The sequence below is a fragment of the Segatella asaccharophila genome, from assembly GCF_054687055.1.
Genome location: NZ_BAACAN010000007.1, coordinates 1 through 57,671, shown reverse-complemented (window position 1 = coordinate 57,671; position 57,671 = coordinate 1). Strand labels below are relative to the sequence as shown.

At 42.1% G+C, this 57,671-nt stretch carries 45 protein-coding genes, 1 tRNA gene and 1 pseudogene (1 of these 47 running past the window's edge); 17 read left to right on the top strand and 30 right to left on the bottom strand.

The window, feature by feature from the left end:
* The 9 genes from ACYRYG_RS05925 to ACYRYG_RS05885 all read left to right on the top strand — a co-directional run.
* Positions 1-1,688: the 3' portion of an acyl-CoA dehydratase activase-related protein gene (locus ACYRYG_RS05925; RefSeq protein ID WP_460197841.1), read on the top strand. Its footprint begins 2,611 nt before the window's first position; the window shows 1,688 of its 4,299 coding nt (coding positions 2,612-4,299); its start codon lies beyond the left edge, outside the window; its stop codon occupies positions 1,686-1,688.
* 96 nt (positions 1,689-1,784) lie between these two features.
* The gene (locus tag ACYRYG_RS05920) at positions 1,785-2,741 is read left to right on the top strand and encodes a serine O-acetyltransferase (protein ID WP_293417881.1); all 957 of its coding nucleotides are present in this window, start codon (positions 1,785-1,787) and stop codon (positions 2,739-2,741) included.
* Positions 2,725-4,347, top strand: a complete 1,623-nt coding sequence (locus tag ACYRYG_RS05915; RefSeq protein ID WP_460197826.1) for a THUMP domain-containing class I SAM-dependent RNA methyltransferase — start codon at positions 2,725-2,727, stop codon at positions 4,345-4,347. The genes ACYRYG_RS05920 and ACYRYG_RS05915 overlap by 17 nt, the downstream gene beginning before the upstream one ends.
* On the top strand, positions 4,337-6,565 hold the full coding sequence (locus tag ACYRYG_RS05910; protein ID WP_293427740.1) for a S9 family peptidase: 2,229 nt from the start codon (positions 4,337-4,339) through the stop codon (positions 6,563-6,565). The genes ACYRYG_RS05915 and ACYRYG_RS05910 overlap by 11 nt, the downstream gene beginning before the upstream one ends.
* 57 nt (positions 6,566-6,622) lie before the next feature.
* Entirely contained in the window at positions 6,623-7,891 is a 1,269-nt protein-coding gene (purD, locus tag ACYRYG_RS05905) for a phosphoribosylamine--glycine ligase (RefSeq protein WP_460197825.1), read from the top strand.
* A 59-nt stretch (positions 7,892-7,950) separates the two neighbouring features.
* Complete coding sequence (locus tag ACYRYG_RS05900; RefSeq protein ID WP_293417872.1) at positions 7,951-8,895, top strand: hypothetical protein; 945 nt, start codon at positions 7,951-7,953, stop codon at positions 8,893-8,895.
* Positions 8,871-9,335, top strand: a complete 465-nt coding sequence (locus tag ACYRYG_RS05895) for a YqaA family protein (RefSeq protein WP_460197824.1) — start codon at positions 8,871-8,873, stop codon at positions 9,333-9,335. The genes ACYRYG_RS05900 and ACYRYG_RS05895 overlap by 25 nt, the downstream gene beginning before the upstream one ends.
* A 78-nt stretch (positions 9,336-9,413) precedes the next feature.
* Entirely contained in the window at positions 9,414-10,253 is an 840-nt protein-coding gene (locus ACYRYG_RS05890; RefSeq protein ID WP_293429168.1) for a metal ABC transporter solute-binding protein, Zn/Mn family, read from the top strand.
* Between the two features lie 34 nt (positions 10,254-10,287).
* Positions 10,288-10,992: a metal ABC transporter ATP-binding protein gene (locus ACYRYG_RS05885; protein ID WP_460197823.1), complete on the top strand. Its 705-nt coding sequence runs from the start codon at positions 10,288-10,290 to the stop codon at positions 10,990-10,992.
* A gap of 8 nt (positions 10,993-11,000) precedes the next feature.
* Here ACYRYG_RS05885 and ACYRYG_RS05880 read toward each other — a convergent pair whose 3' ends face one another.
* Positions 11,001-11,132 (bottom strand): hypothetical protein, encoded by a 132-nt coding sequence (locus ACYRYG_RS05880; protein WP_293417863.1) that lies wholly within the window; start codon positions 11,130-11,132, stop codon positions 11,001-11,003.
* 99 nt (positions 11,133-11,231) lie between these two features.
* Between ACYRYG_RS05880 and ACYRYG_RS05875 the strand changes: the two genes are divergently transcribed.
* The 4 genes from ACYRYG_RS05875 (at position 11,232) to ald (ending at position 17,872) form a co-directional block, all read left to right on the top strand.
* Positions 11,232-14,582, top strand: coding sequence for a protein O-mannosyl-transferase family (locus ACYRYG_RS05875; RefSeq protein ID WP_293417860.1), 3,351 nt, complete (start codon positions 11,232-11,234; stop codon positions 14,580-14,582).
* Positions 14,583-14,602: 20 nt separating this feature from the next.
* Complete coding sequence (locus tag ACYRYG_RS05870) at positions 14,603-15,214, top strand: polysaccharide deacetylase family protein (protein ID WP_293417857.1); 612 nt, start codon at positions 14,603-14,605, stop codon at positions 15,212-15,214.
* A gap of 115 nt (positions 15,215-15,329) precedes the next feature.
* Complete coding sequence (gene queG, locus ACYRYG_RS05865; RefSeq protein WP_294731955.1) at positions 15,330-16,283, top strand: tRNA epoxyqueuosine(34) reductase QueG; 954 nt, start codon at positions 15,330-15,332, stop codon at positions 16,281-16,283.
* Positions 16,284-16,765: 482 nt separating this feature from the next.
* Entirely contained in the window at positions 16,766-17,872 is a 1,107-nt protein-coding gene (ald, locus tag ACYRYG_RS05860) for an alanine dehydrogenase (RefSeq protein ID WP_293422038.1), read from the top strand.
* Positions 17,873-17,921: 49 nt separating this feature from the next.
* Here the strand turns inward: ald and ACYRYG_RS05855 are convergent, their stop codons facing one another.
* From ACYRYG_RS05855 to ACYRYG_RS05805, 11 genes are all read right to left on the bottom strand, one after another.
* Positions 17,922-18,149 (bottom strand): hypothetical protein, encoded by a 228-nt coding sequence (locus ACYRYG_RS05855; RefSeq protein WP_293427628.1) that lies wholly within the window; start codon positions 18,147-18,149, stop codon positions 17,922-17,924.
* A 285-nt stretch (positions 18,150-18,434) separates the two neighbouring features.
* The gene (locus ACYRYG_RS05850) at positions 18,435-18,695 is read right to left on the bottom strand and encodes a hypothetical protein (RefSeq protein ID WP_293427625.1); all 261 of its coding nucleotides are present in this window, start codon (positions 18,693-18,695) and stop codon (positions 18,435-18,437) included.
* A gap of 59 nt (positions 18,696-18,754) precedes the next feature.
* Positions 18,755-19,096 (bottom strand): hypothetical protein, encoded by a 342-nt coding sequence (locus ACYRYG_RS05845; RefSeq protein ID WP_293422017.1) that lies wholly within the window; start codon positions 19,094-19,096, stop codon positions 18,755-18,757.
* A 393-nt stretch (positions 19,097-19,489) separates the two neighbouring features.
* Positions 19,490-19,753 carry a hypothetical protein gene (locus ACYRYG_RS05840; RefSeq protein ID WP_293427622.1) on the bottom strand — a complete coding sequence of 88 codons (264 nt, stop codon included), beginning with the start codon at positions 19,751-19,753 and terminating at the stop codon, positions 19,490-19,492.
* Positions 19,754-19,839: 86 nt separating this feature from the next.
* A complete protein-coding gene (locus ACYRYG_RS05835) occupies positions 19,840-20,460 on the bottom strand; it encodes a hypothetical protein (RefSeq protein ID WP_293432990.1) in 621 nt (206 codons plus the stop codon).
* 168 nt (positions 20,461-20,628) lie between these two features.
* A complete protein-coding gene (locus ACYRYG_RS05830; RefSeq protein ID WP_293432987.1) occupies positions 20,629-22,041 on the bottom strand; it encodes a leucine-rich repeat protein in 1,413 nt (470 codons plus the stop codon).
* Positions 22,042-22,140: 99 nt separating this feature from the next.
* Positions 22,141-22,869, bottom strand: coding sequence for a DUF5036 family protein (locus ACYRYG_RS05825; protein WP_293432984.1), 729 nt, complete (start codon positions 22,867-22,869; stop codon positions 22,141-22,143).
* Between the two features lie 11 nt (positions 22,870-22,880).
* Complete coding sequence (locus tag ACYRYG_RS05820) at positions 22,881-24,554, bottom strand: MAC/perforin domain-containing protein (protein WP_293430220.1); 1,674 nt, start codon at positions 24,552-24,554, stop codon at positions 22,881-22,883.
* Positions 24,551-25,927: a hypothetical protein gene (locus ACYRYG_RS05815; RefSeq protein WP_293432981.1), complete on the bottom strand. Its 1,377-nt coding sequence runs from the start codon at positions 25,925-25,927 to the stop codon at positions 24,551-24,553. Before ACYRYG_RS05815 ends, ACYRYG_RS05820 begins: the two co-directional genes overlap by 4 nt.
* Positions 25,928-26,162: 235 nt before the next feature.
* Complete coding sequence (locus ACYRYG_RS05810; RefSeq protein ID WP_293421997.1) at positions 26,163-26,537, bottom strand: DUF3244 domain-containing protein; 375 nt, start codon at positions 26,535-26,537, stop codon at positions 26,163-26,165.
* A gap of 159 nt (positions 26,538-26,696) precedes the next feature.
* The gene (locus ACYRYG_RS05805) at positions 26,697-28,418 is read right to left on the bottom strand and encodes a tetratricopeptide repeat protein (protein ID WP_460197822.1); all 1,722 of its coding nucleotides are present in this window, start codon (positions 28,416-28,418) and stop codon (positions 26,697-26,699) included.
* A 1,090-nt stretch (positions 28,419-29,508) separates the two neighbouring features.
* On the opposite strand from ACYRYG_RS05805, the gene ACYRYG_RS05800 reads away from it, so the two are divergent.
* The 4 genes from ACYRYG_RS05800 (at position 29,509) to ACYRYG_RS05785 (ending at position 33,634) form a co-directional block, all read left to right on the top strand.
* Positions 29,509-30,306 carry a type II restriction endonuclease gene (locus ACYRYG_RS05800; protein WP_293418865.1) on the top strand — a complete coding sequence of 266 codons (798 nt, stop codon included), beginning with the start codon at positions 29,509-29,511 and terminating at the stop codon, positions 30,304-30,306.
* A 111-nt stretch (positions 30,307-30,417) separates the two neighbouring features.
* Positions 30,418-31,362, top strand: a complete 945-nt coding sequence (locus tag ACYRYG_RS05795; protein WP_293418868.1) for a DNA adenine methylase — start codon at positions 30,418-30,420, stop codon at positions 31,360-31,362.
* Positions 31,362-32,552 (top strand): DNA-methyltransferase, encoded by a 1,191-nt coding sequence (locus tag ACYRYG_RS05790; protein ID WP_293425448.1) that lies wholly within the window; start codon positions 31,362-31,364, stop codon positions 32,550-32,552. Before ACYRYG_RS05795 ends, ACYRYG_RS05790 begins: the two co-directional genes overlap by 1 nt.
* Before the next feature lie 305 nt (positions 32,553-32,857).
* Positions 32,858-33,634, top strand: a complete 777-nt coding sequence (locus ACYRYG_RS05785; RefSeq protein ID WP_293432975.1) for a hypothetical protein — start codon at positions 32,858-32,860, stop codon at positions 33,632-33,634.
* A 104-nt stretch (positions 33,635-33,738) separates the two neighbouring features.
* On the opposite strand, the gene glmM is transcribed toward ACYRYG_RS05785, so the two are convergent.
* From glmM to ACYRYG_RS05695, 18 genes and pseudogenes are all read right to left on the bottom strand, one after another.
* Positions 33,739-35,130: a phosphoglucosamine mutase gene (gene glmM, locus ACYRYG_RS05780; RefSeq protein WP_460197821.1), complete on the bottom strand. Its 1,392-nt coding sequence runs from the start codon at positions 35,128-35,130 to the stop codon at positions 33,739-33,741.
* Positions 35,131-35,151: 21 nt separating this feature from the next.
* On the bottom strand, positions 35,152-35,826 hold the full coding sequence (locus ACYRYG_RS05775) for a DUF4827 domain-containing protein (RefSeq protein ID WP_293418880.1): 675 nt from the start codon (positions 35,824-35,826) through the stop codon (positions 35,152-35,154).
* Positions 35,827-36,019: 193 nt separating this feature from the next.
* Positions 36,020-37,054 carry a DHH family phosphoesterase gene (locus ACYRYG_RS05770; RefSeq protein ID WP_460197820.1) on the bottom strand — a complete coding sequence of 345 codons (1,035 nt, stop codon included), beginning with the start codon at positions 37,052-37,054 and terminating at the stop codon, positions 36,020-36,022.
* A gap of 65 nt (positions 37,055-37,119) precedes the next feature.
* A complete protein-coding gene (locus ACYRYG_RS05765; protein WP_293418886.1) occupies positions 37,120-38,031 on the bottom strand; it encodes a glycosyltransferase family protein in 912 nt (303 codons plus the stop codon).
* A gap of 196 nt (positions 38,032-38,227) precedes the next feature.
* Positions 38,228-40,603 carry a translocation and assembly module lipoprotein TamL gene (tamL, locus tag ACYRYG_RS05760; RefSeq protein WP_293418889.1) on the bottom strand — a complete coding sequence of 792 codons (2,376 nt, stop codon included), beginning with the start codon at positions 40,601-40,603 and terminating at the stop codon, positions 38,228-38,230.
* Positions 40,604-40,619: 16 nt separating this feature from the next.
* The gene (locus tag ACYRYG_RS05755; protein ID WP_460197819.1) at positions 40,620-45,146 is read right to left on the bottom strand and encodes a translocation/assembly module TamB domain-containing protein; all 4,527 of its coding nucleotides are present in this window, start codon (positions 45,144-45,146) and stop codon (positions 40,620-40,622) included.
* Positions 45,147-45,535: 389 nt separating this feature from the next.
* Positions 45,536-46,249: an energy transducer TonB gene (locus ACYRYG_RS05750; RefSeq protein ID WP_460197818.1), complete on the bottom strand. Its 714-nt coding sequence runs from the start codon at positions 46,247-46,249 to the stop codon at positions 45,536-45,538.
* 81 nt (positions 46,250-46,330) lie between these two features.
* Positions 46,331-47,191, bottom strand: a complete 861-nt coding sequence (locus ACYRYG_RS05745; RefSeq protein ID WP_293418898.1) for a hypothetical protein — start codon at positions 47,189-47,191, stop codon at positions 46,331-46,333.
* Between the two features lie 170 nt (positions 47,192-47,361).
* Entirely contained in the window at positions 47,362-48,243 is an 882-nt protein-coding gene (locus ACYRYG_RS05740; protein ID WP_293427574.1) for a hypothetical protein, read from the bottom strand.
* Between the two features lie 380 nt (positions 48,244-48,623).
* Positions 48,624-49,337, bottom strand: coding sequence for an energy transducer TonB (locus tag ACYRYG_RS05735; RefSeq protein WP_293443139.1), 714 nt, complete (start codon positions 49,335-49,337; stop codon positions 48,624-48,626).
* A gap of 81 nt (positions 49,338-49,418) precedes the next feature.
* Positions 49,419-50,348, bottom strand: coding sequence for a hypothetical protein (locus ACYRYG_RS05730; protein ID WP_293427572.1), 930 nt, complete (start codon positions 50,346-50,348; stop codon positions 49,419-49,421).
* 91 nt (positions 50,349-50,439) lie between these two features.
* Positions 50,440-51,321, bottom strand: a complete 882-nt coding sequence (locus tag ACYRYG_RS05725; RefSeq protein ID WP_460197817.1) for a hypothetical protein — start codon at positions 51,319-51,321, stop codon at positions 50,440-50,442.
* A gap of 285 nt (positions 51,322-51,606) precedes the next feature.
* Complete coding sequence (locus tag ACYRYG_RS05720; RefSeq protein WP_293427567.1) at positions 51,607-53,037, bottom strand: DUF6734 family protein; 1,431 nt, start codon at positions 53,035-53,037, stop codon at positions 51,607-51,609.
* A gap of 648 nt (positions 53,038-53,685) precedes the next feature.
* Positions 53,686-54,366, bottom strand: coding sequence for an RluA family pseudouridine synthase (locus ACYRYG_RS05715; protein WP_293443145.1), 681 nt, complete (start codon positions 54,364-54,366; stop codon positions 53,686-53,688).
* 135 nt (positions 54,367-54,501) lie between these two features.
* The gene (fabG, locus tag ACYRYG_RS05710; protein WP_460197816.1) at positions 54,502-55,254 is read right to left on the bottom strand and encodes a 3-oxoacyl-[acyl-carrier-protein] reductase; all 753 of its coding nucleotides are present in this window, start codon (positions 55,252-55,254) and stop codon (positions 54,502-54,504) included.
* Positions 55,255-55,390: 136 nt separating this feature from the next.
* The gene (locus tag ACYRYG_RS05705) at positions 55,391-55,981 is read right to left on the bottom strand and encodes a TetR/AcrR family transcriptional regulator (protein WP_293421963.1); all 591 of its coding nucleotides are present in this window, start codon (positions 55,979-55,981) and stop codon (positions 55,391-55,393) included.
* A 235-nt stretch (positions 55,982-56,216) separates the two neighbouring features.
* Positions 56,217-56,289, bottom strand: a tRNA-Met gene (locus ACYRYG_RS05700).
* Positions 56,290-56,568: 279 nt separating this feature from the next.
* Positions 56,569-56,922 (bottom strand): annotated as a pseudogene (locus tag ACYRYG_RS05695) (lytic transglycosylase domain-containing protein); the annotation flags it as partial.
* Positions 56,923-57,671: the final 749 nt, after the last annotated feature.

Below are 57,671 nucleotides of genomic sequence, written 5' to 3'. Positions count from 1 at the left end.
GCCAGCAGGCAGGACACCTGACCATCGTGCTGGCCGGACGCCCTTACCATGCAGACCCGCTCATCCAGCACAAACTCTCAGAGATGATCGCCTCCTTAGGTGCTGACGTCATCAGTGATGACATTGTCAGAGGCAATGAAAGCATCAACAGCGGGGAGACTTACCTGGTCAAGCAGTGGGCCTATATGAACCGCATCATCAAGAGCGGACAATGGACAGCAGAACAGGGCAACCATGTCCATTTCGTGCAGATGACCTCTTTTGGTTGTGGCCCGGATGCGTTCATACAGGATGAGATCCGTGATATTCTCAGAAGGCACGGGAAACCCTATACACTGCTGAAAATCGATGATGTCAGCAATATCGGCAGTCTGAAACTACGGGTAAGATCTCTCGTGGAAAGTCTCCGCTTTCACGTTGAGCACCACGATAACAAACCTTTCGTGACGACAAGGGTGTTCAAGAAACCTGATGTCCGCAGAAAAATACTTGCGCCCTATTTTACGGAATACCTCACGCCCATACTCCGTCCTGCGCTGAAACTGATGGGCTATGATGTGGAAGTGCTCCCGATGGCCGACCAGGAGAGTGCAGACTTAGGGCTGAAATATGCGAACAATGAAATCTGCTATCCCGCAACCCTAATCGTAGGGGATATAATCAAAGCCCTGAAAAGTGGCAAATACGACCTGAACAACACTGCCGTGGCAATGAGCCAGACGGGGGGACAGTGCCGTGCCACCAACTATGCAGGACTGATCAAGCGGGCTATGGTTGCCAATGGTTTCCAGAATGTTCCTCTGGTCACATTGGGAGTGACGGCACATGAAGATGGAGGAGAAGAAAATGAGCAGGAAGGATTTGGAATCCCATGGACGAAATATGCCAATCTTATTATCAACTCCCTTCTCTTTGGAGATGCCATTTCAGAAATGTATAACGCTACGATAGTCCGTGAAGACCAGCCGGGAGTAGCTATGCAACTAAGGAAGAAGTACATGGGAGCGGTCGGAAAGCATATCGAGGACAATGATCCCAAAGGCATCGTCAAACTCCTGAGCAAGGCTGCCCGGGACTTCGACCGGCATGCCGTGTGCAAAGAGACCCCTAAAGTAGGAATCGTAGGAGAGATCTTCTTGAAATTCAATCCGTTTTCCCACGAATTCATCGAGAAACATATTATATCCAAAGGTATTGAGGTGGTCCCGCCATTGCTGACCCCTTTCTTCCTCCAGGAATTTGTCAACGTAGAAGTCCGGAAGCATCTCCGTCTGACCTGCTCCCGGACGCCGGACTTTGTTGTGAACGGGATTTATCAGGCACTTATCGGCAAACATATCAAGGCCATCAACAAAGTGGCTTCCAGATTCCGCTATTTCCGTCCGTTCAGCAATATCTACAATGATGCCAGACAGGTAAAGGGTGTCGTATCCATGGCAGCACAGTTTGGCGAGGGCTGGCTCCTGCCCGCCGACATCATCAGCTATATCCGTGATGGAGTAAAGAATGTGATCAGTCTGCAGCCTTTCGGGTGCATTGCCAACCAGGTAGTCTCCAAAGGGATTGAGAAGAAACTGCACCGGCTCTATCCTGACCTCAACCTGGTCTCCCTGGATTTCGACTCAGGGGTCAGTACCGTCAATGTCATCAACAGGCTGTTGCTTTTCATAGATTCCATTGCCGTATGACCGATCGTCAGCGGCAAGTCATTACTTTTTGGAATTTACATTGGGGTTATCGTTTTTTTTCGTATCTTTGCAAGAAATTATTGATACACCATCCTAATGAGTAAAATCGATTGGACTCATAAATTGACTGATACAATAGAGGCCCTTTCCAGGCCAGAAGCCCTAAAAGGCCTTTTCCATCAGCAACGTGTTGGGAATCCGCTTCCTTCAAGCAGGGCTCTTGAAGAAATCATTCTGCTGTTACGTTCAATCCTCTTCCCAGGTTATTTCGGAAGATCCCATGTCAACTTCAGAACCATCAAGTATCAAATCGGCGTAGACGTGGAACGGCTGCGTCACCTGCTCTCCGACCAGATTATGGCCGGACTGTGCTTCATGCAGCCTGTTGAAGAGGACGATGCAAAATCTTTCAGGAATCTCTCCGAGAAGCATGACAAGGCAGAAGAGATCACCGTCCAACTGATCACCAAGTTGCCTGAAATACGTAAGACTCTGGCCACAGATGTCATCGCTGCCTATAATGGAGACCCCGCCGCAGCAAGTTATGAGGAAGTAATCTCCTGTTATCCGGTCATCAAGGCAGTGACCAACTATCGGGTAGCACATGAACTGGTACTCCTCAATGTACCCCTGATCCCCAGGATGATGACCGAGTTAGCTCATTCGGAAACAGGAATAGATATTCATCCGGGAGCAACGATCGGAAAATATTTCACCATTGACCACGGCACAGGTGTCGTCATCGGCGCCACATGCAAAATAGGCAATCATGTCAAACTCTATCAAGGTGTTACCTTAGGAGCCAAGAGTTTTCCTCTTGATACCAAGGGGAATCCGATCAAGGGCATCCCGCGACATCCTGTCATCGAGGATGATGTCATCATCTATGCCAATGCTACACTACTCGGCAGGATCACAATCGGAAAGGGCTGCGTGATCGGAGCGAATGTATGGGTAACCAAAGATATGGCTCCACACACGAAGAAATATCGAAAAGACAAAAAAGAAAATCTTAATTTAGACTTAGAATTTAATAATGGAACAGGAATTTGAACTCATCGCCAAGACATTTATGGGACTTGAACCCGTTTTGGCACAGGAGCTCACGGGGCTGGGTGCCCATAATGTACAACAAGGTAGACGGATGGTATCTTTCACGGGGGATCAGGAAATGATGTACCGCGCTAATTTCCAATTACATACCGCCATCCGCATTTTAAAACCCATCAAGCACTTTAAGGCACATTCCGCTGATGAAGTTTATGATGAAGTGAAGAAAATCAACTGGGGCCAGTATCTGGATAACCATAAGACCTTCGCCATAGACTCTGTGGTCTACTCCGACAATTTCCGCAATTCCCTTTTTGTCACCTACCGGGTCAAGGATGCCATTGCCGACTGGTTCAAAGAGAAGTCCGGAGCCCGGCCGAATATCAGTGTAAGCAACCCTGACATCCGGTTCAACATCCATATTTCAGACGAAGACGCCACCCTCTCCCTGGACTCAAGTGGAGAGAGCCTGCACCGCCGCGGTTACCGCCAGGAAAGCGTGCAGGCTCCTATCAATGAAGTACTGGCAGCAGGAATGATCCTTATGACCGGCTGGCATGGAGAATGTGATTTCATTGATCCGATGTGCGGCTCCGGCACTTTGCTTATTGAAGCTGACCTCATTGCCCACAATATGTCCCCGGGGATTTTCCGAAAGGGCTATGCGTTTGAGAAATGGCCAGATTATAATCAGGAACTTTTTGACAAGATCTATAATGATGATAGTCAGGAGCGAGACTTCACACATCATATCTATGGCTATGATATTGATATGAAAGCTGTAAATACGGCAAAGCTCAATATCCGCGCCGCTGGCCTGAGCAAAGACATCACCGTGGAACAGGCCAATTTCAAGGATTTCAAGAAACCTGCCGAAAAGAGCATTATCGTCATGAATCCTCCTTATGGCGAACGTATCTCCACCCCTGACCTGCTCGGAACCTATAAGATGATCGGAGAAAGACTCAAGCATGCTTTCCAGGGCAATGATGCCTGGATCGTCAGCTACAGGGAAGAGTGCTTTGAGCAGATCGGGCTGAAACCTTCCATCAAAATTCCTTTGTACAATGGCAATCTGGAATGTGAATTCCGTAAATACAGCATTTTTGACGGAACGATGAAGGATTTCCGTTCTGAAGGGGGAATCGTGAAGACGGATGAGGAAAAGGAAGAAATGTCTGAAAGGCACTTCAAGAAACATCGTGACTTCAAGAAAGGCCTGGACGAAGGACAGGAAGAGAATGAAGACGGGGATATCCGTTCCTTCCACTTCCATTCCATCCTGGAAGAGAAAAGACGCGAAAGGGAAGAATACAAGAGTTCCCAGGATCATGGCGACCATAAATTCGACCGGGGGCACGGACATGATGACCACAGATTCGGCGGAGACCATGAGGACAGAAGAAATTCCGGGGAGAATCGCGGCAGCCAGAGGGGATTTTCCGGAGATCACGGACAGAAAGACAGACGGTTCGGTGATTACCGTTACCGGGACCGCAAAGATAATTTCCGGCATGGGCGTGAAGAGCGTGATGGCGGAGGAAGAAGACGATATGGTGACAGGTTTGGTAAGCCTCATAACTTCAAGGGGAATGATGATGAAGAATAAATTCTTGCTGATCGCTATATTCATGATGGCTTTGACCGTATCCGCACAAACAAGGCAGTCCTCACTGAAAGAGTTGACACTGGAAGATCTCAATTACGGTGGGACGAATTACTCCAAGATGATCCCTGAGAACCGGTGGACAACATGGTGGGGAGACCAACTTATCCGTCAGGAATTAGAGGCTTGCTACATCATCAACAAGGCTACGGGTAAAGAGCATGTCCTCTTTACTTTGAAAAAGTTGAATCAGTGGATCGGAGCGACCGATTCCTGCAAAGTCCATTCCCTCTATTATGTGACCTTCCCCTATGCTAAAAAAAACCTTGCATTAGTACAAACATCAGCAGAAAGACTGCTGGTCAACTTCAAGACGGGGAAGGTGACGTGGCGCCAATGCCGTAAAGGAGAGACCCATGAGGAATGGTGCCCAACTTCCAAGGCGGTAGCTTTTGTCAAAGACAACCAACTCTATGTGACGGATGCCCAGGGGGAAACCCGGCAGTTGACCACGGATGGTTCCCGCAACATCGTCTACGGGCAGAGCGTCCATCGTGATGAATTCGGCATCAGCAAGGGCACTTTCTGGAGTCCTGACGGCCAGCAACTGGCGTTCTACCGCATGGATCAGAGCATGGTCACCGACTACCCCCTGGTCACTATCCCGGAGGTTGACTGGACACCGGCCAAGGGCCAAAGCCGGATGGCTACTCCTGATCCCATCAAATATCCGATGGCCGGAGAGACTTCACACAAAGTAACTGTCGGAGTCTATGACCTGAAAAGTGGAAAGATCATCTACCTGAAAGCAGGTGACCCCACCAACCGCTACTTCACGAATATCGCATGGAGTCCTGATGGCAGTATCATCTATATGTTCGAGTTGAACCGCGATCAGAATGATTGCCGGCTCGTCAGCTACAACGCCCAGAATGGTGACAAAATAGCAGAACTTTACAGGGAGACTGACCGCAAATACGTGGAACCTTTACACCCTATCCTGTTCTTGCCATGGAATCCACAAGAGTTCCTGATGCAAAGCAGAAAGGATGGCTATAACCATTTCTACCTGTTCAATACCCAGGGCAAGCAACTCAAACAGGTTACTTCCGGAAAATGGGAAGTATTGAATTTTCTTGGCTTCAACACGAAGCACCATTCCATAATCATTGAGTCAAATGAATACAGCCCGATCCAGAAGAACATTTTTATAGTCGACCTGGATAATGGTAAGCGCGCCTTAATGGATGATAACGGAGAAGGATGGCACGATGGTTCTGCCAGTACCAGCGGAAGATACATCTTCGACAACTATTCCATGCCGGCTACTCCACGGAAAATTGCGATTGTAGATACGGAGAACGGACACCGTACTCACTATTTTACGGCTGCAAACCCCTGGAAGGGATACACCGTCCCCACCTATGAGTGTGGGACCATCAAGGCCGCTGACGGAGTCACCGATCTCTATTACCGTATGGTAAAACCTATTCATTTCGACCCTAAGAAGAAATACCCCACCATCGTTTACGTCTACGGAGGGCCTCATGCCCATCTTGTAGACGCCCGCTGGCATTACTGCTCAAGAGGATGGGAGACCTATATGGCCGAACACGGATACTTGCTTTTTATCCTTGACAACAGAGGCAGCGAGAACCGCGGGAAAGCTTTCGAGCAGGTCACCTTCCGCCACCTTGGACAGGAAGAGATGAAAGACCAGATGAAGGGAGTAGCTTTCCTGAAATCCCTCCCATACGTAGATGCTGATAAAATAGGAGTCCATGGGTGGAGTTTTGGAGGATTCATGACCATCTCCCTGATGACCAACTATCCCGATGTGTTCAAAGTGGGAGTCGCCGGGGGCCCGGTAATCGACTGGAAATTCTATGAAGTCATGTACGGTGAACGATATATGGATACCCCGCAGACCAACCCTGAAGGTTACAAGCAGACCAGCCTTTTGTATAAAGCCAAAGATCTGAAAGGAAAACTGGAAATTATCATGGGAACCAATGACCCGGTGGTATTACCCCAGAATGAACTTTCATTCCTGAAAGCCTGCATTGCGGCAGGAACCCAGCCGGACTTCTTCGTTTACCCGGGGGAACCTCATAACATGAGAGGACACCAGAGCACACATCTCCATGAAAGGATCAGCCAGTACTTCTTTGACTACCTCCCGTCGGATCCGGAATACAGCCGGAAGCCTGATGCTAAATGAGTAAAGCCAATAAAGGATAAGAAACAAGAATAGTCAACATTAAAAGACATAAGAGTAATGAAAATACTATTGTTAGGTGGTGGTGGCCGGGAACACGCATTAGCCTGGAAGATCGCACAGAGTAAAAAAACTGAAAAGCTCTATATTGCACCCGGCAATGCAGGTACGACAACAGTAGGAGAAAATGTCAACCTGGATGAAAATAACTTTAATGGAATCAAGGATTTTGCCATTGCAAAGAATATTGACATGGTCGTGGTAGGACCGGAAGGTCCTCTGGTCAAGGGCATCGCTGATTCCTTCAAGAATGATGCCAGGACCCGTGACATCATGCTCATCGGACCATCGTCAAGAGGAGCACAGCTCGAAGGTTCGAAAAACTTCGCAAAGGAGTTCATGGTGCGCCATCATATCCCTACGGCACGGTATCAGACCTTCGATGGCGCTCATCTCCAGGAAGGTCTCCATTTTCTTGAGACCATACAGCCCCCATACGTTCTGAAAGCTGACGGACTGGCAGCAGGAAAGGGTGTCCTCATCGTTGACAACCTGGAAGAGGCCCAAAAGGATCTCAGGGAAATGCTCAATGGACTGTTCGGGAATGCCAGTGCTTCCGTACTTATTGAAGAATTCCTCAGCGGTATTGAATGCTCAGTATTTATCCTGACTGACGGCGAGCACTACCAGATCCTCCCGGAAGCAAAGGATTATAAGCGTATAGGTGAACACGATACGGGCCTGAACACAGGTGGTATGGGAAGTATTTCTCCTGTGCCCTTCGCTGACAAGAGTTGGATGAAGAAGGTTGAAGACCGCATTATCCGCCCGACTGTCGAAGGTCTGAAGGAAGAAAATATTGACTATAAAGGCTTCATCTTCTTCGGTTTGATCAACGTAAAAGGGGAACCCATGGTCATAGAATACAACTGCCGCATGGGGGATCCGGAAACCCAGAGCGTCATGCTCCGGCTGAAAACGGATCTGGTTGACCTGTTTGAAGGTGTAGCCAAGGGGAAACTGGACAAGTACCAAACGGAATTCGATCCGCGTACTGCTGCCTGCGTCATGCTCGTCAGTGGCGGCTACCCCCGGAAATACGTTAAAGGTTATCCGATCACAGGCCTTGACCAGGTCAGGGACAGCATTGTCTTCCATAGTGGGACAACTCTCAAGGATGGTCAGGTAATCACTTCAGGCGGACGGGTACTCTCTGTAGTCAGTCTGGGGAAGGATAAAGAAGAAGCATTGCGCAAGACTTATACAGAAGTTGAAAAGATTCATTGGAAAGATCAGTATTTCCGCAAGGATATTGGCCAGGATCTATAAACCATTTTCCAGCCACCCCTCTCATAGACTGGATCATGGGTAAAATTCTTTAACAGACTATGTACAGAAGGAAGAGATTACAAAACAGAATAGCAGAAAGCCGCTACACCTTACCGGTCACAGCTCTTTACAGTATAGTGATATGGCTGGCGGGAGGACTAATCAACCGTAGGTTATGGCTTCCCTTTGCCTTGATGGTAGTCAACACCTATTTGATGGTAGAGCTGAACAACAGGAATGCCCTGATGCGCATCTACAGCAGAATGGTGTCCTGTTCTTTCCTGATCCTTACCGTAATGACCAGTTTCTTATTTGACCAGACTACGGCATGGGTCATCGGCATCTGTTCTACCCTCACCTACCTGTTGCTGTTTAATGCTTATCAGGACAAGGGAGCGACCAGATGGGCCTTCTATGCTTTCCTGGTCATTGGGATTGCCTCCCTTTTCTTCATTCAGATCCTCTATTACGTACCTATCCTCTGGATATTGTTCGGCAGTAAGATCATGGGACTCAGCTGGCGGACCTTCTGGGCTTCCCTGCTCGGCCTGGTCCTCCCCTATTGGTTCTATGGCGGTTACTCTATTTATACCAATTCCTTCAAGGGGATTGCCGGACATTTCGCTGAACTGGGGAATTTCCAAGGATTATTGCAAATAGAAAACCTCTCCAGTTATCAGATCTTCACCTTCATCTTCATAGCTCTTCTTGGCATCACCGGCATTGTCCACTTCGCCAGGAGCACCTACAAGGACAAGATCCGCACAAGAATGCTGTATGAGATATTCAGCACCATGGCTATCCTGACGATGGTATTTGTTCTGCTCCAGCCCCGTCTGTACAACCAACTGCTGCCCATTCTCATCGTGAACACAGCTCCGTTGATTGCCCACTTTATCGCCTTGAGCCATACGAAAGCATCCAACATCAGTTTCTGTGTGCTCTCCGTCATTGCCCTGGCGCTCACCGTTTATAATCTATGGGGTCCTTCACTGACATTCTGAACAACTGGGGCTACTGGGGTATGCTTGTGGGAGCCTTCCTGGCCGGGAGTTTTATCCCTTTCAGCAGCGAGACACTGCTGGTGGCGCTCATTGCAGCAGGACTGAGACCGTGGGAACTTCTCATTTACGCATCTGTAGGCAACGTAGGCGGGTCCATGCTCAACTATGGCATCGGCAGGCTGGGGAAAATAGAGTGGACCATAAAATACTTGCATGTCAGGAAAAAGGACCTGGATAAAGCTCAGAAGTTCATGTCCGGTCATGGTGCATGGATTGGTTTCTTCGCCTTTCTTCCCATCATCGGCTCAGCAATTACGATCCTTCTGGGATACATGCGGTCTAACCTGTTGATCTCCGTGACAAGCATCACCATCGGTAAAGTCCTGCGCTATGTACTTGTAATCTATGGGGTTGCCATCGTTTTTCCATTCTCCGGTTAACAGACATCAGAAATACAGTTGGCCTGACCGGAGGATTACAGAGATCATCATCAACAATATATTTTCTTCGGTAAATTTATGAAAAGAACATTATTTGTTTTAGGTTTATGCCTGCTCGGGTTCACGTCCTGCAGCAGCCCGGAGAACAGCAGAAGGCAGACGATCATGGTAACCATAGAACCACTGCGCTACTTCACTGAACAAATTGCCGGAAAGAATTTCAATGTGGAGACGATGGTCCGGCCGGGCAACAGTCCGGAAGATTATGAGCCGACTCCGCGGCAGATGGTTGAACTTTCACATACCTTATTGTATATCAAGGTGGGAAACATCGGCTTTGAAAGAACATGGATGAGCCGTCTCCTGAAGAATGCGCCACACCTGAAAGTCATCAACTCTTCGAAGGGAATAGCTCAGGCTTATTCAGCCCCAGGAGTACCTGATCCACACACCTGGATGAGTTGTAAGAATGCCCGGATCATTTCAATAAATATCTGTCATGCCCTGGTGAAAGTAGCCCCACAGGACAGTATGACTTTCAAGAATAATCTGAATAAAATGTTGAAAGTGATCCATCAGACAGACCATGAGGTAAAAGCCATCTTACATCAGGACACAGGCAGGAAGTCCAGAGCTTTCGTCATCTACCATCCCATCCTCACCTATTTTGCACGTGACTATCATCTCATCCAACTCCCCATGGAACAGGAAGGTCGCGAGCCAAGTGCCAGAGAAATGCAGCAACTGGTACAGAAGGCGCAAAGACTTCATGTGAAAACCATTTTCATCCAACGGCAATTCAGCCCGCGTAATGCAATGACCATTGCATTTGCTGCCAAAGCACAGCCGAAAGACATAGATCCCCTAAATTATGAATGGAAGAAAGAAATGCTGCTCGTAGCCTGCTCTCTGCAATAGCCGGCCAAATACAGTCACAAGAATGAATGATATGATGACACAACATTTAATAGAAATACAAGACATAACCGCCGGCTATGGCGAGAAGATCGCCTTGGAGCATGCTAACCTTACCATATATGATCACGATTACCTCGGCATTATCGGTCCTAACGGTGGAGGAAAGACAACACTTGTGCGGATTCTCCTGGGTTTGAAGAAACCCTTGTCTGGTACGGTCAGATACTATCGGAACGGCCTGCCGGTGAAGGAAATCACTATGGGGTATCTGCCTCAGTATAACACCAAAGATAAGGCTTTTCCGATCTCAGTCTACGAGGTTATCCTCTCCGGACTCAGCCGGCAAAAACGCTTCCTGAGACCTTATACCCAGGCTCAGCGGCAGCAAGTGACAGAAACCATAAAGAGAATGGAACTGACCGGATTCGAAAAACGGCCGATAGGTGCTCTCAGCGGAGGACAACTGCAAAGGGTCCTGCTGGCCCGGGCTGTTGTTTCCAGACCTGATGTCATCGTGCTGGATGAGCCGAACACCTACATAGATAAAAGGTTCCAGGAACAGATGTACCAGATGCTTGCCGACTTGAATAAAGATTGCGCCATCGTAATCGTCAGTCACGATATTGCGGAAACACTCGCGAATGTCAAACACGTGGCCTGCGTCAACCTCAAACTCCATTATCATGCAAATCCCAATATTCCTAAAGAGACTCTCGAAGAACATTTCCTGAAAATATGAAACCACTTCTACACACAGCAAGCATCCGGACACCTGTCACAGAGACCGTTTAAGGAGTTGACAGCCAGCAGGAAACCTACTGTCAGTCCCATAGACGACAAAGCCTCCCAGGAAGCATTTTCCAAACCAGATACTCTCAAAAAGATAATATGGTTAAAAAAACTTCTATAAAGTCTTTTTCTCTTTTCTTTTTATTATCTTTGCAACCGTATTTCGAAGTTACACGTTTTTTTATATTAATGAAAAAGTACAAATTAGTGGACACCATACTCGGCTGGATCGTTTTTGTTGTCGCAGCCTTTACGTATTGTTCCACCATTGAACCAACCGCCAGTTTTTGGGACTGTCCGGAATTTATTGCAACCGCTTTCAAGCAAGAAATTGGTCACCCCCCTGGGGCACCTTTCTTCGGGCTGGTCGCCAATTTGTTTTCACAGTTTGCTTCAGATCCTTCTCATGTGGCAAAGATGGTGAATACGATGAGTGCTCTTCTGAGTGCCACCTGTATTCTGTTCCTTTTCTGGACCATCACCCATCTGGTCCGCAAACTGATCTTGAAGAATTGGGATGAGCTGACCCCTGCCAAGGTGATCGCTATCGAAGCTTCCGGAGTAGTAGGAGCATTGATCTATACCTGGAGTGATACCTTCTGGTTTAGTGCCGTCGAGGGAGAGGTCTATGCCTTTTCAAGTGCATTCACCGCCATCGTCTTCTGGCTGATCCTGAAATGGGAAGATCATGCCGACGAGCCGCACAGTGACCGCTGGCTGGTCTTGATCACTTATATGACAGGGCTCTCCATCGGCGTGCATCTGTTGAACCTGTTGTGTCTGCCTGCAATCGTGCTGGTATTCTATTACCGGAAATTCAAACATACAGACCTGAAAGGATCACTCATCGCACTGCTGGTCGGATTTGTCCTGATCGCAGCCGTACTGTATGGGGTCGTCCCCGGAATCATCACCGTAGGAGGATGGTTTGAGCTGTTCTTTGTAAACGTCCTGGGCTGCCCGTTCAATACAGGTGAGATTATCTATATCATCCTGCTGGTGGCAACCATGATCTGGGCCATTTACGAAACCTATACAGACAAGAGTTTCAAGCGTCAGAATCTGGCAGCCGTGCTGGCTGTGGCCATGCTGGGAATACCCTTCTACGGATACGGCTGGAGCTCAATTGTGATCGGGATCATCGTCCTGTCTGCACTCTGGTTCGTACTCAACCACCGGGTAAAGACAAAGAGCAATAAGCCCCTTGTCTCAGCTAGAATCAAGAACACGGCACTCTTATGTATGCTGATGCTGATGATCGGCTATTCCAGTTATGCCCTGATACCTATCCGCAGTATGGCTAACCCGCCGATGGACGAAGACTCCCCCGAGGACATCTTCACACTGGGCAGTTATCTGAGTCGTGACCAGTATGGTGACCGGCCGTTGTTCTATGGCCCTGCCTACACCTCTCAGGTGAAATTACGCAACGATGGTAACATGTGCACACCGGTCATGAAATCAGGTGCTCCTGTATACCAGCGGGTAGAGAAGAAGTCCAAGGATGAAAAAGACCGTTATTTCATCGTGAGCCATAAATCCTCATACGTCTATGCCCAGAATATGATCTTCCCGCGCATGTATGATCAGGGTCATGCACAAGCTTATGAAGACTGGATGGGCGGTGTAGAGGGTACACAGGTACCTTACGACCGGTGTGGAGAGAATGTGATGGTCAAGGTTCCGACGATGTGGGAGAACCTGAAATTCTTCCTCTCCTATCAGTGCAATTTCATGTACTGGAGATACTTCATGTGGAATTTTGCCGGCCGGCAGAATGATATTCAGGGAAATGGAGAACCCGAACATGGTAACTGGATCACAGGGATCAAGTTCCTGGATAATGCCCGCCTCGGAGACCAGAGCAAACTCCCGGATGAGCTCAAGGCCAACAAGGGACACAACGTGTTCTATTGCCTGCCTTTGATCCTGGGGCTGATCGGACTCTTCTGGCAGGCTTACCGCGGGAAACGCGGGATCCGCCAGTTCTGGGTCGTTTTCTTCCTGTTCTTTATGACAGGGCTGGCCATTGTCATCTATCTGAACCAGACACCCATGCAGCCTCGTGAACGAGATTACGCCTACGCGGGATCGTTCTACGCTTATTCTATCTGGTGTGGAATGGGTGTCGCGGCAATCATAGGATTATTGAAAAAACACCTGCACCTCAGTGGCACCTTGATTTCTGCCATCGTTGCCGTGCTTTGCCTGCTGGTACCTATAGAGATGGTCAGCCAGACATGGGATGACCATGACCGAAGCAACCGTTACACCTGCCGTGATTTCGGGCAGAATTACCTGATGTCCCTGCAAGAGGGTACTAAACCGATCATCTTCACCAATGGTGACAATGACACCTTTCCTCTGTGGTATAACCAGGAAGTAGAAGGAGCAGGCACTAATGCCAGGGTCTGCAATCTGAGTTATCTGCAGACCGACTGGTATATCGACCAGATGAAGCGTCCTGCATACGATTCACCGGCTCTGCCTATCTCATGGCCGCGTCTGGACTACTGCTCGGGAACGAATGAATATGTACAGGTAGAACCTTCTCTCAAGCAGCAAGTCCTCAATTTCTATAAGGAGAACCCTACGGCAGCAAAGGCTGAATTTGGTGATAACCCGTTCGAGGTGAAAAACATCATGAAATACTGGGTCCGTTCGAAGAATCCGAATATGCATGTGATCCCAACGGATACGTTGTATGTGACGATCGACAAGAATGCAGTGAGGAAGAGTGGGATGCTGATGCCTTCTGACTCTATTCCAGACCGCATGGTCATCTCACTGGCAGGCAAGAGTGCTCTTTACAAGAGTGATCTGATGATGCTGGAGATCATCTCCAGGAGCAACTGGACCCGACCGGTCTATGTGGCCATCACCGTAGGTCAGGAAAACTACATGAACCTGGGAGACAACTTCATGCAGGAAGGTTTGGCTAACCGGATTACACCGTTTACGACCAATGCCAAGAACATGACGAATTTCGATGCAGACCGGACTTATCACAATGTGATGACCCGCTTCAAATTCGGAAACCTGATCCATCCGGGACTCTATATCGATGAGACGACGATGAGGATGTGTGATACGAACAGAAGGCTCTTCGGCCAACTTGCCCTGCACCTGATCCAAAAGGGTGAAAAGGGAAAAGCATTGAAAGCTCTGCTTTACGCCGAGAAACAGATTCCTGAATATAATGTCCCGATCGACTACATCAGCGGTGGTCTTGATTTTGCACAGGCTTTTGCACTGTGTGGACAAAAAGCCAAAGCTGAGAACTATGTGAACAAAGTATTCAAGACCGCTTCCCAGTATGTTACTTATTTCCTGTCGCTGAGAAATGACCAGTTCCTGGAAAATCAGGATGACTGCATGCAGCAACTGATGATTATGGACCAGTCAGCTCAGATAGCAGGTATGATAGACAAGAAACTGTCCCGGCAGATGTCGCAGAAAGTAAATGCCTTCTATACTTACTATCGCGGACGTGGCGGACAGATGCCACAACAAGGAGGCAACAGCAAAGAAGAAGAATAGAATAAGAAGACAGCATCAACATGATCATTGAACAACCTGCAAAATGGCTGCGGTGGCTTTATCCCAGTGCAACGTGGAGGATGGACAAGCATGTTCATGCTGTTTATCTTACTTTTGACGACGGCCCGATCCCGGAAAGTACTCCCTTTATTCTGAAGACATTGGCGGAATATGATGTCAAAGCAACTTTCTTCATGGTCGGTGAAAATGTTCTCCGGTACCATGATCTGTACAATCAGATCGTTGAGGAAGGCCATCAGGTAGGCAATCATACTTTCAACCATATCGGATCACTGCGGCACATGGCCTTGAGTTTCGGAGAAAATGCACAGAAAGCAAATGAACTGATCCATGCCCATCTGTTCCGCCCTCCATACGGATGGATGAGACCTAGTGTATATTGGTGGATCGGAAGGAAATACAGGATCGTGATGTGGGATCTCCTGACACGTGACTATTCCAAATGGATGACTGATCAGGATATTTTCAACAATGTAAAAAGGTATGCCCGCAATGGCAGCATCATCACTTTCCATGATTCCCTCAAAAGCATCGAAAAACTGCACTATGCTTTACCAAAATCTCTGGAATGGCTGAAGACACAGGGCTATGAATTCAAGACTTTCGAATAAGAACGGATTCATTGTCCACCGGGGATAATAATTTATGTGAGAGAAGAGGCTCTCTCTTCTATTGATCATTGATAAGCAGACTGGACCGTTGAAAAATAAAAAGGATACTACATCCTTGAGTAAGGAGATAAAAGCCGAGGCCAGAAACCTCGGCTTTTTTACTTGCGGCATTGCCAAAGCTGACACAGTAGATGACATAACGTCAGCACACATCCGGCACTGGCTGGCTGAACATGACAATGCGGGCATGGACTATATGGGTAACTATACGGATAAAAGGCTTAATCCGCAACTGCTGATGGATGGATTGAAAAGTATCGTCAGCGTCGCACTCAACTACACACCGTCACAAACTCTTCCACCAGGCCAGTTTCAGTTTTCCGCATACGCTTTAGGCCAAGATTACCATGAGATTGTCAAAAAGAAACTGAAACAACTGGCGGAACATTTCCACTTTGAACATTACCGCGTCTTTTGTGACTCAGCCCCTGTGCTTGAACGCTACTGGGCTGAAAAAGCTGGACTGGGATGGACCGGCAGAAATCACCAGCTCATCATTCCACAGGCAGGCAGCATGTTTTTCTTAGGTGAACTTTTCCTGGATCAGGAACTCGACTATGACCAGCCCATGAAAAACCACTGCGGAAAATGCCACCGCTGCATAGACGCCTGCCCCACTCATGCATTACGAGAAAATCAGGAAATGGATGCTAATCTCTGCCTGAGTTACCAACTCATAGAAAACCGTGGAAATCTGTCGGAAAGTGCAAAAGAAAAAATGGGTAACGTCATTTACGGATGTGACCGGTGCCAGACAGCCTGCCCGTGGAACCAGTTTGCCATCCCCAACCATACGCCAGAACTGCAGCCTCGTCTGGAACTCTTGAAAATGACGAAGGAAGACTGGGAAAATCTCACCGTGGAAGAATATCGCAAGCTTTTTAAGGGAAGTGCGGTAAAAAGAGTGAAGTATTCCGGACTAATGCGCAATATCAAGGCTGCTCAGAAGACCTTGGAAGAGGAGAAAAAGAAAGAAGATGATGATCATACCGGACTATCGAACTCATAAGAGTTTCGTAACCTTTTGTATCATTCTATGGTACATGCAATAAAACTCTATGGTACATACGGTGAACCTCTATGGTACATACGGTGAACCTCTATGGTGCATACAGCATAGCCTTATGGTGCATAGCGCTCTCCCGTATGCACCATAGTGACTTTACCTGAATAGACAACAATAGAAGAAGCCTCACTGATTTCATAAACAGGTAGATGACAAAGAAACAGGATGAATACGCTATAATTTCAGCATTCTGCCGATTATCGCAAAATTAAAACCAAAACACACATTTTAGTTTATTTCTGTCACATAATATATTATATTTTAGATGTATTGTAACAAAAATAAGAAAATCACAGACTTTAAGCCATTATTATTTGGCCCTATAATAAAAAAGCAATAGATTTGTAACGACATTATCGAAGGGTATAAATCCTTTTTAGAATTCATTTTATCAACCTAATTAATATTTTAAAATCTTACGTCTTATGATTATTGGTGTTCCAAAGGAAATTAAAAACAATGAAAACCGGGTTGGAATGACTCCGGCAGGTGTATCTGAATTGACTAAACGGGGCCACAAGGTGTTGATAGAAGCCACAGCCGGTATCAACAGCGGTTTCCCCGATGAAGCTTATATTAGAGTTGGAGGAAAGATCATTCCGACAAAAGAAGAAGTCTATGCAAAAGCTGACATGATCGTGAAAGTCAAGGAACCGGTTGAACCCGAATATAAACTGATCCGAAAGGGACAGATCGTCTTTACCTATTTTCATTTTGCTTCCAACCGTCCGCTCCTGGACGCTATGCTGAAGAGTGGGGCTACCTGCATCGCTTACGAAACGGTCAAGACTAAGGATGGTTCACTACCTTTATTGATTCCAATGAGTGAAGTAGCCGGCAGGATGTCCGTCCAGGAAGGAGCTCGTTTCCTGGAAAGTCCTCAGGGAGGAAAGGGCATGCTCATAGGAGGTGTTCCAGGTGTAAAGCCCGCCAAAGTACTGGTATTAGGTGCCGGTACAGTAGGCACCAATGCCGCCTTTAAAGCAGCCGGTCTTGGAGCTGATGTAACCCTGATGGACATCAATCTGCCACGGTTACGCTCATTGAGTGAAATCCTGCCTAAGAACGTAAAGACGCTGTTTTCTTCCGAGCACAATATCCGTCAGGAATTACCCGATACTGATCTGGTGATCGGTTCAGTCCTGGTACGAGGCGACAAGACACCTCATCTGATTACCAAAGATATGCTGAAACTGATGCCTAAAGGAAGTGTCCTGGTAGATGTGGCCATTGACCAGGGTGGATGTTTTGAAACTTCACATCCTACGACTCACACGGATCCGGTATATACGGTAGAGGGTATTGTACACTATGCCGTAGCTAATATTCCAGGTGCCGTAGCTTATACCTCTACTCCTGCATTGGATAATGCAACACTCCCTTATGCCATCGCACTGGCTGAAAAGGGATGGAAGAAGGCTTGCGCCGAAGATCCGTCATTGTATGAGGGTATCAATGTGGTTGAAGGAAAAGTTACTTTCAAACCCGTTGCAGATTTATACAAACTCCCTTACTCACCTGCAAAGGTATAAAAAGGACTTTTTATAGTTCTAAACAACTACAAACTATTGGGATACCACGTTATGAACCGCGGTATCCCATTTTTTGATTCATTCTTCTTAGTTTGCTACTTTCTACTCCCAACCACTTTTCAAAGTTTTTCTGCTCCTTTCCTCCAGTCATATTTTTACTTTCCGGAACATTCTTAGTGAGCCAGGTATAGAGTTTGTTATCATCATTAGTTTCAACCATATAATCAAGAATACCTTCAATAAACTTCTTGAGATTAGTTCCTCTGCTTGCTGCCATGACTGATAGAGATCGAAACGTATCTCCCTTGATATCAATGACTTTACGTCTGTTTTATATAATCGCTGATTCCATAATAAAATATTTTATTCATTACAAACATATAGTATATATGCGATATATACAAATATTAGAAGATATTTTTAATTTTATTTCTTAAAAGCGGAATATTCTGTAAGTTTAATTAACTATTCTTTTTCCTCCAGAATCCGATCACATTGCCCCCATACTTGAGCATTCCTGTATTTTTCCACACATCCTTTCGGAACGTAGAGTGTACAACCCTTAGTTACAAAGCCATTGGTCACATTTGATCTTACACCAGTCTTTATCGTTGTCGAAATAATAAATATTAGCAAGATTCGTATTCCTGCCCAAAGGGAACTCCAGTGTTGTATCAACACCCTCTGCAGGAACATCCAGTCCTTTGGCTACAATCTGTTCCGTCGCAGGGGTTAAAGAAACACCTCTATTATCAATAGTACTGCTGCACGCACAGAACAGGAAAACAAAAACTGCTAAAAGCAATAAATCTTTTATTTTCATCTTCAATTATTTAATACCAAACGGGATTAATGGCAACACTGATTCTTAAGGTCCAGTTATCATTTTTTATCCCCAGAGTTCACTTCCACAGTATTATCTGTTATCAGATGGTCTGTCTGTGTCATCTTCTGCAAAACAGAATCTTCAAAACGCAAGGCAGTCGTGATTGCATAATCATATCCCTCAATCCATAAGATTTCCTTATAGTACAGAATATCCACCTGCTTATGATTTTCCATGTAGGAATCCGTCTTAAATGGTGCTCCGAATTTCTTCACTACCTCCGGCTTGTTCATGCCAATTTGGACTGAATCATTGGAGAATCGGGACACCCTGGATGTGATTGCACAGGAACAGAGGAGAAATACGATGAATGCCAATAACCCTATTTGTTTCTTCATTTTCATTCCACTTTAATAAATTTGTTTGAATTCAACATAAGTTTTTATATCTTGTCCATCGTGGACAACCGGAGAGAGTTACCAGAGGATTCTGTTCAGAAAGATGAAGAACCCCTCACCTATTATGATTCAACACAGGTTTCCATATTTTGAATAACATCCTTGTATACCCTTATCACATCGGTAAGATTGAAATTAAGTCCTATTGAAATCAGGATAATTAAATGGTGATTTCTGATCCATTACATCATACATAAATATCTGATTTTCATTTTACATAAACAAAAAGAAGTGGATACTCAAGAGTGACCACCTCTCTTCGTTATATTTACTTTCTGATTTTTATCAATGCCTTCAATTCTTTCTGTGATTGATTCCTTGAGTCATAAAGGATTATTTAAAGACCCTGCCATTATTGTAGGTTGCGATTACACTGTCTTTTGCATTTAGTACATAGCCATTTCTATAAGTCCCAATAACAGTTTGCATATTATTTAATATATATCCGTTTCTATACGTGGCAATTATTTTTCCAGTGCAATTCAGTACAAATCCATTATTATATGATATTGGATATAAATTGGCGGAACAACCCATAAATGTAAAGGAGCCTGCTACTATCATAAGTACATATAAAGCCTTACTTAATTTCTTCATTCAATCTATATAAAATTCTCTTTTGTGTGGGTATCCGAATAAATCCAGTATTGGATGTACAGGCAAATACATACTTCTTTCCGTTTTTAGTTTTTTTGTATCGCTGCTTCAAAATCACCATTTATCGTGAGCGGAGATTTACTTTCCTGAGGTGTATTTAAATGGTACTTCCCCCAGACTTTTTGATAACCATGTGACACTTTTTCTATGGTTAGCTCACCTTCCAATGATATTTTCTCAAAATATAAAAAATTCATCTCAGCTATAACTGCTCCCTCAGCATGATTGCTTAGGAGAATCGACCTAATATTTGTATAATACTTTAAAGCATCTTCAATAGAAGAACCTTTTATTCCTTCACCTGCTAATTCCTTGCAAAAGCTTATTTTGATAGTCTGACCATTCATCAAGGGTTGTTTACCTTCTAATAGATAAAAAGTCAGATGGTAAAACGGTTTCTTCGTACCATCAGCAGGAGCTAGAAAAGCGATGTATTGTATAATGCTATCATCATCAAAGTAAAGAATTTGTGAAGGTGGAGCAGAAAATACAGACCAATATTCGTTATCTTCGTATGCTTTGCCATTGATGGTGGCATGCCCTACTGTTTTGATTTTTGACAGAACATCAACTGGATCTTTGTCACAGCTCCCTAATGCCATTGACAGCATCAAAAACAGAACTGGAATATAAAATATCTTTTTCATTTTCAATTATTTATAAATTCTTCGCCCAAAAAGCCTTCATACACGGCATCTGATATAAATTATTCTGTCTTATCATCACTACGGAATTGCACTTCTATATTGAACTTGGCTATGGAAGGCTGCCGGATAAAGGATAATAGTGAACCTATTTAATCCCCCTATTTCCCATTATTCCTTTTCCTCCAGAATCTGATCACATTGCCCCCATACTTGGGCATTCCTGTATTTTTCCACACATCCTTTCGGAACGTAGAGTGTACAGCCCTTGGTGACAAAGCCATTGGTAAGTACAGGTGGAGCCGTCCAGCCTGCATGAATCTCCCTGGCACGAAGACCGACAAAACCTTTATTGGAAATATAATTTATGGTAGCCGGAAGATATATACTCTCCAATTCCGTCCCTGTGTTGAAAGCCTCATCCCCTATCTTTTTCAAGGCAGAACCTTTCGGGATAATAATCTCCTTCAATTGTCCACATAGCGCAAACGCCCGGTCTCCGATACCCTTAACGGATGCAGGAATCGTGAACGACGTCAGTTGATTGCAACAGGCAAAAGCCTCTTTGTTTATAAATACTGTATTACCCGGAATTTTCACTTGGTGACAGGGAGACCCGAAAAACAGCCTTTCTGGAATGCACTTATACAGATCTTTCATACTTTTTTCGAAATAAGAGTTGGAAAGATCCAGTGAATCCAAAGGCCTTATGCCATCTTTACCGTTTACCAGATCTGCAAGGTAGCTCACATCAGAACCGGTTACATAACCATTGATCGTCAGATGCCTCAGGTGAGACAGGTTTTCCTTATCCCGGCCAAAGATCACCTCTAAAGGATCATATTCATAAAATGATACGGTATGTGTTTCGTCAGCCTTCAAACTGCGTGGCTCCTGACGGATCTTAAAATACGTTATCTTTCTGGTACTATCGGCAGTCAGGCAAACACTGGCGGTCCTGCCCAGACCAGTATTCAGGTTGACATGAAAATGGAGAGTCGCCTCACTATCAGAAGAGGGATATACCTTATCACCGATTTCGCTTCCAGACATCCAGTCAACAGATCTGACCCTTGTTGTATCACCATAACCGACAAGCCTCCATACATAGTCCGGAGTAAAATTTGTATTTGACTTTATCGTAACCGTGAAGTCTCCTCCGGTAGAGGGAAAGACATAGCAGGAATTTTCCGCATAAGCCTGCTTTGCCGCTTTCTGCCGGATATTGATATGGTAGATATTGCTACCTGAGGTAACGGAAAGGACGGACTTCCGCACTAACAGATCCTGAGAAGGCTGGAATAAAAGGGATACGAAAAAGGCATGGTTTTCTACAGAACTGTCACATTTGATCTTACACCAGTTTTCATCGTTATCGAAATAATAAATATTAGCAAGATTCGTATTCCTGCCCAAAGGGAACTCCAGGGTTGTATCAACACCATCTGCAGGAATATCCAGTCCTTTGGCCACAATCTGTTCCGTCGCAGGGGTTAAAGAAACACCTCTATCATCAATAGTACTGCTGCACGAACAGAACAGGAAAGCAAAAACTGCTAAAAGCGATAAATCTTTTATTTTCATCTTTCAATTATTTATAAATCCTTCATCCAAAGAAGCCTCCATACACGACATCTGATGTACATAGATTTATGATCCTTCATCATCATAAAACTATTAGAGTCAGGGGTCAACCACATGGAATACTAAGGATGTGCAAACATTACCAGAGCGAATATAAATCGTATAATCACCATAAGGGCCTTTTACCTTATCAACATATTTATTCAATTTGACGGTAAGTTCTCCGGCATCTAATTGAATATCGAAATACTTCATCTCTGACTGAAGGTAAGTACCTGCGGCATATTCAGCATCTTTAGGGACGGAATACTTCAACTGGTCTCCAGAAGAAGTCATCTGTCCTATAAAAGTCTCTTTTTCAGGAAGATTGCTGGATAAGGGATAACACTGTACGTATTTAATAACAGCCCCTTTGTTGATTCCGTTTTCCAAAATGGGAGAAACTACGACTATCTTATAATAGCTTGTTCCCTCATACGCAGCGCGTGCACCTGATGGGAATTCCACAATACCTTCAGGATTATAAAGATAATAAAGATGGCCTGATTGTACGGCAGATTCATGGGTAATATTCTGTAAACCAGGTTGGTAATCCGTATTTAGGGAAGCTATTCCGGCATCTATCATATACCATGATTGAGCCTTAAAATTATTGGATTTAGTAATATAGACATCAGAATTTGCCAAGTTCGTCTTTCCATTATCCTCATTCATGATATTGAGCGTTACCGTTCCCTCAGGATCTTTTCTGTCGTTGTCGTTACTGCATGCGTTAAATATCAATACTAACGCAAAAAGCACATAAAACAGAATTAATTTTTTATTCATAATCTGATCTTTTAAAGCCCTATAATATTATAATGATTTGCTAATGAAGCTATAGTTATTTTATTTTCTGGAAGATTTTCAAACCACTTCCTTATACCATATATATCAAGGACTTCATCATCATCTTCATCAATAAAAAAAGAAAATGCTACATGAGTTTTTGGATTATAAATATACTCTATACTTGTCTTTGCATAATAATAACGATAGAAATCTGCTTTATTAAAATCATTAATGACAATACACAAAGGATTTCTTAGTATTGGGTTAATATGAGTTTTCTTATTATAGGCAAGCTCTATCTCATCACTAAACATATTCATTCGATTATTCGAAATATCCTTAACTCTTTCCATAAAGTAATCATTATTAGCATTTTTTCTTAAATCATCATCACTTTTATTAGATTTATTCATAAAAATTATTCTATCTCCTTGCCGCGTTATTAAAACAGGAACGACATCATAAAGTGCTTCATAAGATGGTGTTGATCTAACCATTACCCTTTCGATAACTATATAAGGGGTTACAAAATCATAAAACGGAGAAAGAATACCATTTGTGGTATCATCTATACGTTGCTTAAAGTTAGTTTCCAAGACAAAATCAGACAGAGGATATAAACTATTATCTAAAACATCTATTATAGTATTATTATCCTCATCATTTAAGGATTGTAACCATGAAGAAAGATCTATATGAAGATCTTCCATTGAACGAGCCTTGACTTCTGCTTCGCTTCCACTTCTATTTCCTCCAAATGTTTTAATATAAATATAGGTATCCTTATCTTTAAACTCTTTAGAAGTTGTTGTCTGGTCAGAACTAGTAAATCCAAGTTTTCCACTATCTTTAGAAGTTTTATAAGTTAATGATGCATTAATCGATTTTTCCATTTCTTTCTCTTTTCCTTCTGTATCTTTACTCTGGCTATTACACCCTGCATAAGCTGCATAAGCCTTTCCTCCAGTCAAATAACCTGTTAACACAAAACCACCATAGTTATCAAGAGTAGATTGAATAGTTGAACCATATAAACTTTGAATAAATGATCTCGTTAAAAATTGACGGGAAAATAATTTCCTTGCTCCATCTGAATGCTGTAAAGAGAATTGATCAGATATAAAATTCAAACTAAGTTCTCCAAATGTGGCTTCATCCAGATTATCTATTACGGATTTAAAAATTTCAGTCGTAGTTTTCTTTCTTCCAATTGAGAAAAGTTTTAAATTTAAGGAAAAGCCTGATGAAACTTTTTTAGATACTGAAGAATTATATTGGTATCTATCATAACTGTCATAAGCAAAAACTTTTGTTTCTGTAGTATTAACACGAAGGCCATTTATATACGTAGGATCATAGTTTCTTATTGACTCTAAATTTATTACAGGAAAAGTAACATTCCTTAAATCCCCCATAATATATGAGCCATTTAGAAGTTTGTAGCCATGACCTAATAAAGCATCTGAATTTCCTTCAGTGGTAGAAGCACTCCTCGTCATTAACGATAAGTAATTCTTTGACACTGCTTTTGGCAAATCTGAGTTACGTTTAAAGACAATAATGTCACCATCTTTCTCTTTTGATTGATTTTTAGATGTTGGACAAATGCTATCCATGTCATTAGAGCAAGAACTTATTAATAATATGAATATTACAGATAATACAGAACCATGCTTTTTCATTTTAATACCGTTTTAGAGAAATTAAACATCTTCTTTCTTATAAGTGATAATTCTTCCCCATCATCAAGGTCAAAGAATTTAATTATATCGGGCTGAGCCCTTTTTGTTGTATAAAGTGTTCCATACCATGTACCTTTAATTTTCACATTTCTCACATCCCCATCCTTATACTTATAACTCATATAAGCAGTATATTGAACTGATACGTCATAGTTTTCTAACCATGACGTTGCTTCTATTAATGAATTTGGTTTAGCCGTTCCATTGACATCAAATATTAGAGGAACGTTCACACTTTGAGTTCTGTTTGAATATTGAATATTACGTTCAAAATCTTTCTGTTCAAGGTCTTCAGGTTTTACGGGAGAAGGTACGACTAAATGTTCTGCTTCAACTTTTGGACAATAGAACAGTTTACTGTTCTTAAAAGGTATTTTCAGTATACTATTTTCTGAAAATCTTGATGTTTTTGTAACATAATGTGCTGCTTTTATCGTAAAAGGCTGTTCTTGTTCTAACACATTCTTACCATAACTTACAACTTCGAGAGGTACACGTCTATTAACTTTTGCTGTTGATTTATCAAAATCAATATAATCAACAATAAAACTATCTTTTGGTTGAATCAAAAATTCTTGCTGCGGTTTCTTTGCATATTTGCCATATCTTATCTCATCATTATTATTTACTTCAAGAACATAATAAAATATTGACCATGAATTTTTCGGATCTGATTGTCCGATATACATTTCATTTTCAATTGCAAAATACCCAGGATAATCTGATGCTATCAAATTCCAACTTGCCATTGCATTTGATATATTATCATCAGAATTTGCCATTAAGATATTTACATCAGGATGTTTTCTATAATGGCCCACGACAAGTGGAGTATTCGAACTTTCTGAATATATTAAGTAGGGGATTCCTGATGACGCAGGCAATACCTTAAGATAAAATTGCTGGCTCTGATCAGATGGAGAATATGTATTACTCAATTTAACTTCATCCCTAGCCTGATTACAAAAGAAATACTTCCGACTTGCATCATTGCCTACACCTCTAGCTTCAATAGTCACAGGCAATTCACGTATAGCAAAAATGTTTGACTCAAAGTTCTCATCATAATCTTCACCATACGTATTAGAGGCTCTAGTAAGAAGGCGCAATGATGATTTCATCTTTTTTTGCAATTCCTTCATTTTTGGAGTTAATTGTAAGGCAACAGCCTCATCACTATCATCAAGAGTGAGTTTGTCACTCATTAATTTTTCATTGGAGGTAAGAGAAGAAATTCCATCCTGTTCGTCTGAACAGGATACAAAGGTTACTCCCATTATAAGCAATAACCATAGAAACACTTTGTTTTTCATACTAATTATTATTAATTCAAAGAACTGATACTATAAATACAGAGTCCACTTTAAAAAAGTCAGCTGTTACCATTGAAAACATCACAGTAAATGTAATGGCTAACATATTTAGCATAATTTTTTTATTTATCGTGGACAATTTGAGAGAATCACAGCAAACTCATTTAACAGTTCACCGGAAGTTTCATTAGATTCTAATTATTTACCAAACATTGTTTAATTTATGAACTACTGTCTACTCTTTATCAAAATACCCATACAATCGTCTTGACCGTTGGCTGATGATAATCACATAGCTTCCGGGGGACAGGCTGGCTATCGGGACATAATTGTCTGCCGCACGGAGTGTAGTCTCCGTATGATACAGCGGGGTTCCCTGTGCATCAAGTATGGTGATGCTGATGTCCGGAAGTATTTCTGAAGAATATATCCTTATGAAATCACGGGATACGGATATATCAGGAACGGTATGTATACCTACACTCGACCGCGTACCTGGAATGGTCCAACCTTTAGGATTAGTCACGGCAGGATAATAGGTCTCTTCACCGGCATTTGCGGTTGAAAGACTCAGAAAACTAAAAAGTAAAATCAATAAAACATTTCTCATTATTCAGTCAATTTTTGTTTATGAGATTATTCTCACCACAAAAATAGACTAAATTATCATACCCCGGAGGATTTTTTAGTTCACAAAGGTTCACAAGTAGACAAAAACCACTTCACAAAGGTTCACAAAAGGATTTTTTGACGTAAAAAACAGAAAAAGTCACAAATTACGAATAAATTCATCCAATTGTAATGCTGTACCCTTTTTGTTAAATAGTTTGGAGTATAAACGGACTCTCGCCATACTCAGCCTATTCAGCTCATAGCCCATATAGACGGCTATCGTTTTCAACGAGATATCTGCTTTGAGCAGGATGCAGATTCTGATGTCATTTTCACTTATACTATGGCTTGCTCTTCTGATCTTGTCAATACAATTACCAAATGCCTGGTTTTCCCCCGATTCCAGTGCGAGGTAATCAGCATCAGTGGGATGGAAATTGTGACTATGAAATGATCTGTAAATTTCAGAGCCCTTGAACTCCCGGATACGCAAACCTCTCAATTTATGTTCAGACTTGATCTTGCTGTTTTCACTGATCAGTTTTTCCTTTTCTGTCTGAAGCATTGACTTCCGGGTATCACTAATCTGCATATTCAAGGAAGAGATCTCTTTCTCCAGTTCATGGATTCTCTTCTCATTCTTAGCTATGATGCTTCTGCTTTCGGACTGAAGTTCAGAAACCAACTGCCGCATTTTCTCCTGCTGGATTCTACTTTTTGCCTTTCTGGCTTTCACATAATAGATACCAAGGAACGCAAAGACGACAAAACACAAGATCAACAGAAATATCACATTATTCCTCATTTTTGTAGCATGGCTCAGTTGTCTCTCATGTTCCAGTTTGTGCCCGAGCACCTTGATCAGATTCTGATTCTGCCGGATCGTATTCATGTTAAGAGAATCGACACAATTCATACTTTGATACAGATAAGCATTGGCTTCAGTCTGATGTCCCTGCTTTGTGCTGATAGCGAATAATTTCAGCGAGGCTTCAAGACAGATCGGTATATTGTCCCGATTCAGACTTTTCCTATAATAAACTGCCGCTGAATCCGTCTTCCCTGTTTCATAATAATATTCTGCCAGACAAGCATGATCATAAACGGAATCCTCATCATAATAAGATACGTCAAGAGCCTGCTTGGCCTTCTTGTAATCCTTCAGATCCATGTAATTATAAGCAAGTTCGGCCATAACGACTTTGAATATCCGGCCGTTTCCTGTTCCTTTTGCCAGCCGGGCCGATTGCCGGAAATAGGAAAGCCCCTTCTCCTCTTCATTCATAGCAGACAGACAGCGGCCGATGTCACGCAGAAGATAAATCTCAATGGTAACATTTCCTGTCTTTCTGGAAAAGCAATAAGAACGGAGGAAATAGCCGTACGCTTTCTTGTACATCCTCTGATACATCAGTGTCTGGCCGATCCAGTTGCTTGCCCGTGCCCGTACCGTGTAAGTGAGACTGTCATCGTGCCCTTCCATATACAAGGCCTTCTTATAGGAATCAATGGCATCCCCTGTGAACTGCATATCGCTGTATACCCTGCCTAAAAGATAGTAAGCCTTCATCCTTTGCAACAGGGTTCCATGATGGTCGAAATAATCCGTCACAACAAGCATTGTGGAATCAGAAGTATGTGTGATATAGCATTTGTCCTCCGCCTCGGTTTTCATCAGTTCATAGCGCATCTGCACACTTTTGCTTCCATCCCTGACACTGTCTTTCAGACCTGCCAACAGGCTCAGTGCACTGTCCGGGCGGTTTTCCATCAACCGGTCTGCCGCATCAAGTTTCGTCATAAGTTTTGTATTGCGCCCACAAGAAGCGAGAGCAATTATAGCTATAGACATAGAAATGATGAGCAGATGTTTTTTCATTATCAATCACAAAGTATATACAAAGATAATAATTTTTAGTTTAATCCTATACGCTATATCGTATTTATTGTTTAAAAACACTTTTTTTACCGAAATTCATAACAGCCAGCCTCAATTCATAAATAGAGTGTAATTAAGGCTTGTATGGTGTACAAAAGTCCGGTCATAGCCCACACTCGTTGAATCCAGCATATTCTGCCCATTCTTATTAAAGACTTTGATATAACATTGGATTGAGATCATAGATCACATCTGATCCTTTTTCATCGCAAGAAATCAGCAAGATAATACTAAGTAGAACCAGTAACATTAATTTCTTTATCCCTCATCTTATATCTCGCAAGAAACTTACGAAGTTAACTAGATATTCTTTACTCCAGAGTACTTTTCTCTTCACAAAAGTTCACATACAAGTGACGGATACTTCCAAAAGTGTCTATTATAAATGCCCCACAAAAGTCAAGCAATAAACTTTCGTGGGGCTGATTACTCTTGGCTGAATCAGCAAAATAAATAAGCCAGAGAAACCTCAAACACTTGATTCTTATATCACATTACTCCAGTTGTTTTCTCCATCCTGCTTATCCAGAATCCAGTCCTTCAAAGGACCATATTATAGTCAGATGGTACTGGAGACATCAATTCTTTTTTATTATTAAGACGCACTTTCACTGAAAAACCCCTATATTAAATGAAAGATTTTCTTATGGTTTAAATATGTTAGTAGCACTAGCAAAACAAAATTTCTTCAATAAAACTTATACATTTCTTATTATTTTTCTAATTCACGATAAGTTCTCAAAGAAAAGTATTATATTTGCTAAAGGTAAATTAAAATCACATGCAAAGTCATAAAGATTTAAATCGATAAAGTTCTGAACAGAAAAAGTGAAGTAAAGAACAGGTATCGAGCCTTTTGACAAAGACATAGTAATTATCAGCAATAAAAAATACGAATTTTTCGCAATCAGCAAAGGAAATGACCTTACTAAAAGATTACAAGACTTCTCAGTATTACTATATATAGTTATCCCATCAAAAAGTAATGATAGACAATAAGATTTCGTATAATCATTCATGATATTACAATATGACGAAAGAAGAATTTTTGAATCTCCTTACAAAAGAAGTACAAGGTTATAAAAATTTCCTTGAAACGACAAATAATGAGTGGATAGTCAAGGGATTTATTGATGTAAATAAAAATGTCTATACCATAACAAATGACACAAAAGTAGTATCAAAAATCATTGAAATATTACTTATTCCAAAATTAGATAAATTTGCCAAAGTTCATGAACTAGAACTTGAACTTCCGTCAAAACAAAACTTTTATCCAGACCTAACATTTAAAGATAAAGATGGACATTTGTTCGCTGTCGATTTCAAATCCAGTTATTATGATAGTGAAAATATTAATGGATTAACTTTAGGCTCATATTGGGGGTATTTCAGAGAACGAGACACAGTGAAAAGTATGGACCATACCTACAATTCTTACAGTTCTCATACTATTTTAGGAATGTTATATAAAAAAAATGCCAAGTATGTCAACGAACGAAATATCTATGACGTTGATGATCTCGGAATCATCCACTCTGTAATTGAAAATTTCATCTTCTTTGTACAACCAAAATGGAAGATAGCAAACGACATCCCGGGAAGTGGCAATACTCGTAATATCGGTGGTATTACGAATATACAGAAGTTACTGAACGGAGAAGGGCCATTTTCAACTTTAGGAGAAGACGTATTTAATGATTATTGGCAAGGATATTTCAACAAAGTCGATGCCCGAACAGCTGGAATCGGCATCCCACATTATAGTAATCTCAAAACATATAAGCAATATCTTGAGAATCAAAAAACACTATTAAGTAAATTATAAAGTAAAGCTCGTGATATATCTTAATCCCATAAATAAAGGCAGGTTAATTATATATTTAGATATACTTTGCTAATTTTATATATTAAAATCATTTAGCAATACTATAAGGAAATGCTGAACAACTGCAAAAAACCAAATAATGGCATAATAGTACCTCCAATAAAATCACAAGGTATCAAGACAAAACTTGTACCTTGGATAAATGACATTATATATCACTCTGGATTAGATTTACCTCATACAAACTGGATTGAACCTTTCTTTGGTACAGGTGTAGTTGGTTTAAACGCTCCAGTCGGAGGAAATCGATATGTTGGAGACAGTAATCCATATATCATTAATTTCTATAATGGTCTCTTAACCAGTGAAATAAACTCCAATAACATGCGCCAATATCTTGAAAAAGAAGGTAAACTGCTCTCCAACGCAGAAGAAGAAGGATATGCCTATTATCGTAAAGTAAAGGATCGCTTCAATGCCAAGCATAGTCCTTTCGATTTCATATTCCTATCACGAGCGGGCTTTAATGGAATGATGCGCTTCAATCGCCATGGGGAATGGAACATTCCGTTCTGTAAAAAGCCCAATAGATTTGCTCCAGCCTACATCACTAAGATATGTAACCAGATCGCTGCTACACAAAGGATTATTAACAAGTATCACTGGGAATTTTATAATCAAAATTTCATAGATACTATTCATCATGCCCAAGCAGGTGATTTAATTTATTGTGACCCTCCATATTTCGGAAGATACGTAGATTATTACAATGGCTGGACGGAAAATGATGAAGAAGCCTTATATTGCGCTTTGCGCAATACTCCTGCGCATTTCATTCTATCTACTTGGCATCATAACGAATTTCGGACTAATGAAATGATGAGTCGTTACTGGAATAATTTCAATGTAAAAGTCAAAGAACATTTCTATCATAGTGGTGGTCATTTAGAAAATCGTCATATAATGATTGAGGCATTAGTATTCAATTTTGATTTACAGACTGAATCACTAGCCACTCAACAACAAAAGGAAATGGTTTTTAACTTTAATATGTAATGGGATACTACTTCTCGACACAAAATAAAGATTTCACATTGCTACATGGCAATACGATGGGACTGATTAATCATATAAATCAGAAAGTTGATATGATATTTGCAGATCCACCATATTTTTTGTCAAAAGGTATTTCAACTTGCATTAATGGAACATGGAAAAGCTTTGAAAAAGGAGAATGGGACAGAATTAAAAGTCAAGAAGAAATTAATGAGTTCAATCGGAAATGGCTCTCTGCTTGTCGAAAAATATTAAAGGAAAATGCTACTATTTTCGTTACTGGAACGTATCATAATATTTTTTCTGTAGCATCCTGCATGATTGAATTAGGATATAAAATTCTTAATATTATTGTCTGGCAAAAATCAGATGCAAAACCGACCTTATCAAGAAATTATTTCAGCTTTACTACAGAATATATTGTCTGGGCAAGAAAAAATGAACGTGGACACCACTTCTTTAATTGTGATCTCATGGAACAATTAAATGGAGGTACAAGAATGACAGATGTTTGGAGAATCCCCTTTCTTTCTTCATGGGAACTCAAATGTGGCAAACATCCTACACAAAAGCCTCTCCGGCTGCTCTATCGCATTATTTTAGCCTCAACTCATGAAGGTGATATGATATTTGATCCTTTTGCAGGAAGTTGTACCACAGGCATTGCAGCAAACCTTCTAGGTAGAAGATTTATCGGTATTGATCAAAGTAAAGAATATCTGGATTACGGAATCCGAAGGAAGCAAGAAATTGAAAATCCAATTATGGCTAAGACAATTCTAAAAAAAATGTCTGAAAATCCCGAGGAAGTTATGGTAATAGTCAATCATGCTAGAAGGGAATTAAAAGCAAAGATGATCGAAAAGGGTATTTGTTATCTCCGTGCAGGAGATTCTAAAGGTTCTCTTCTTGTAACTCCAGGATTTGAACGGATGAAATACGTATTACTCCACACCGGTGGCGAGGATGCTCAATTGTTCAAACTAAGGACAAAAGGCTCATTTCAAATTTGGACAAAAGAGTCGTTGGAAGAATTAGGATTTAAACCAACTCATGCACCTTATTATATAGTACTTCATTTTGATGGTACTCAACCCATTACCTTTAAGCATAGCCCCATTCTGAAAGAACACTTAAACACATACAGGGCCAAAATTAGGCCACTAAGCGATTTCATCGGAATAAAGTAAAACTTAAATCATGGAGTAATAATAACCGGTCAACAGTCTTTGACACAATTTAGTTATGCGCCTTCTTTCCATCGCCTTTTTACTTATTATATCCCTGAGATATGTTAATTGCTAACCTAGAGAAGTAATTTTTTATCAAACAAGAATATTTCTAATGATAAGAGTACAGGTTCTGCTTATTAGTCTCTTCCTATAAAAGTTACAGTTAACAAAAAATTCTCCTCAATTCTAAATAATTATTATAACTTTGCATAGGGGTTTTCTGTCTTTTGACAGTCATCAGAATAGAGAAATACTAATAGAATATGAGGAAAGCACAACTGAAATGGATTTTAGTAACAGGGGTTGTTTTCCTGTTTCCTTTCGATATTTATGCTCAGGATATCCGGACACAAATTTTCAAACCTCAGTCCCAAGAGGCAGAAAGACAGACTAATCATCCTGACTATCTGAAGACGAGCCCTACACCTATGGACCTTCATCTGATCAAACAGACAGGGACGGCCGTTTCTGTTGATTCTCTATGGGAAGAATATCCATCTGTTTTTCTGCAAGGAACACGTCCTGTCTATATCTATCCTATTGCGAATAAACTCCCCCTGACAATATCCATGCAGGAGCATCAAGTAGAATTACTGATGAAATATCGCATCGCAACTACTGAATTTCCGCTTTGGAGAACAAGAAAATTTTTACTGAGAGGAGGCACGCATTTCGGTGATCTTCATTTCAAGCATGAACTACCCATCAACGTCTACTCTCTGTATCTTTCAGGGACATATCGCTTTTCTCCTCATTTCGTCTTAGGTGAGAATATAGAAACAGGAAGATTCTCCAATCTTTCTTCCTTTTTCGTATGGAATCAATTCAGCAGTTATACCTTTCTCCTTAACCCAAACAATTCTATACAAACAACGCTGGAAACAACAACTACAAATACCGGATATAAAGATATTTCCGGAACTGCCATACTGAAACATCAAGGAGAGGGCATCAATGCTGAAGGCGGAATTATCATTGGCAAGAATCTGACGAATCACCATACAACTATTCTTCCGACAGGAGTCATCCACTTTCATTAAACAAACGACTCTGAAAAACAACAATATGGGAGAAAACGCATCAGGCAGGCCATCTAATCGGATAGCCTGCCTGAATTTCTGCAAGATTCATTCTCCCGATGCTGTTACAGCATCTGTTCGACCTCTTGCATAATCTGCTTGCCGATAGCATCAGCTTTCTCTTTCGATTTAGCTTCACTATAGACACGGATAATCGGCTCTGTATTACTCTTACGCAGATGAACCCAGCAATCCGAAAAATCGAGTTTGACACCATCTATTGTTGTCACCTGGACATCTTTCCGAGAATGATACTGATCCTTTACCTTCTCGAGGATAGCATTGATATCCGTAGTAAGTTTCAAGTCAATCCGGTTCTTAGCCATGAAATAGTTCGGGAAAGTAGCCCGGAGTTCACTAACCTTGCATCCCTTCTGAGCCAGACTGCTTAAGAACAAAGCTATTCCCACAAGAGCATCACGACCATAATGACAGGCCGGATAGATCACCCCGCCATTTCCTTCTCCACCAATGACAGCACCGACCTCTTTCATCTTCGTCGTCACATTCACTTCGCCAACGGCTGCAGCATAATAGGTACAGCCATGCCGTTCCGTAACATCCCGCAAAGCACGGGTAGAACTCAGATTGCTGACCGTAGAGCCCTTGACATGATCCAATATATAATCGGCCACCGTGACCAGCGTATATTCTTCACCATACATTTTCCCGTCTTCCTGAATGAAAGCCAGACGGTCAACATCAGGATCCACGACGATGCCCAGATCATAGCCTCCTTTTGAGACAGCCTCCATGATACCGCCAAGATTCTTCTCCAGAGGTTCCGGATTATGTGCAAAATTACCATTAGGTATACCATTCAGGAAGCGTGCTTCCACGCCAAGAGCTTTCAAAAGATCTGGAAGGATAATACCGCCGACAGAGTTAATGGTGTCCACGATCACCTTAAAATGAGCATTCCTGATAGCCTCAACATCAACCAAATCCAGAGCTAATACTGCATCAATATGTCGCTTGTTAAAGGTCATATCATCAGTATAACTCCCTAAATGATCTACATCAGCATATTCAAAATTCTCTTTGGAAGCTATATCCAACACCTCGTTTCCATCCTCCTTAGTGAGGAATTCCCCATCTCTATTCAGCAGTTTCAAGGCATTCCAATGCCGTGGATTATGACTGGCAGTGATGATGATGCCCCCTGCAGCCCCACTCATCCGGACAGCCAGTTCAGTGGTAGGAGTGGTAGCCAGACCGATATTCAGGACATCATAACCCATTCCCATAAGTGTTCCACAAACTACATTCTTGACCATCAGGCCGGAGATGCGGGCATCCCGTCCGACGACGATCTTCCTCGCAGAAGTTTTTTCACCCTTCCGGATGAAAGTAGCATAAGCAGAAACAAACTTTACAATGTCGAGTGGGTTCAAGGTATCCCCCGCATGCCCTCCGATCGTACCTCGGATTCCTGAAATAGATTTTATTAACGTCATAATATCTTTCCTAAAAAACCTTTATCTTCCTCTCATATAAGTAATGTCATAAAAACAAGCATATACACTACTTGATGCATACGATTGCCCTTCTGCTGAAGGAACAATAAGACGTACATGAGCGACACGCCCATCACGCCCGAGATTAATGTATGACAATGGAACCAGCCAACCACTTGGAACAGCCGTGCTGCTGTAAGCGCTGTACATCAAACTTGTTTTACTATCGAAGGAAGCCGTAAAAGTACCACTATTGTCTGTCACCGATAGCTTTTCCGGCTGACCTCCATTTGTTGAAATAGGATATTCGTCAGTCAATTGAGCCGAATCCAATACCAAAGGATCTGTAATCTTGAACTTCGCCTGATCGTTCAGATTATATTCTGCAAAACGGCAAAGAACATCAATGGTCTGCCCCTTTTGAATAGGTGTACCGTCTCCCCGGTCCAGGATCTGCATATAAACACCTGTGCTGCTGAACAACACCCACTGATTATGCGTTGAATCACAGAGCGTCACCGTATCCTTCTTGAATTCATCCTCCGAGATCACCTGAATCCCGTTGGTTATGATAAAAGTATTAATATTATGGCGTTCTGTCTTTCTTTCATTGGCATAAGTCTCATCACTACTACATGCCGAGAAGGTCAAGACTGCTACCAGGAATGTTAATGCTACGACGATTAATTTATTCATTTTCAGATTATTCATTGAATTTCTTTCCCGCCGATTTTATCCAGAGATTGCCGAAGCTCATATTACTTAAAGTTTTTATGCAACTGTATCATCATTGGTCTGCTCAAGACCTGCGCTTCAGGAGCTGATGCGCTCACTCCTCCTAACTTCGCAAGCTATACCAGAATCATTTTGCAAAAATACGAAAAAGATTTTACTGTAACAAGCCCGCATAAGCTTTTATGGCTTTTCTTACGACTTTTTCAGCTTCCTCTATCGTACAGAAAAGTTTGCCGCCACTGGCGTTAGGATGCCCCCCGCCATTAAAAAAATCATGAGACATCTGATCACACGGGAAATTATCTACAGAACGAAGACTTACCCATACCAGATTATCCTGATCCGTATCTTCCCGCAGAGAAACGGACAGTTTTATTTTCTTGATCCGTAAAGGTTCATTGACAAGGCCTTCCGCATCTCCTTTAATGTAATGGAAACTGCGGAGTTCTTTCCGGGTAATCGTATAATAAGAAGCATGCAGATCGTCAAAGACATTCAGCTTCTGATACAGGATATATCCTCGCAGACGAACTGCCCAGGAACTATAGTTATTGAAGACATTACGATAGATCTTGTCCTTGTCAATATGCTTTGTCAGGAGCTGGCTGATGATGAAATAGATGCCGGGATCATTACTATTATAAGTAAATCCTCCCGTATCCGTCATCATCCCACAATAGACCGGGACAGCAAAATGCTGTGTCATCGCCTCAAATCCTCCTAATTGCCATACAATACGGAAGACCAGTTCACAGGTAGAACTTGCGCCGATACGTGACAGAATGAGCGCACCCTCAAGTCCAGGACTGGGATGATGGTCAATGATCACCTTCTTAGCCTTACAGTTCTGCAAGAGAGGCGTCATGTCATCCACGCGGGTCTCTTCACTGAAATCAAGATAAAACACTAAATCAGCAACGGAGAAAAGCGTTCTGACCTCATCAGGACGCTTGTCGTACCGCATAATCTTTTCATTATTCGGCAACCAATGCAGAAAATCGGGATAGGCATCAGGCATCACAACGGTAGGAGCCTTACCCAGGTAACGCAAATATTCGGCCCACCCAAGACTGGCGCCGACAGCATCTCCATCCGGCGACTTATGTCCGATGAGAATAATATGTGAAGAAGTTGCTATCCACTCTTTCAGGGTAGCAGCTTCTTGTTCTGTTAAGGTATTAATATCCATAAATGGGCTTTCCTCTACCGGCCATCTGGCCGAATAGACAATAGTTGTTTTCTCGTAAGTCCTGATTAAAAGAGTTGATTAGGATAAACTCCATCATCAACCAGTTTCTGGATCTTTGCCACGACACTCGGACGGTCAGCGGAATAAGTTACGCCAAACCATTTGCTCGTTGTATCCAGTACTTTTACAGTGGCTGTACCATCATTGATCAGTTTATTGACCATCAGAGGAATGAAGAATTCAGCCTTCGGATTTTTCTGAGTTTCAGGATCTCTCAGGAAATCCTTGAAATAATCAGCGCTATAGTCGAAATAATCAGGAGTAAATCCCCATACGTTCATACTCACAGGTGTATTGTCGGAAACCGCGATCCAGTTGCCCTTTTCATCTTTATAGCAGACCTTATCCTGACGACGGATAATCTCCGTACGCTCCACAACCGTTGTCAGATCGCCTTTATCATCTGTAGAGCAGATGCCACGAGCCACGGTTCCATTCTCGCTCAGAGTGTTGCCCACCCTGAAGCCAACCATTGCATAGCGGTTTCTGGAGCCTTCAGGAAGTTCGGAAAGGAATTTGCCGATGACCTTGAAACAGTCGCGATTATAAAAATCATCACAGTTGATCACGGCAAAAGGTTCCTTGATGATGTCGCGAGCCATCATGACGGCATGGTTAGTACCCCACGGTTTGGTACGACCAGCTGGTACAGAGAACCCCTCTGGCAGAGCTTCCAGACTCTGGAAACAGAGTTCTACGGGGACATGTCCTTCATATTTAGACAGGATTTTGTTACGGAACTGATCCTCGAAATCTTTTCGGATAACAAAGACGATCTTCCCGAATCCCGACTGGATAGCATCGTAAATTGAATAGTCCATGATGGTCTCACCGTTAGGTCCCATCCCGTCAAGTTGTTTCAGGCCGCCATAACGGCTGCCCATTCCTGCTGCAAGGAGCAATAATGTTGGTTTCATAGTGACAAAAAAATTATTATGTATAACTTTAACTATGCAAATTTAATAAAAAGAACGGAGACAATGACTGCTGCTTTGTTGTTTTTTTATCCCATTAATAATTTTTGTCTCTTGATAGAATACTGGCAAAGGACAAAGGACCATCCCCAGAACACACTCCCGCCCTCCGAAAGCAGAAGTCCGGATAACCGGTCATTCAGAAGGGATAGCCTACAGCCAGATGAATGCTCTGTGCATCCTTGAAATGAGGGATATTGTAAAAACCGCTCTTGCCGGTATAATATGGTACATGAAGGCCCACGCCCCAATCCAGGCGGATGACAAACATGCCCATATCATAACGGATGCCCACTCCAGTACCTACAGCCAACTGTTTGAAGAAATTGCCAAATTCAAATTCCCCTCCTGGCTGACGGTCATTTTCCTTGAGATTCCATACATTCCCTGCATCCATGAAAAGTGCTCCATAAAGATTTCCCAAAAGCCGGGGACGATACTCCAAATTAGCCAGGAATTTGACATTACCAGTCTGGTCAATATAGGAATACCGGGAATCCTGGGGGACGAATTTACCGGGGCCTATACTTCTCACATTAAAAGCCCGTACACTATTAGCTCCCCCTACATAGAACTGTTCATAATAAGGGATTTCGGTAGCATTGCCATAAGCACAGGCTACACCACCGGCAAGATGCCCCACAAGAGTAGAATAACCAGAAAATCTCCAGTATTTCACCAGATCCGTCTCTACCTTCAGAAACTGTGCATAAGGATTCTTGAACATCTTCTTGTTTTTCTCACTCCACTTCTGCCCTGCCGCCAAATATCCCAATGAAAGTATGTTCCCAGCCTCACTCACAGTCGTCGACCAGGTAATCGGGCTCAGATAAGAGGGCTTACTGGTATACGTATAAGTAAAGCTCATCTTAGGAACCATCTGATCGCGCATGGAGATCTGGAGGTAGGGATTATAACTCAAGAGAGAATCAAACTTAGCCGTCCTGCTATTCATATATTCATAAGAAATAGAGATCGGTGTAAAGGAGAAATGGGACTGTACGGTCGGCATCCAGTCATAAGTCAATTCTCCGGAAACGACATGACGCCTGAAATAACCCGCTCTGTTCAGGATATTCATGGAAGCCTTTATCGTTGTTGTCGGGGTCTGCACGTAAGATGTCTGAGAATGATGATGGCGGTGGCGTCCCGTGGCAAAATAGCGGAAGAAACTTTGGGGGGTCAGAAGTTGTGGCATGACGATGGATACATCGCCTCCATATTCGTATGAATTGACTCCCGAAGAGCTGCCTTCATTCTTATGCCCTGTCTGCCACTCATACGATCCATGAAGGTTCATGTTCAGTTTCTCACCTCCTCGTAAAGCATTGCGTTTCGTAAACCCCAGGACCAGTTCCGGTCCCATAAGGCCCGTGGTCTTTCCTTTTCCGTTTGCTTCTACATAGAAGTCGTATGGCTTGTCAAAGAGCATATCCATATTCATATCCAGAGTATCACAACTGGCAGACGTATCACGGGGAGTAAAAGTCATGGAAGAATTACTAAACAGTCCTGTGCTTTGGAAATATTTATTTGTCTGGTATTCTGCATCTGCATTATAGAGATGCCCACTCTGTAATTTCAATCCTTTAGAAAGGACACTCGTGCGAAGAGGTGAATGTTTTCCGTTGAAATGAGCAATGAAATTACGGTGCTTCCTGACGTTCTGGAGGCTGTCCCGGAACTGCTTGCGAAGGTTAATATTGATATTGCCGATATACCACTGCTTTTTTGTCTTCTCCTCCAGACTGTCAGATAAGACAAAGCGTAATTGCACTCTTCCTTTATTATGAAGTGTATCAGCTACATAAGAGGCCAGATTACTCTGGTAATAGTAATATCCACGGTTTCGGAACAGACGGGATATGCGCTCTCGTTCGGCCTCCAGATCAGGAACATTGAAAGGATCACCTTTCTTGATGACAGCCTCAGAGATATGGTTTCTCAGCAAACTGTCAGAAAGGGCTGAGAAACCTATATATCGTAAAGAATCTATTGTCCACAGATGTCCCATGTCAACAGTATAATCCAATTTTGCCACCTTGGGATTGCGCATCGTCTTCACTTTATACATAACTTTCCCGTCAAAATAGCCGAATTTTCTTAACTGGTTCTCTGCCACCTGGATCCGGAGCTGAGGATTCACATTACTCATCAACTTGGGTACAGATCCCAAGGTTCTGGCAAGCCACTGCCCCACCACATTATTACTTCGGGCAAAGTCATTCCATAGCCAAAGTCTTATCGGAAAAGGCGTACGATAATAACTGCTTCCTAATAAGGAACCGGTAGGTGCTGATGCCAATATCGATTCCATCTCATTCTGTGTCTCAGCAGTATACTTGCTCCTATCCGAATTCTTATATTCTATTTTATCCAATCCTGCAAAGAGTTGTTCTCCTTGAGGTATAGCGGATGTAGTAGAACATGCACACACCAGGAGGCTCCATAGTATTCCAGCTATGAACCCCAAAATTGTTCTGTATTTTCTGCCTCTGTATCCTCTTCTATTCATCTCTTCATAACTCATATCATGGTTTTTCCTGGTTTGCAGCCGAATCTTTTTTAACAACCTTCGCTCCATTTTTCGCATTACGCACAAAAGGTCCGATCACGGGACTGTCTGACTTGAAATTAAAAATATCTTTAAAATGCTGTAATTTCCTTTTCCAGGTAAAACCGAAGCCATATTCGCCGATCTGACCTTCCAGCCAGTCATAATAATTATTATTATAATAAGCCCTGAGATACTGACTGGAATTCTGATTCAACCGATATTGCAGTTCCACATTATTGAAGAAGGAGTCATTACGCCTGTTCTGGTCAATCTCTGCGCCGGATGACAGTTGGCCTCCTACTATAAAACTCAAGCGGTTATTCCATAAACGCTTTGAAAATTTAAAATTATAGTCCGTATGCAACTCTCCTGCCGAATTCGTTGAGTTGTTCACAGTCATTCCCAGATCAAGCCCAAGCGAGCGAGTAGCATTGCCCGCGATCATATTGATCTCACTGTTCAGGAAAGAACTTAAGGCACTGTTCATCGTAAACTTACTGGTATTCCCATTGGTCATATACATTCCTGTAGCCAGCATGGTAACAGCAATTTTACCACGCTCTTCTATTGACATCGTATTCAACTCATCTTGAAGGGAAATATCACTGGGAGCACTGATAACAAACTGTATTCCCATCTTCTGCAGTGTCTGGGAGAGTTGTACCCCACAGACGAAATTGACGGACCTACCCAGGTCTTTCCCTTCACTCACTGAAGCAGTAACAGGCTCTGTGGCCGTAATATTCAATTTCGGATCCATCGGATCACCGGTAAACTGGATAAAGCTGCCGTTCTGAATGGTAAAGGTTTTCAAAGGGATAACCGGAAGAGAATATTTCATCTCACCGTTATTCAATGTATATTTACCAGTCAGGCGCAGATGATCCAGAGGATTATAAGTCATCGTCAGATCTCCGCCACCTTCAAGATCTATATAGTTGGAATGTATCGCATTAAGTGAACATAGGATATGAGCTGATTCATCTACCTTGATACCCAGAGTCATATCTAATCCCTGGGGCTTTGGACGATTAATGACCGTCGCGGTCGAGTCCTTAAAATCCGTGAATTTCACCAGTTCATCCAGTTCATTATCTGTCGTAAGTTCCGATTCCCTCAGGATATAGGTCATGTCCGTAGCCCCCAGGACATTGACCATCCCTCGCATCTTGAGGTTGTCCACCGGACCGTTCATTGATCCGAAAAAGTCCACGAAGGCTTTTCCATAGGCTGTGGACCGGGGATTCTCTTTTGCATTAATCAACTCAAAGTTATGGGCCCTCATGCGGATATTCAGCAGCATCCGATTCAAATCCGAGAAGTCAAAGTCTCCGGAAATATCAAGCGGACTGTTATTATAGGCAAACATCTCAAAATTTTCAAAGAGCAAATGACTTCCTACGATCCGGACAGGATCATTGGCAAAACGCATGGACACGCCGTATGGCTCACTGTATATATAAGAAGAGTCCAGATAGACTTCTCCATCCACAACGGGTTTGCTTAATGTACCCTTTACGGTCAGGTTTCCTTCTCCATAACCTTTAAAGCCAAAGAGTTGCTCAGGAATAAATCCATTGAGAAGTTGCAACGGTGCCTTCTCTAATCCCAATTTTGCATCCAGATAACCTTCGCCCTGAGAATGATAAGTGCCATCTATTGTTGCCACCTGCTGCCCGTCTTTAAGCAGAATACCATTTACCTGGTGAGAGCCATCTTCTTTCGGAACATATACGAATTCGGTGCCAATGTCCCCCATCGGGCATTTATCATAGATCATATTCTTGACATCAATATCAGAGGAAACCGACAACTGGTCTTTCGTCTGGATGACATGGAAGTCGCCATCCATCACGCCGGAAAGATCCGGGGTGTAAGGAAGTATACGGAAAAGCTTTTCCAGTTGCAGGTGATTGAGGCTGAGCGTCAGGTCCTGCAAGGCCTCGGCATTGTCATCATTAGAAAGGAGTTGGGCTCCTGTCCCATCAGGGCCTTTCAGTACCATATTGGCAGAGATACGCCGGTTATCTCCCAGAAAGACGAAGTTATCTTCATTTGCGGTAAAATGCCGATAGCCGAGAAGTGGATGGGTATCCGTCAGCCGGATACGGATACCATGCTGTTCCATCAAGGCAGACAATCCCGCATCAATCCCCAGCCTGCCTTTTTCATCATAAAGTTTAGTGCGTATATCTGATCCCTGCTCCGTAAGGTTTCCACTGGCCAGAGCCTTGAAAGTATATTGAGGATTATTCTTGTTATTAGCCACCTTCAGGCGGTATCCGATCACGTCATTCTCCGTATTGACTAAGGCCTGGATCGTATCCAGACGGACCTTATTGAAAGCCAGCGAGTCTAAATCCATATAACCGTTCAGGCCCTTGACAGGTGAGGAGGTCAAATCCATCTCCACACTCTTGAAATGATAGCCATAATGTTCAAGGACATGATAGAAGAAATTATCGTTACCGGATGTCATATAGACATGAACTGACGGGAACCGGTGATATAAGCTTTTCTGATCAATATGGCGGGCCTCAAATTGTTTTAAAGCCTCTTTTTTCAAATATCTCACCTGACTGAGAAGTTGCTTATATCCCCCTCTACCGTCCATATTCAGATGAAAATTACCACAATCTACAAAGGCATGGGTAGAATCACGGTGCGAAAGAATATCCAGATTAATATTCTCCGGACGATAGGTCTTTTTCCCATTGCTGAAGACAAGATTACTCACCAGTCCCTTTGTCATGATATAGTCCCGCTGGTCTGTAGCCAGATGGACCTCTCCCTTGAATCCCGCCGTTATCGGCGTATCAGCAATTTTCAAATGATAAAGGTCTATCTTGCTCAGGTCGGCATTCACAGATGCTTCTATCGGTTGTATACTCGTCCGGCCACGCAAGTCAATTGTTCCAATCAATAATGGATTATGACTGTCGACATAAGCGTGGATCCTTCCTCCTGAAAGTACGGCATGCCCCATGATCCCGCTGAAATCATATCCGCCAAAGGTGCATTTAAGTACCCGTGCTCTGGCCTTCAGGCTTGTATGCGAAGAGTAAATATCCGTACCTTTCCCAGTGGCAACGATGTCCCCGGAAAAAGGATGCAAACCCTGATGAGGGATAAAATGCTGTAAAGGCAAGTTCCGGGCTACTAAACTGGCATGATAGCTCATCCGGCTGACATTAATGGCTCCTTTCGCTCTCAGGCTTCCCCCACCTTGAGAAGCCATAAAATCTCCGCCGATCTGCTTCCCGTCAACAGTAAATAAGCCCTGGATGCCGATGTCATCAGGAATATTGATTTTAGCAGTTATAGAAGGATCCAATAAGGCCGTTAGAAAACGAATCTGATAAGTATGTGCATCTAATCTGACCTTCGCCCGGAAACGTTTCATATCGGTCAATGACGCCAGATAGCCATTGGCATGTAAATGGAACGCCGTTGGGAGAGTAACGGTCAGCCCACTGAAAAGAGCATATCTTCCATTGCCTCTCAAAGAACCCTGCACGCTCAGGGGATAGTTGGGCCACAAGCGTCGGAAGGTCACAGGCATCTGACCCATAAAGCGCATTAAGTCCTGTTTCCCGAACGAGCCATGAAGGGAAGCGTCCAGAATCCCTGGATGATGATCGGCAAAGGCATTCAGATCCATGTTGATCCGCACCTGTAACTCTGACTCCGGTGTCAGCAAATAAAGGTCTGGCATTCTGAACTTTAAAGAGTCTAAAGCCAGAGAGCCCTTGAATGAACGAATGATGATTCCGCTTTTCTGCTCTTTAAAATGAGATTCGAGTACTTGTATATTCAGGCTGTCACTGACATAGCGGAACTGTCGGGCATCAAAAGCCATATTATCCAAGAAGAGATGATTGAAATCCAGTCCGTTCCCCTGCGCATAAACTTCAAAGGGACGATCCATACGGAGAGAACCTCTCTGCCAGTTTAATGACCCTGCCGAATATAAACTCCGGAAAAGATCCATATACCCTTCATGAGCCGTCAGATCCCCAAATGTTGCTGTTACCCTCATGGAATCGCCCGGCAAATGCAATGTGAAAAGTGTATGATGGGCATGGAAACGATGAATATTAATCTTCCAGTGATTCGTATTAGGTGTCGTATCCGGAGGGACGGTATCACTCAAAGCTACATCAATATCTGCATCAGAAATCTCACAATGATTGACATTGACATGCTTCATATCCAAGTCTATTCCATGAGAACGAAGCTGGAGTTTCCCGATATTTCCTCGTATACGTGCTTGATGGATAAAATTAGTTGTATTGACTTTCATCCTTCTGAAACTCAACTCATCTACCATTACGCGGCCATGGAAAAGGGGCATTAACTGCACATCAGCAATAGTCCTGTCAATATCTGCAACGGTATCTTTTTCCTGAGGAACAGAATCATTCTGCTGAATAATCTTTACCCCGTCAATCCCCAGATCAAGAGGGAACACCAGGTTGACACGATGAACGGAAATATCCATACCCGTCTTCCTTGACGCATATGAAGCTACTTGATGTACAACAAAGTTTTGTACAGGAGGGAAATATAACAAAACTGTAAGGAGGACAAATAACAGCGCTACTCCCAAAATCGTTATAATGATCCCTTTCAGAACTTTTTTCATAAGCAGTAATGAGACCTGAAGAAAATTCAAGATAAAGAATCAATCAGGTTTATCTATTGCAAAGTAAAGCATTTTTTCGGAAAGATAGAAATAATTACATAATAAAATTTCTTATTTAGGAGATTTTATGATAATCGGCACAAAAGTTCGTAGAGTCTTGTTCAAAGACAGGCCTTCTACAAAACAAGAAGGCCTGTTACAGTTATAAGATTACCTTTCTCCGTATGAAATCTTATTTGTCCATTTTACAAGACAGGAACAGCCCTGTAAACGATTGAGTCAACACATTTTCCATCACGCCGGGCAGGCTTCCATCTCGGCATGGACCAGATCAGGCGGCAGGCTTCAGAGGCAATCGAAGGGGCTACTTCATTCATCACTTCGACATTGCGCACTTCGCCGTTCTTCGTGATAATGAACTTTACTACGGGAACAGTTGTGATGCCATGTTCTTCAGCCCATCTCACAGGACGACGATTCTTATGGATATATTCATCATACTTTCTATCACCTCCCTGGAATTCAGCCTTGACCTGAGGAGGGACCTTCTCTATTTTCCTTTCATTGATATCAGGGTCATCTGCCGGTATGATAGAGTCAATAAGCCACTTGTCATGGACACGGATAACCTTAACCGGAATAGCATTGGAATATTCAAATTCCTGCCCTTGATTACCATTATAACTCACTAAGTACCAGCCTTTACCGACAGATGAAACCTGTAGCATCCGAGTATCTATCTGATCCTGAGCTCGCACGATCTCATCACCATTCGTCAAGGCAGATGCTTTTCTGATGTATCGTATACAACCCTTTGTAAGATGGTTCTCCAAATACTGCACGTCTTGATTGGATACATAGCGGGTATAGAAATTACGCAAGAATTCCTCTTGCGTCATATTTTGAGCATATCCCGCAAATGGAAATGCCAGCATGAGTATAAACAACAAATTCTTCATAAAAAATTCGCTATATGAATATGTGTTTGAATTACGTTTTTCGCCATATTATTGATTCTGATCACGAAAAGGATAAAAAATCTAAGGCTCTTCTACAAAATTGGTTTTCTTTTTCTTTTCTTTGGCCTGTTGTATAAATTGCTTCCTCAAATCAAGGATATCCTGCCCCCTGCCTAATCTCTTCAATTCTTCTAATATCTTCTCCTGCTTTGCCACCTCATCCCTTTCTTCCGGCTTCAACAGACTTCTAAAGTGCTTTTCACCCCCGAGTCTGATCTTATATGGACGGACTTCATAATCCTCAATATATACCTGGGCGGTATACGGATGGATAAAGCCTTCCTTTTTCCAATGCTTATAGTACAAAGTAACCTTATAATACCACTCCCAGGGCCATACCTTATTGGGAGCCAGGCTGTCCTGGGGAATCCAGTCCTCTGTCCGGGTCATAAAATCCCGTTGCTCTATGACCGGAATAACATCTTCACGGTAATATCTGGAGAATTTATCCCGTAAAAGGGACTGGGCGATATGGAGGATCATACTGTCACGTTTTAATGGGGTCATCAGGCGTAATGACAAGACATGGGGATGATTTTCTACTCCTTTTCTACGATATACGAGGTCTATAAAGCCCGGATGGAAATTAATGAGTTCCCCAGTCTTTACAGATATATAAGCCCGGGCTGTAAAGTTACCCCAACCGGATTCCATCCTCCAGTTACTATAATAGAGGGTCACTTTATAGAATTTGTCAGACAATTTAGGATGTGGAGAAATGTCATTAGAGTCTGTATAGAATGTACTATCATTGGCAAAACTGTTTACAACGATGGAGGGATGGATATCCTCCCTGTAAAAGAGTGGAAACTTATCCTTCAGGATATTCTGGACACGCTCCACCAAAACCGCATCCCGTTCCCGTTCCGATAAGTAAGACAAATAGGTCTGCGCGCTTATGTGATTTATGCTGAAACATAAAAACACAAGCATAAAATAAATTTTGGTTCTCTTTTTCATACTTACAGTAATTAGTTCATTATGAATTTAAGCTAATACACATCTTACTCTATTGACCGGTCTTTCAATTGAAAAGAAAGACCGTCAACACGTTAGTTTTTAGGATATTTCGCTACCTCTCCATTTCTATTATAGACATATATCGCAATGGGAATACCAGACCCTTCACCGGCTGGAACTTCATGAGTAGTGTCATAATCCACGACATATCCATAGGTATCATCCGACATATCTTCTAGCATTTTCATATCCTCGTTTGAAACTCCAGGTTTTCTTTCTATTTCACCTGTCTCATGTTCAACTGATGTATGAGTATGGCAAGGGGCTATTGCAACACAGTCAAAAGGAACACCGTTGGCCTCAGGCAGAGAGGAGCCTAAATTCATGGAGGCACCAGTTCCAGAGGCTTCCTTACCATACTTAACCTGACCAATATAATAATGCTTATCACTAAGTCTATAATACAGCCAGAATCCAGATTCCTCACGACCGGAGGAGGAAGCACCTCTTAGCATTGTATCCCAGAGTCCAAATATAGCGTCCTTGATGATATTGTCTTCCATAACATTATTATACTTCTGGGCTTCTCCTAATGACTCATAAGTCAAAGCACCTACCGTTGCAGAGCCACTACCTGAGCCGGAACCGCTACCTGAACCAGATTCTGAACCAGTATCAGATCCGCTGCCACTGCCAAAAACATCGCTACCACACCCTGTACTACTACCTGATCCTGAACCAGAGTCGGAGCCGGAATCCGAACTGCTGCCTGTTACAGAAACTTCAGGCAAGGTCCACCCTATACCACATACATAGACTGCACTCTTTAGGGCCCCGTTCTTACACAGTACGTCATAAAACTCAGGAGTCATACAATCATTTGGACCGGAACCTGCTCCTGTAGTATAGGTCACAGGTTCATCTGATTGGGTCATATCTTTCAATGACTTTGAATTTTCATCATTCTTTTTCATGTTATTAGTTAATAAAAAGATCGGTTAAACAGCCTCACAAAAGAAGCTTTGTTACTTGGTTTAAATTTAAGGTTTCATGCCCCCTCCCCTTTTAATCATAAGAACCCTTTGAGTTGATATTAAGGAAAACCAACCTCACTACAACTATTTCAAACTATCCGTGTCAAATTTAATAAATATATTTACATCGTCCAAGCTTTTTTAACTCCGAATAAACCTATCAGTCAGGAGAAATATGATTTCTATAGACATTTCTCTAATAATTACTTCCAACATTCAAGCGTCCGGATCGTCTTTTACATACAATAATCCGTGATAGAACAAATACTCCATAGATTTCATAACCAGCCTGTGGCCTCGATATTTGTCTCCCTGCCATTTTACAAGACAGGAACAGCCCTGTAAACGATTGAGTCGACACATTTTCCATCACGTCTGGCAGGCTTCCATCTCGGCATGGACCAGATCAGGCGACAGGCTTCAGAGGCAATCGAAGGGGCTACTTCATTCATCACTTCGACATTGCGCACTTCGCCGTTCTTCGTGATAATGAACTTTACTACGGGAACAGTTGTGATGCCATGTTCTTCAGCCCATCTCACAGGACGACGATTCTTATGGATATATTCATCATACTTTCTATCACCTCCCTGGAATTTGGCCTTGACCTGAGGAGGGACCTTCTCTATTTTCCTTTCATTGATATCAGGGTCATCTGCCGGTATGATAGAGTCAATAAGCCACTTGTCATGGACACGGATAACCTTAACCGGAATAGCATTGGAATATTCAAATTCCTGCCCTTGATTACCATTATAACTCACTAAGTACCAGCCTTTACCGACAGATGAAACCTGTAGCATCCGAGTATCTATCTGATCCTGAGCTCGCACGATCTCATCACCATTCGTCAAGGCAGATGCTTTTCTGATGTATCGTATACAACCCTTTGTAAGATGGTTCTCCAAATACTGCACGTCTTGATTGGATACATAGCGGGTATAGAAATTACGCAAGAATTCCTCTTGCGTCATATTTTGAGCATATCCCGCAAATGGAAATGCTAGCATGAGTATAAACAATAACTTCTTCATAAAAAATTCGCTATATGAATATGTGTTTGAATTACGTTTTTCGCCATATCATTGATTCTGATTACGCAAAGGACAAAAAATCTAAGGCTCTTCTACAAAATTGGTTTTCTTTTTCTTTTCTTTGGCCTGTTGTATAAATTGCTTCCACAAATCAAGGTTATCCTGACCCCTGCCTAATCTCTTCAATTTTTCTAACCCCATCTCCTCCTCAACTACCTTATCCCTTTCTTCCGGCTTCAACAGACTTCTAAAGTGCTTTTCACCCCCGAGTCTGATCTTATATGGACGGACTTCATAATCCTCAATATATACCTGGGCGGTATACGGATGGATAAAGCCTTCCTTTTTCCAATGCTTATAGTACAAAGTAACCTTATAATACCACTCCCAGGGCCATACCTTATTGGGAGCCAGGCTGTCCTGGGGAATCCAGTCTTCTGTCCGGGTCATAAAATCCCGTTGCTCTATGACCGGGATGACATCTTCACGATAATATCTGGAGAACTTATCCCGTAAAAGGGACTGGGCGATATGGAGGATCATACTGTCACGTTTTAATGGGGTCATCAGGCGTAATGACAAGACATGCGGATGATTTTCTACCCCTTTTCTACGATATATGAGGTCTGTAAATCCCGGATGGAAGTTAATGAGCTCCCCGGTCTTTGCTAATATGAAAGCCTGGGCCGTGAACCCCCAGCAACCGAATTCACTCTCCCTGTAATTATAATAGAGGGTCACCTTATAGAATTTGTCAGACCTTTCAGGAAGTGGAGAGACGTCTGTATAGAAAGTACTGTCATGGGCAAAACTGTCTACAACGATGGAAGGATGGATATCCTCCCTGTAAAAGAGTGGAAACTTATCCTTCAGGATATTCTGGACACGCTCCACCAAAACCGCATCCCGCTCCCGTTCCGACAAGTAAGACAAATAGGTCTGCGCGCTTATGTAATTTATGCTGAAACATAAAAACACAAGCATAAAATAAATCTTGGTTCTCTTTTTCATACTTACAGTAATTAGTTCATTATAATTTAGGTAAATGCACATCTTACTCTATTGACCGGTCTTTCAATTGAAATGAAAGACCGTCAACACGTTATTTTTGAGGATATTTCGCTACCTCTCCATTTCTATTATAGACATATATCGCAATGGGAATACCAGACCCTTCACCGGCTGGAACTTCATGAGTAGTGTCATAATCCACGACATATCCATAGGTATCATCCGACATATCTTCTAGCATTTTCATATCAGGAGTTGAAACTCCAGGTTTTCTTTCGATATCACCTGTCTCATGTTCAACTGATGTATGAGTATGACAAGGGGCTATCGCAACACAGTCAAAAGGAACACCGTTGGCCTCAGGCAGAGAGGAGCCTAAATTCATGGAGGCACCAGTTCCAGAGGCTTCCTTACCATACTTAACCTGACCAATATAATAATGCTTATCACTAAGTCTATAATACAGCCAGAATCCAGATTCCTCACGACCGGAGGAGGAAGCACCTCTTAGCATTGTATCCCAGAGTCCAAATATAGCGTCCTTGATGATATTGTCTTCCATAACATTATTATACTTCTGGGCTTCTCCTAATGACTCATAAGTCAAAGCACCTACCGTTACAGAGCCACTACCTGAGCCGGAACCGCTACCTGAACCAGATTCTGAACCAGTATCAGATCCGCTGCCACTGCCAAAAACATCGCTACCACACCCTGTACTACTACCTGATCCTGAACCAGAGTCGGAGCCGGAATCCGAACTGCTGCCTGTTACAGAAACTTCAGGCAAGGTCCACCCTATACCACATACATAGACTGCACTCTTTAGGGCCCCGTTCTTACACAGTACGTCATAAAACTCAGGAGTCATACAATCATTTGGACCGGAACCTGCTCCTGTAGTATAGGTCACAGGTTCATCTGATTGGGTCATATCTTTCAATGACTTTGAATTTTCATCATTCTTTTTCATGTTATTACCTGTTATTAGTTAATAAAAGATCGGTTAAACAGCCTCACAAAAGAAGCTTTGTTAGTTGGTTTAAATTCAAGGTTTCATGCCCCCTCCCCTTTTAATCATAAGAACCCTTTGAGTTGATATTAAGGAAAACCAACCTCACTACAACTATTTCAAACTATCCGTGTCAAATTTAATAAATATATTTACATCGTCCAAGCTTTTTTAACTCCGAATAAACCTATCAGTCAGGAGAAATATGATTTCTATAGACATTTCTCTGATAATTACTTCCAACATTCAAGTGTCCGGATCGTCTTTTACATACAATAATCCGTGATAAAACAAATACTCCATAGATTTCATAACCAGCCTGTAGCCTCGATATTTGTCTCCCTGCCATTCAGGAGGGAGGAGCCGGATAATCGTGTCATACACCTCACCGTAAGGTCTTTCCTTTTCACACAGACGAAGTATATTATAACTGACATTATTCACGAGCAATTCACGGTAGCCTTTTCCGAGCAGACAGGGTGACCATACTATCGTATAATCAGGGCGGTCTTTCTCTCTATCTATTCTTCTCTTCAATAAATGCATTGCCTCTTCCGGCCAGGTATCAGGCATCTCAAAATAACTAATATAAGGAATGCTGCCCATCACATAATGGCGCTGATGGTCCAAATCGGCATTAAGAAACAGAAGGCTTTCAGCATTACCTCTTTCCAATCTGAAAAGTTCTTTTTTGCTAAGCACTTTCCATTCTCTTACCTTCTGGCTCAAGGCATTTTCATACTCTGCCATACATCTCCGTATACTGGGAACAACTTTATCCCTGCCAGATTCCTTATTACAGAATCGGGAATTACGTTCCGGGAAAAGACCAATGATGCGCCAATAATAATCTGGGTACTTTCTGAGGAGTGTTTTCGCAAGCATGTTGCAAACACGCTCATTTTGTTTGTGTCCGCCTATGATATGAAGAAGTATAGAATGGTCATATTTGTAAAAATCACAGAATTCACTATATGTATATCCATTATCCTGTACAGAATCAGGAAATATTGTTGTCACCTCTTTCTGTCTGTCCTTTGCCAATGCATAAAAGAGCATCTGCTCAAACCAGATATTATAATTTATATCTTCTGATACACAATTACACTTGTCTAGATGATTCCTCCTGATATAAGAAATTGCCAACATACTATAATCATGTATGAAACCTAAATCATTTCCTCCAATCACACCGGCATTATATGAGCCAGGAAGGGCAGAATGTAATTCTTTCGTAAAGCAGACAGGCAAGTACGGATGGCGTTTTATAATCCGCTCTATCATTCTTTCATAATAGGAAGAAGCCTTTTCAAGATTCTGGGCTACAAGTGGAGCAGACTCAATACAACGGTCCAGTCGTCTGGATATAAAGACATCGCCGTCTACATGCAGAAAAGGTTTGAGTTGTGCTGAATAAGTCTTTATTTTTGCATAAGCCCAATGCTGTGGTGGACATTCCAGATCTTGGTATACCACTTTTATATCAGAATAAGGCAGGTGTAGTATGTCCCCAAGTATATGCTTCCCTTCCTCATCAGTATACAGAACGACATTTTCATAGTTTTTCTTCAGACTCAAGCAACTGAGAGCCCAAGACATGAGATGAAACTGAGGATGAAGCCAGCCAAAACTGTCTTCAAGAAGACTTTTATGCGCCGTCCAAAGTGTCTGGACCATATTAAGGCTAATATTTTTTTGCATATTAAATTATTATCATTGGTATCAGAGCATCGCTGGTATAATAGAATCGGGTCATAAGCTAATTGTCTTCCATCCGAATAATTTTAACTGGTATAATATTAGAGCATTCAGAATTACATCATTTATCACCTTTCAGAGACTAATTAAAGGGCATAGGATACCCAAGAACAATTCACCATTACTCTGCATCGTATCAAATCTTTAATCTTCATCTTTCAGTTTTTATCACCATAATCACAAACGTAATCTTTACAACAAAAATAGACTAAATTATCATACCCTGGAGCATTTTTTAGTTCACAAAGGTTCACAAGTAGACAAAAATCACTTCACAAAGGTTCACAAAAGGATTTTTTGATGTAAAAAACAGGAAAAAATCATAATTTTCTAATCAACTTATCCAACGATGATGCAGTATCTTCCTTGTTGAATAGCTTGAAATCAGATCGGGATCTCATCATACGAGCATATTCATAATCTACTTTTCTAATTTATAAGGATAAATAGTTATCGTAATAAGAACAGTAAATAGCATGGACTTTAATCCCGCCTATAGCCATTATCCGTAATTGGCTTTGACGAGAAACAGAAGATTTGGATTTAATTATTTTATTCAAAAGACCTCTAACCTTGTGGCTTCGGAACAATCGCCTGCCATAAAGAACTATCTGGAACAGGAGCAACCACGGATATAGGTTTCTGCGACACAGGATGTATAAATTCTATCTGATGAGCCAGGAGATCTATTCCTCCACCAGGATTACTCCTTTTCGCACCGTATTTTAAATCACCTTTTATCGGACAACCTATATGAGCTAACTGGCAACGAATCTGATGGTGCCGTCCGGTCATCAAGATGACTTCAAGCAAGCAATAACGATCGGAATGTCCGATCACCTTATAACGTAATACAGCTTTCTTTGAATTTGGGACCTCATGATCATAAACATAACTCTTGTTTTGCTTCTCGTTCCTGACAATCCAGTTAGTGAGAGTCTGTTCAGGAATTTCCGGTTCCTTTTGGGTTATCGCCCAATAAGTCTTATGGACCTCACCCTTACTGAACATCATATTTAAACGGGACAGGGCCTTGGAAGTCTTGGCAAATACAACGAGACCGGATACAGGACGATCCAGCCGATGTACTACTCCTAAAAACACATTTCCTTCCTTTTTATACTTATCCTTCAAGTAAGTCTTCACCGTCTCAGAAAGAGGAATATCACCAGTCTTATCACCTTGCACGATTTCGCCACTCTTTTTTGAGACTATAATAATATGATTGTCTTCGTAAACAGGTATCAATATTGAACGGTTTTAAAGATTAACAACAGATCACTCATTTTTTCTTGCTAACAGATCGGACAAATAAAACAGACCGGTTATCAGACAAAGACCAGATCAAGCCTGAAATCTGATAACCGATCAAATATCTTCTTATTACATATTCATGCCGCCATCAACCTGGATGACCTGTCCAGAAATATAACTGGAAAGGTCAGAGGCCAGATAAAGGGCCGTGTTAGCAATGTCATCCGTTGTACCTGCACGGCGAAGTGGGATTTTACTTACCCATTCCTGACGGATCTTGTCAGGCAGAGCCTGAGTCATCGCCGTATCTATGAATCCTGGAGCTATCGCATTGGCACGGATGCCCTTTGGTCCCATTTCCTGACCGATACTTTTTGCAAGAGCGATCAGCCCAGCCTTGGAAGCTGCATAGTTGCACTGTCCTGCATGGCCGTGAACGCCAACCACTGAAGCCATGTTGATGATAGAACCCTTGCGCTGATGCATCATAACAGGCAAGCAGGCATGAATGAAATTGAAGGCACTCTTCAGATTTACAGCAATCACCGCATCCCACTGAGCTTCTGTCATTCTCAGCATCAGTCCATCCTTCGTAATACCGGCATTATTAACCAGTATATCAATACTTCCAAAATCAGCTAATACCTGCTTGATCGTTTCTTCAGTCTGAGTGAAATCAGCCGCATTACTGGCATATCCTTTTGCCTTCACGCCCAGCGCCTCAATATCCCGTTCAGTTCCTTTACCACCATGTTCTTCGTCAATGGCAAGGTCAGTAAATGCAACATTTGCACCTTCCTTGGCGAATTTCAATGCGATAGCTTTTCCAATACCGCGCGCAGCCCCTGTAATCAAGGCTGTTCTACCTGTTAATAGTCCCATGTTAAATTTTTATTGATTAAATATTAATAATTCTTATCTGATGCATCTTGGTGAAAGGATTCCCCTCATCCCCAAGAAGCAATACCATAATCGATATTCCAATGTTACACGTATCAGAGAAAATAAGATCGGATTCTCATTCCTTTCTTTTTCCTAAAGCCCCATAAACAAACTTTGCCACAATGGGTTTGCTGGATTCTTCTGTCAGACCATGACCTAACCGGCCATAAATAAAAGGAACTTCCAATCCTTTGATGCAATAATGAGTAATATCAGCAACCAAATCCACATTTTCTATATCAAATTCTCCCTCAGCTTTCCCGTCAGCATACACTTTTCTAAAAATCTCGATTTCATCTTCATCAAAGTTCTTACGGACTTTCTCAACCATCCATATATTCCGGAAAAATTCAGCACGCAGATTTCCATTCCTCATCACAGTCTCCTTAATCATACTCAAATGGGTATAAATCAATTCTATGATCTTGTCCTGAGGAAGGATCTTCTCTGATGCTACTTCATCGAGTTTATCTGACAACCGCTCCAACTCAGATTCAATGACGGCATAATAGACATCCTCCTTACTCTTAAAGTAAGTATAAAGCGTACGACGCCCCTTCCCTGATGCTACAGCAATATCATTCATCGTCGTATTGTTGAGACCATTCTTGGCAAACAGTTGTCTGGCTACATCTACTAACTTTTGCCTCGTTTTAGATATGGACATCTTTATTCCTCCGTAAATTTAGAATTGCACATTAGTTATTTGTGTGCAAATATACCCCGATTCTTCGAAAAAAACAAATTAAAATAAGCAAAAGACACCTATTTTAGGAAAAATTAGAACTAAACAAGTTTCGATATGCAATTATGTTGTTGTTGTTGTTTATATTCCACAGTTTTAAAGAAAATTAGAGAATAAAAAAACTCAGAAGCCTTTAAAAAGACTCCTGAGTTATCAGTTGCGGAGGCAGGACTCGAACGTGCGACCTCCAGGTTATGAGCCTGGCGAGCTACCAACTGCTCCACTCCGCGATATGTTACATCTCATTTCTGATTTGCGGTTGCAAAGGTAGGAATAATAATCGAAGATACCAAATTTATTGCATAAAAATTGCCACAAAAGTAATGTATTTAACATTATATAATAAACAAGCTCCTTAATAAGTAAAAAGAATCCATCATGCCAAGAAGAGAAGTACTATCTTTTATAAAATTACTAATATTTTCTCCGACGTAAATTAAAAAGCACAGAAAGAATAACAGTCATAAATAATCGCTTTTGGAACGAAAGAAAATTGTTTCTTTCAAAGATTAAAGAGCCTTCATGATAGCCAATACTTTCTCCAAATAATTCTGTGTACGCTTAATGCTAAAATGAGCGCCACCATTCCAGGATCTAATTGCACGCTCTATATCATTCAATGGATTATAAAAAGACTGGAAAATCAAAAACATCTCTTTCGATTTGGCAATGCTCCACCGATCACGTAAAGAAAACCGCTTTTTACTCCGACGCCTTCTTAATATCCGGTTACAATCAGAAACAAGTACAGGCGTAATCTGCATAACACCGACTGAAAGGCCACTGACGGCACGCGGATTCCCTTTACTTTCAACTTGAATAATGCCCTTCATTACTCGTGCCCAGTCAAAATGAGCTACACTGTCAGGAATATTGTCACCCAAAGTATCCACATCCTGACTTTCTGAAGGATCTGAAGCTTTGCCCTTCACGGTCTCAGAATTATCTTTATTGGTCAGGAAAATATCAGAGCCCTGCGTTGAGGTAGAGGAATTTGAAGTATCAGTCGTGGAACTTGAAGTCGTCCCTGTATGATCAACCACATTATTGGAATTACCAGTACTTGCCGAGGCATTTAATGTATTGAAAATAAAAATGCAAAAACATGACAAAACAATATTCTCTATTTTTTTCATCTTACTCTATTTTTAGGAACAAGAAAGAAAGGAATATACTTTGACACCAGAAATGGATGCCAACAAGATTACCTTGAACGCCTTAGTTCCAATTCATTATTTGAACGATAACACTTCAAAAACAACAGAAGTAATTATCAATTGTGACTTTTGCAAAGATACAAAAAAATATAGACTTAAGCAAGTAAGACCTTGATTAATCGCACATTACGCTGTTAAGAAACTCAAAAAAAGTGAACTTGTTATAATTTAATACATAAGTTGGTCATAATAAGGATGGTTGCCTCAACTGCATATTGAATAAAATGATATACAAAAAAGGGCAGAAGACCAAAACCATGGTTGCCTTCCCTGAAGATTGCGCGAAACCGAAAATGGTTAAAGATGCCTGAAGAACTGGTCTTCGTCAAAAAGCCTATGCCCTTAGAAGAAGAATAACCCGTGTAATTCCGGACATAAGCGGATCATTTTATAAA

Bases quoted from the DNA above. Each gene is read 5' to 3' on its own strand.
- ACYRYG_RS05915 (WP_460197826.1), top strand. From the start codon at position 2,725: ATGGAACAGGAATTTGAACTCATCGCCAAGACATTTATGGGACTTGAA.
- ACYRYG_RS05890 (WP_293429168.1), top strand. From the start codon at position 9,414: ATGAAAAGAACATTATTTGTTTTAGGTTTATGCCTGCTCGGGTTCACG.
- ACYRYG_RS05765 (WP_293418886.1), bottom strand. From the start codon at position 38,031: ATGAAACCAACATTATTGCTCCTTGCAGCAGGAATGGGCAGCCGTTAT.
- ACYRYG_RS05805 (WP_460197822.1), bottom strand. From the start codon at position 28,418: ATGAAAAAACATCTGCTCATCATTTCTATGTCTATAGCTATAATTGCT.
- ACYRYG_RS05910 (WP_293427740.1), top strand. From the start codon at position 4,337: ATGAAGAATAAATTCTTGCTGATCGCTATATTCATGATGGCTTTGACC.
- ACYRYG_RS05790 (WP_293425448.1), top strand. From the start codon at position 31,362: ATGGGATACTACTTCTCGACACAAAATAAAGATTTCACATTGCTACAT.
- purD (WP_460197825.1), top strand. From the start codon at position 6,623: ATGAAAATACTATTGTTAGGTGGTGGTGGCCGGGAACACGCATTAGCC.
- ACYRYG_RS05705 (WP_293421963.1), bottom strand. From the start codon at position 55,981: ATGTCCATATCTAAAACGAGGCAAAAGTTAGTAGATGTAGCCAGACAA.
- ACYRYG_RS05800 (WP_293418865.1), top strand. From the start codon at position 29,509: ATGACGAAAGAAGAATTTTTGAATCTCCTTACAAAAGAAGTACAAGGT.
- ACYRYG_RS05785 (WP_293432975.1), top strand. From the start codon at position 32,858: ATGAGGAAAGCACAACTGAAATGGATTTTAGTAACAGGGGTTGTTTTC.
- ACYRYG_RS05850 (WP_293427625.1), bottom strand. From the start codon at position 18,695: ATGAAAATAAAAGATTTATTGCTTTTAGCAGTTTTTGTTTTCCTGTTC.
- ACYRYG_RS05900 (WP_293417872.1), top strand. From the start codon at position 7,951: ATGTACAGAAGGAAGAGATTACAAAACAGAATAGCAGAAAGCCGCTAC.
- ACYRYG_RS05735 (WP_293443139.1), bottom strand. From the start codon at position 49,337: ATGAAGAAGTTATTGTTTATACTCATGCTAGCATTTCCATTTGCGGGA.
- ACYRYG_RS05875 (WP_293417860.1), top strand. From the start codon at position 11,232: ATGAAAAAGTACAAATTAGTGGACACCATACTCGGCTGGATCGTTTTT.
- glmM (WP_460197821.1), bottom strand. From the start codon at position 35,130: ATGACGTTAATAAAATCTATTTCAGGAATCCGAGGTACGATCGGAGGG.
- ACYRYG_RS05740 (WP_293427574.1), bottom strand. From the start codon at position 48,243: ATGAAAAAGAATGATGAAAATTCAAAGTCATTGAAAGATATGACCCAA.
- ACYRYG_RS05845 (WP_293422017.1), bottom strand. From the start codon at position 19,096: ATGAAGAAACAAATAGGGTTATTGGCATTCATCGTATTTCTCCTCTGT.
- ACYRYG_RS05835 (WP_293432990.1), bottom strand. From the start codon at position 20,460: ATGAAAAAGATATTTTATATTCCAGTTCTGTTTTTGATGCTGTCAATG.
- ACYRYG_RS05755 (WP_460197819.1), bottom strand. From the start codon at position 45,146: ATGGATATTTCCGTTCATCGTGTCAACCTGGTGTTCCCTCTTGATCTG.
- ACYRYG_RS05825 (WP_293432984.1), bottom strand. From the start codon at position 22,869: ATGAATAAAAAATTAATTCTGTTTTATGTGCTTTTTGCGTTAGTATTG.
- ACYRYG_RS05775 (WP_293418880.1), bottom strand. From the start codon at position 35,826: ATGAATAAATTAATCGTCGTAGCATTAACATTCCTGGTAGCAGTCTTG.
- ACYRYG_RS05770 (WP_460197820.1), bottom strand. From the start codon at position 37,054: ATGGATATTAATACCTTAACAGAACAAGAAGCTGCTACCCTGAAAGAG.
- ACYRYG_RS05725 (WP_460197817.1), bottom strand. From the start codon at position 51,321: ATGAAAAAGAATGATGAAAATTCAAAGTCATTGAAAGATATGACCCAA.
- ACYRYG_RS05750 (WP_460197818.1), bottom strand. From the start codon at position 46,249: ATGAAGAATTTGTTGTTTATACTCATGCTGGCATTTCCATTTGCGGGA.
- fabG (WP_460197816.1), bottom strand. From the start codon at position 55,254: ATGGGACTATTAACAGGTAGAACAGCCTTGATTACAGGGGCTGCGCGC.
- ACYRYG_RS05815 (WP_293432981.1), bottom strand. From the start codon at position 25,927: ATGAAAAACAAAGTGTTTCTATGGTTATTGCTTATAATGGGAGTAACC.
- ACYRYG_RS05795 (WP_293418868.1), top strand. From the start codon at position 30,418: ATGCTGAACAACTGCAAAAAACCAAATAATGGCATAATAGTACCTCCA.
- ACYRYG_RS05855 (WP_293427628.1), bottom strand. From the start codon at position 18,149: ATGGCAGCAAGCAGAGGAACTAATCTCAAGAAGTTTATTGAAGGTATT.
- ACYRYG_RS05820 (WP_293430220.1), bottom strand. From the start codon at position 24,554: ATGAAAAAGCATGGTTCTGTATTATCTGTAATATTCATATTATTAATA.
- ACYRYG_RS05810 (WP_293421997.1), bottom strand. From the start codon at position 26,537: ATGAGAAATGTTTTATTGATTTTACTTTTTAGTTTTCTGAGTCTTTCA.
- ACYRYG_RS05885 (WP_460197823.1), top strand. From the start codon at position 10,288: ATGACACAACATTTAATAGAAATACAAGACATAACCGCCGGCTATGGC.
- ACYRYG_RS05730 (WP_293427572.1), bottom strand. From the start codon at position 50,348: ATGAAAAAGAGAACCAAGATTTATTTTATGCTTGTGTTTTTATGTTTC.
- ACYRYG_RS05840 (WP_293427622.1), bottom strand. From the start codon at position 19,753: ATGAAGAAATTAAGTAAGGCTTTATATGTACTTATGATAGTAGCAGGC.
- ACYRYG_RS05870 (WP_293417857.1), top strand. From the start codon at position 14,603: ATGATCATTGAACAACCTGCAAAATGGCTGCGGTGGCTTTATCCCAGT.
- tamL (WP_293418889.1), bottom strand. From the start codon at position 40,603: ATGAATAGAAGAGGATACAGAGGCAGAAAATACAGAACAATTTTGGGG.
- ald (WP_293422038.1), top strand. From the start codon at position 16,766: ATGATTATTGGTGTTCCAAAGGAAATTAAAAACAATGAAAACCGGGTT.
- ACYRYG_RS05920 (WP_293417881.1), top strand. From the start codon at position 1,785: ATGAGTAAAATCGATTGGACTCATAAATTGACTGATACAATAGAGGCC.
- ACYRYG_RS05895 (WP_460197824.1), top strand. From the start codon at position 8,871: ATGGGGTCCTTCACTGACATTCTGAACAACTGGGGCTACTGGGGTATG.
- ACYRYG_RS05830 (WP_293432987.1), bottom strand. From the start codon at position 22,041: ATGAAAATAAAAGATTTATCGCTTTTAGCAGTTTTTGCTTTCCTGTTC.
- ACYRYG_RS05720 (WP_293427567.1), bottom strand. From the start codon at position 53,037: ATGGTCCAGACACTTTGGACGGCGCATAAAAGTCTTCTTGAAGACAGT.